Source organism: Micromonospora sp. NBRC 101691, assembly GCF_030269285.1.
GTDB lineage: Bacteria > Actinomycetota > Actinomycetes > Mycobacteriales > Micromonosporaceae > Micromonospora > Micromonospora echinospora.
In genome coordinates this window covers 1-57,671 of the sequence record NZ_BSTB01000006.1, presented here as the reverse complement: position 1 = coordinate 57,671, position 57,671 = coordinate 1, and the positions used below count along the sequence as shown (strand labels likewise).

Genomic DNA, 57,671 nt, shown 5'->3' with positions numbered 1-57,671 from the left:
ACCTGGTCCGGGCGCGGGAACTGGCCGAGGTGGCTCTGAGCCGGCTCTCCCCGAAGGGGTGGGGCGTCATGATCGGCATGCCGCTCGCCGTTCGGCTGCGGGCGCTGACCTGCCTCCAGGAATGGGACGAGGCCGCCGCCTGCCTGCGGACACCGGTGCCGCCGGCCCTCTTCGAGACCCCGTTCGGCCTGCACTACCTGCACGCCCGCGGACTGCACGCGCTGGCCACCGGCAGTCCCGAGGTCGCGCTGGCCGACTTCCAGCTCTGCGGTCAGCTGATGACGTCGTGGCGGCTGGACCTGTCGTCCCTGGTGCCCTGGCGGACCGAGGCGGCCCGCGCGCTGCGGCACATGGGCCGCCGTCAGCAGGCCGAGAAGCTCGTGCGGGAGGAACTGGACCGACTGCGTCCGGACCAGGTCCGACACCGGGGGGCGGCGCTGCGGGTGCTCGCCACCGTCGAGGAGGGCAACGACCGCATCGGACACCTGCGCAGCGCCGTACGGCTGCTACGGCAGTCCGGCGACCGGGTGGAGCTGGCGCACGCGCTCACCGACCTCGGTCACGCGTACCAGCAGGCCGGCGACCTGCGACAGGCGCGTGACGTGTCCCGGCGTGCCCGGGAGGTCGCCGACGAGTGCGGCATTCCGGTCCTGCGTCCCACGTCGCGTGCCCACCGCAACGGCGCCACCGACCCCGGCGACGAGGCGATCGTGCTGCTCACCGGGCTCAACGACACCGAGTCCCGGGTGGCCACGCTGGCCGCGCAGGGGCATACCAACCGCGAGATAGCCGAGAAGATGTTCCTCACGGTCAGCGCCATCGAACAGCGGCTGACCCGCATCTACCGCAAGCTCGATGTCACCTCCCGCAGCGAACTGGCCGCCCGCCTCCGGCTCGACCGCTGACCCTCCCCCGAACGAACGACCGTCGACCCCGTCCGGCGTCGGCGGTCGCACCCGTTCGCGCGAGTCGCACGCCACAAAGGGGTGGTGGGACCATGAGTAGTACGGCTACCATTTGATGTCCGTGCCGCCGCGTTGACCGTCCGTAACGTTCGCGCCGGCCGCCCATAGCGCCGCCCTGCCCGTCCATCCCGGCGTCGCCGGATGTTCATCCGGCTTCCCGCATTACCCCTGACGGCCAGCAGCGCAACCCCTAACGGCCCATTCGGACCACAGGTTTACCGACCCAACGGTGGGGTCTCGCCACCGTTGTCGCACATCTGCGTCGATGCCAGACTCCCTGCAACCGGATCACCGTCCGCTGTCGGCGGCGTTTTCCGGAGGGCAGGATCCAGGTCCACCCGGCGGCGCGGCCCGGTGCACTTCCGCCCCTACCCGGAAATCACGGGGTACGGGTGGTAAGGGGCCCCTCGTCGGCATCGGGAGGGGCGGTGCCGGTCGACGTGACCCGCGCGGCACCGCGTAATGAGAGAGGCTGACACGAACGGTGCTGGTGCAGCGAGATGAACAGATCACCCGGCTGCGGGAAGCCTTCCGGATGTGCGAGAAGCAGCAGCGGGGGCATGTCTCGCTCGTGACGGGCGCGGTGGGCGGCGGCAAGACGAGTGTGCTGGAGGCGTTCGGCGAGTGGGCGGCCGACGCCGGAGGGCGGGTGCTCAGCGCCGCCGGCTCCCGGGCGGAACGCGGACTCCACCTGGGAGTGCTGGGGCAACTGTTCCACAGCGCACGGCTGGCCCCGGAGACGGCGGCCCAGGTCGAGACCCTGATGCGGGAGGCCCCGTCGGTCGTTCCGCTGCTCGAGGCGAGTCTGGAGACGACGGACGAGTCCTCGGCGGCCAACCGGGCGTGGGCGCCGGTGCTGCACGGCCTGTTCAACGCGCTGCTCGACCTCGCCGGGCCCGGACCACTGGTGCTGACCGTCGACGACGTCCACCACGCCGACCCGGCGACCCTGCACTGCCTGCTCTACGTCACCCGCCGGCTGCGGCACGCCCCGATCGTCGTGGTGCTCACCGAGGCCAGGATGCTCCGTCCGCCGCACCCGCACTTCCGGGCCGAGTTGTTCAGCCAGCCGCACTTCACCCGGATCAACCTGCCACCGCTGACCGTCGAGGCGATCGCCCAGCTGGTCGACGGCGGCGCCGAGGCCGCCGCCCGGGAGACCGCCGAACGCTGCCTGAGCGTCACCGGCGGAAACCCGCTGCTCACCCGGGCGCTCATCGACGAACGGCTCCGTGAGGAGTCCGACGAGGACCCCGCCCCGGACACCGCCTTCGACCAGGCGGTGCTCGGTTGCCTCTACCGGCACGAGCCGGGGGTCCGTCGGGTCGCGCAGGCGCTGGCGGTGCTCAGCCGGCCGGCGTCGACGGAGCTGCTGGGCCACCTGCTCGACATGGTGCCCGAGTCGGTCGCGCCGACCGTCCGGGTGCTGCGCACCTCCGGCCTGATGAACTGCGACCAACTGCGTCACCCGCGCATCCGCCGGTCGATCCTGGCCGACATGTCCCCCGAGGAACGCCGGGCGATGCACCAGCGCACCGCCGAGGTGCTGCACGAGCACGGCGTGGACCCGCGCACGGTGGCCGAGCACCTGGTCGCCGCGGGTTGGGCGGACGCCGCCTGGACCGTGCCGGTGCTCCAGGACGCCGCCGCGCACGCCCTGGCCTCCGGACGCCCGGACGAGGCCGCCGCCTGCCTGCGGCTGGTCAGCCGGGCCGACGTGGACGACCAGCAGCGCGTCACCACCACGGCCATGCTGGTCAACGCCCGGTGGCAGGTCAACCCGCTGACCGTCAACGGGCACCTCACGCAGCTGGTGCGGACGGCCCGCAACGCCGGGTGGCCCGCCGACACGGCCCTGTCCACCGTGCCGTACCTGCTCTGGCAGGGCCGGGCGGAGGAGGCCGGCGAGGCGATCGCCGGCTGCGCCACGGACGACGACCAGGCCCACTCCACCGACGCCGGCCGGCTCCGGGCGATGCGTCTGCTGCTCTCCCTCTCCCACCCCGACCACCTGCCGGCGGTCCGGGAGGCGGTCGCCGCCGGGGGCCGGATGCCGGTCCTGCCCGCCGTCGGCTACCTGCAGCTGCACGCCCTGACCGTGCTCGGCTCGGCGTTGACGCCCGCCGCCGAGCAGGACGCGGTGGCCACCGCCGAGCAACTGCTGCACCGGCACCACACCGACGACGGCGTCCTCCCGGTGCTGACCGCCCCGCTGCTGGCGCTGCTCTGGTCGGGCCGCTCCGACCGGGTGGCGGTCTGGAGCGCGGCGCTGCTGGAGCGCCCGGTGGTACGGCACAACCCGGTGTGGCGGGCGGTGATCCGCGCGCTGCGCGCCGAGGCTGCCCTGCGCCTGGGCGACCTGTCCGGCGCCGAGCACCACGCCCGGGCGGCCCTGGAGGACCTGCCGGTCGCGGCGTGGGGGGTGGCCGTGGCCGGCCCGCTGGCCACCCTGATCGCCTGCGCGACGGAGTCCGGCCGGCACGGCGAGGCGGACCAGTGGCTGGCCCAGCCGGTGCCGCCCGGCGCGTTCCGGACCCCGCTGGGCGTGCACTACCTCGCGGCGCGGGGCCGGCACCACCTGGCGATGGGCCGCGCCCACGCGGCAACGGCCGACCTGCGCCGCTGCGGGGAGTTGATGCGCACCTGGGGCATCGACGTCGCCGGCCTGGTTCCCTGGCGGCTGGAGCTGGCCCGGGTGCAGCTCAGCGTCGGCAACAAGGCGCACGCCACCCAACTGCTCCAGGAGCAGCTACGCGTGCCGCACGGCGTGGACGACCGGACCCGGGGCCGCACGCTCCGGCTGCTCGCCTCCACCGCCGCCCCGGACCACCGGCGCAAGCTGCTCTCCGAGGCGGTCAACCTGCTGCAGAACAGCGGCGACCGGCTGGAGCTGGTGCGGGCGCTGGGCGACACCGGCCAGACGCTGCAACGCGCCGGTGACTGGGCCCAGGCCCGGCTGCTGGTCCGCCGGGCGTACCACCTCGCGCAGGACTGCGGCGCGCCGGTGCTGGCCCAACGACTGGTCCGGCGCGAGCCGGGCGGGTTGCCGGCGTACCCGCCGGTTGAGACGCCGGAGCCGGAGGACGGGCTCAGCGAGGCCGAGCGGCGGGTGGCCGCGCTCGCCGCGCAGGGGCACACCAACCGGCAGATCTCCAGCAAGCTGTTCATCACGGTGAGCACGGTGGAGCAGCATCTCACCCGGGTCTACCGGAAGCTGGACGTCAAGCGCCGCACCGACCTGCCGGCCCGGCTCGTCGCGTACGCGGAGCCGCTGGTCGAGGAGGTGCAGGGCGCGGCGACCTGACACCGGGACGGGGCGCGGGCAGAGGATCGCCCGCGCCCGTCCCGGTGGTACGACAGTCCGTCGTGGCGGTCACGGTCCCGGCGGGAGCCGTCCTCGCCGGGGTCCCCGCCGAACGGTCAGCCCGCGACCGGGGCGGGGGTCCGGTCGGTCGTCGTGTCCCGCAGCCGCAGCACCAGGTCGGCGGCGGCGGTGACGCCGCCCGCCTGCCGCAGCCGCCCGCGCCACAGCTCGGCACGGCCGCGGATGACCGGGTCGGCCAGCAGCCGGCGCAGCTTGGCGACGATGTCCTCGACGTCCAGCGGCTCCTCCATCTCGGCGGCGAGCCCGATCCCGGCGTCGACGACCCGGACCGCGCCGTCGTGGCAGTCGAGCCAGAACGGCATCACCAGTTGCGGCACGCCGAACCAGGCCGCCTCGTGGATCGCGTTGGCGGCGGCGTGGTTGAAGAACACCCGCACGTGCGGGTGGGCCAGCACCTCGACCTGCGACGGCAGCCACGACTCGACGCGCAGGTTGGCCGGCAGTTCCCCGGCCGGCGGGAGAAGGTGTTGCCGCTGTGCCGGCAGCTTCCAGAGCACGTGGTGTTCGGGCGCGAGCCGGGCGGCCACCTCGACCAGCGCGGCCACCTGGTCCGCCGACGGCCGCATGATGGTGCCGAAACCGATGTAGACCACCGACGGGTGGGCGTCGAGCCAGCCGCGCAGCTCCGCGCCCTCGGGGCTCGCCGGGACGTCCGGCGGGACCATCGAGCCGACCAGGCGCAGGTTCGCCGGGGCGGTGTCGAACGGGTACTCCAGACCGAACACCGTGTACGCCAGCAGGGCCGCTGCCGCGTCCGCGTACCGGCTGGGGCTCAGCTCGGCGTTGCTGATCCCGGCGGCCCGCCGGCGCTCGGCGGCGGCGGTGCTGCCGGCCAGCCGTTCCGGCTCCGTGAGGCCACTCAGCAGCGCCGCCCGGTGCCGGTCGTTCGCGGCCCGCTGGCTCGGGTTCATGTGCAGCGGCAGGCCGGACAGCGGGGTCGGATACGCCGACGGCAGGCTGTCCTGGAGGAAGTTCGACGGCGGCACCGAGACGCTGACGACGAACGGCACGCCCCGGGTGGTCGTCGCGTCCATCCCGTAGGTGGCGAACGAGTCCACCACGGCCAGCGCCGGTTCCACCTCGTCGACCAGGTCCAGGCACCGCTCGTAGAGCCGGTGCAGCTGGTCGTGGTCGGTCGTGGCGTCGACGTAGCTGACGAAGTTCTCCGCCCGCGACCCGGTGGACATCCGCCGGTGGGTCTCGTCGTCCCAGTGCTCGGGGCGCATCTCCGGCCGGGCCGGCCCCAGCGACAGGAACCGCACGTCACCGTCACCGGGCAGCGCCTCGATGTCGGCCCGACGCTCGTCGGTGCAGGCGAACCAGACCCGCCCGACGCCCCGGCGCTTCAGCTCACCGGCGAGGGTGAGCAGCGGGTTGAACAGCCCGGCACTGCCCGAACTGACGATCAGCAGCGGAAGGTCGTCGGACGTCGTCACCGTCGCCCCCTAGTCCATCGCCCGACGCATGAAGCCCCGGATGCCGACGAGGGTGAAGAACACGAGCACCCCGGTCAGGACCAGCAGGTCCAGCCAGAGCGGCACCGACTGGACCCCGGGCGGGCCGACGATCGCCCGGGTGGCCTCGCTGACGTAGGTGAGCGGGTTGAGCGAGCAGATCACCTGGAACCAGCGCATCGAGTCCAGGCCGCGCAGCGGGAACTGGGTGGCGCCGGTGAACATCAGCGGCGTCATGATCACGGTGAACATGATCTGGATCAGGTGCGGCGGGACCAGGGTGCCGAAGGTCAGCCCCATCGCCGCGCCGACCAGCGCACCGAGCACCAGCACGCCGAGCACCGGCAGGACCGTCGACATCGGCCAGCTCACGCCGAGCATCAGCATGCCGATCGGGATGAGCAGCACGCCGGCGATCAGACCCCGGATCGCGCCGAAGACGATCTTCTCGATGGCCACCAGCGGGATCGCCATCGGGGCCAGCAGCCGGTCCTCGATCTCCCGGGTGAAGGAGAAGTCCATCACCATGGGCAGGGCGGTGTTCTCCAGGCCGATCAGGAACGCGTTGAGCGCGATCACGCCGGGCAGCAGCACCTGGGCGAAGTTGTCGTTGGCGTAACCGAGGTCGCCGAGGACCTTGCCGAAGATCAGCAGCATGAACAGCGGCTGGATGAGGACCTGGGCGACGAAGCCGACCAGTTCGCCCCGGCTGGTGACGAAGAGGTCGCGCCAGAGCACCGCCCGGAAGCTGGCGAACTGGTCCGACCAGCGCACCGGCGGGGGCGCCGCCCCGCCCGACGTCGGCGCGGACGGTGTGGCGGGGGCGGTGACGCTCACCGAAGTTCCCTTCCGGTCAGGTGGATGAACACGTCCTCCAGGCTGGGCTGGCCGATGCTGAGGTCACTGACCGCGCAGTTCAGGTCGGTGAGGATCTTCAACGCCATCGGTACGGCGTTGGCCGGGGCCCCGGAGGTGTAGAGCCGGAACGACAGTGAGGCGTCCGGGTCGGTGGTGGCCACCGGAGCCGGCATCGGCATCGGCGGCATGCCCGGCATCATCGGCATGGGGGCGGTCGGCGCGGTGGGGCCACCGCCGGGACGCAGCCGCTCCACCCGTTCCACGTCCGGGATGGCGTCCAGGGCGGCCTGCACCTCCTCGGCGGGGGCGCCGGCGGCGACCACCAGGGTCAGCGTGCTGCTGCCCGGCAGGGTCCGGGTCAACGCGGCCGGGGTGCCGAGGGTGAGCAGCTTGCCGTGGTCGACGATGCCGACCCGGTCGCAGAGCTTCTCCGCCTCGTCCATGTCGTGGGTGGTCACCACGACCGTCACGCCGGCCCGCTTCAGCTCGGCGATCCGGTCGTGCACGAACAGCCGCGACTGCGGGTCGAGGCCGCCGGAGGGCTCGTCGAGGAAGAGCACCCGGGGTTCGTGCATGAGCGCGCGTGCGATCATGGTGCGCTGCGCCAGGCCACCGGAGAGGAAGTCGGTCCGGGACTTGGCGTGCTCGGCGAGCCCCATCTGCTCCAACAGCTCGTCGGCGCGGCGGAGTCGCTGCGACCGGGGCATCCGGTGGTACGCCGAGTGGAAGAGCAGGTTCTCCCGGACGGTGAGCGACCGGTCCAGGTTCACCCGCTGCGGGACGACCGCCAGCAGCTTCCGCGCCACGGCCGGTGCGCGCAGCACGTCCGCCCCGCCCACCACGGCCCGGCCGGAGGTGGCCCGGACCCGGGTCGTCAGCACCCCGATCGTCGTGGTCTTGCCGGCGCCGTTGGGCCCGAGCAGACCGAAGACCTCGCCCTCGGTGACGGAGAAGCTCAGCCCGTCCACCGCCGGCGGCATGTCGGGCCGGTACTTCTTGACCAGCTCCTCGACCACCACTGCGTCGTTCACGTCGTCATGCTCCCGTCCTGGGTCCCGGTGGGACAGTTGTTCGTCACTCCGATAGGGGGTGTTAGGGGCATGCCAGGGGCACGCCACCCGGCCGGCCTCAGAGGTCCCGCCCGGTCAGCCATTCGTGCACGGTCGCGCCGAGGTCCGGACCCCGCTCGCCGACCATCGTGAAGTGGTCACCCGCCGCGTCCACCGCCTCGTGCGGGTAGGGCCACCGGGAGCGCCACCCGTCCGGTTCGCCGGACCACTCCCCCAGCGGCTCGCTGGCCCGGACCAGCAGCGTGTCCGACTCCATCGGAGCGGGCCGCCAGTCGAAGAACAGGGGGATGTAGCCGGCCCACGCGGTCGCCCGGTGGTCGTCCATCGGGGTGTACGCGCTGTCCCGCTCGACCATCCCGTCGAGCAGCTGGTTCGTCCAGCCGCCGAGGACCTCGCTGTCGGCCGGGTAGGTGTCCATCAGCACCACCGCCGCCGGTGGGCGACCCTGGCGCTCCAACTCCCGGGCGAGCACATTGGCAACCATCGCGCCACCGGAGTGCCCGGCCAGCACGAACCGGCCGTCGCCAACGGTGCGCAGCACGGTGTCGGCGTGCACCCGCAGCAGTGCGTCGAGGTCGGCGGGAAGCTCCTCGCCGACCCCGAAGCCCGGGTTGGGCAGGGCCCACACGTCCCGCCGGCCCCGCAGCCCGGCGGCGAACCGGGCGTACTCGTGGGCGCCGGAGAGCAACGACATCGTGCAGCAGCAGACCACCGGGGTGCCCGGTCCCTCGGCGAGCCGCAGGATCCCGGCCGGACGGGTGAGCTGCCCCGGCTCGGTGAAGCTGGGCCGGAACTGGGCGAGCTTCACCAGCAGTTCGGCGTACCCGGCCGCGTCCTCGCGCGCCTTCGGCTGGCGGAACAGCCCGCCGAGGATCCCGCCCGCGCCCTCCGGGGTGGCTCCCCCGGCCGGCGCGTCCCCGGCCGTGTCGCCGAGGATCCGGCCGAGCAGGTGCCGGGCCAGGTCGGCCGGGCTGGGATGGTCGAAGAGCAGGGTGGCGGAGAGCTCCGCCCCGGTGTCCTGACGCAGGGCGTCCCGCAGCTCCAGCGCGGTCAGCGAGTCGAAGCCCAGTTCGAGGAAGTCCCGGTCGGCCTCGATCGCCCCCGGCGAGGCGTGCCCGAGCACGGTGGCGACGTGCGCCCGGACCAGGTCGAGCAGGACGCGGTGCCGGTCGGCGGCCGGGGCGGCGGCCAGCCGGTCCCGCAGGGCACGGGCCGGGTCGCTCACCGTCCCGCCGGTCCGGTCGCCCGTGCCGTCGACCTCCGCCGCCTCGGGCACGCCGCGCAGCAGCGGCGCGGGGCGTACGGCGGTGAAGGCCGGCACGAACGTGGACCAGTCGACGTCGGCCACGGCGACGGCGTCGTCGCGTCCGTCGACCGCCCGGGCCAGGGCGTCGGCGGCCAGTTCCGGGTCGAGCGGCAGGATGCCCCGCCGGCGCAGCGGGCCCGGCTCGGCGACCTCGTCGGCCCAGGGCGTCCAGGCCACCACGGTGGCCGGTCGGCCGGCGGCCCGGCGACCGGCGGCCACCGCCTCCAGGGCGGCGCCGGTGGCGGCGGCCACGGCCGCACCGCCTCCGCCCCAGGTGGCGGCGGTGGAGGCGAAGACGACGAACTCGTCGACCGGGCGGTCGGCGCAGACGGCGTCCAGGTCGGCCACGGCGGCGATCCCCGTGCCGACCTCGGTGGCGAGGTCGGCCGGTTCGACGGCGGCGACCGGGACACCCGGCCCGGTGGAGTCGACCAGGTGCAGCACGGTGCGTACCGGTGTCCCCGCCGCGTCGCACCGGTCCAGCGCCGTCGCCACCCCGGCGGGATCGGCGACGGTGGTGATCTCGACGCCGTCGGCGACCAGTTCGGCGGTCAGCTCGGTCGGGACCGGAACCCCGGCCAGCAGCAGGTGGGTCGCGCCCCGCCCGGCCAGCCAGCGCAGCACGTGCGGAGCGCGCACCGCCGCGCCGCCGTGCACCAGCACCGTCCCCCGGGGTTGCCATGCCGTACCCGTGGTGGCCGGCCCGGCCGGGACGCGCTCCAGCCGCCGGGCGTGCAACGCGCCGGAGCGGACGGCGACCTGGTCCTCGTCCCCGGCGCGGGCGACGACCCGGGCCAGCGCGTCGAGGTCCGCCCGGTCCGGGGCGGCGGGCAGGTCCAGCAGGCCACCCCAGAGGCGCGGCTGCTCCAGCGCCAGTACCCGGCCCAGTCCCCAGACGGAGGCCCCGGCGGGGCGGGGCGCGGGATCGTCGGCGGCGACGGCGACCGCGCCACGGGTGACGTACCACAGCGAGGTGGCGGTCCCGGCGTCGGCGAGGACGCGGACCAGGCCGGCGGTGTCGGCCAGCACGGCGACGCCCGGACGGTCGTCGAACGCGTCGAGCAGGGAGAGCACCCGTGCCGGGGCGTCGGTGTCGGCGGCGAGCGCCGCCCGTACCGCGTCGGCCGGGTCACCGTCGGGGCGGACCAGCACGGTCACCGGGGACAGTCCCTCGGCGCGCAGCGCCGCCAGCACCGGTTCGATCGGCGCGCCGGCCGGCACGACCACCAGGCAGGACCCGGCCGGGACCGGCCCGGCCGGCGGCTCGACGGGCACCCATCCGGTGCGGTACCGCAGGGCGTCCACCCGGGACCCGCGCCGACGCCGGTCCCGGTACTCGGCCAGGGCCGGCAGCACCGTCCGGAGCGTCTCTCCCCGGTCGGTGTCGATCCCGAGCACGGCCGCCAGCGCGGTGGTGTCCCCGCTCTCGGCGGCCGCCCAGAACTCCCCGTCCGCCCCGGTGTCCGCCGGCCGGGGGCCGAGGTCGAGGGTGATCGGGTCCGGCCAGTACCGCTCGTGCTGGAAGGCGTACGTAGGCAGGTCGACCCGGACGGCGTCGGTGCCGGCGAAGAGCTCGACCCACCGCACCCCGCCGCCGCGCAGGTCCACCGCGGCGACGGCGGCGAGCAGGCCGGACACCTCGGCGGCGTCCCGGCGGGCCAGCGGCACGAACGCCGCCGGCTCCAGGTCGGGCAGGCACTCGCGGGCCATCGGGGTGAGCGCGGCGTCCGGGCCGATCTCCAGGAACGTCCCGGTTCCCGCGCCGGCCAGGGTGGTGACCCCCCGGTGGAACCGGACGGTGTCCCGGACGTGCGCGACCCAGTAGCCGGGGTCGGTGGCCTGGGCGGCGGTGAGCACCTCGCCGGTGCGGTCGGAGACCAGCGGCACGGTCGGCGGATGCCAGGTGACCTTCTCGGCGACCACCCGGAAGTCGTCCAGCATGGCGTCCATCCGGGCGGAGTGGAACGCGTGGCTGACCCGCAGCCGGCGGACCTGCCGGCCCTCGGCGGCGAGGCGTTCGGCGGCGGCGAGCACCGCGTCCTCGTCGCCGGAGAGGACCACCGACGCGGGACCGTTCACCGCGGCCAGGGCCACCCGGTGGTCGAGCAGCGGGGCCACCTCGGCCTCGGTGGCCCGGACGGCGAGCATCGCCCCACCGGCGGGCAGCGCCTGCATCAGCCGGGCCCGCGCGGCGACCAGGGCCGCCGCGTCGGGCAGGGACAGCACCCCGGCCACGTGCGCCGCCGCGAGTTCGCCGACCGAGTGGCCGAGCAGGTGCGCCGGCCGTACCCCCCAGGAGGTGACCAGGCGGTACGCGGCCACCTCGTAGGCGAACAGCGCCGGCTGGGTGAACTCGGTGCGGTCCAACAGCGCGGCCTGCGGGGAGTCCGGGGCGGCGAACACCACTTCGTGTAACGGGTGACTGAGGTGCTGGTCGAGTTCGGCGGCGACCTCGTCGAAGGCGGCGGCGAAAGCGGGGAACCGGCGGTGCAGGTCGGCGCCCATGCCCACGCGTTGGGCGCCCTGGCCGGTGAAGAGGACGGCGAGCTTGCCGGCCGGACGGGCCACGCCGCGCAGCACCCCGGGGGCCGGGCGGTCCTCGGCGACCGCCCGCAGGCCCTCGACGAGCGCGTCGGAGTCGTCCCCGGTCACCACGGCCCGGTGCGGCATCGCCGCCCGGGTGGTGACCAGCGAGTACGCCACGTCACCCGGCCGCAGCCCGGGGTGGGCGGCCAGGTGTTCCAGCAGCCTGCGGGCCTGCCCGGCCAGCGCTGGGGCGGAGCGGGCGGTGACCAGCCACGGGGCGGGCGGGGCGGGGCGACCGGCGGGGGCGTCCCCGGCGGTGTCCTGCGGGGCGGCCTGCTCGACGATGGCGTGCGCGTTGGTGCCGCTGACCCCGAAGGCGGAGACCCCGGCCCGGCGCGGACCGTCGCCGTCCGGCCAGGGCATCCGTTCGGTGGCCAGGCGGACCGCGCCGGCGGACCAGTCGACGTGCGGGGTGGGCCGGTCGACGTGCAGGGTGGCGGGGAGCACGCCGTGGCGCATCGCGAGCACCATCTTGATCACCCCGGCGACGCCCGCCGCGGCCTGGGTGTGCCCGATGTTCGACTTCACCGACCCGAGCCACAGCGGACGGTCCGCCGGCCGCCCCTGCCCGTAGGTGGCCAGCAACGCCTGCGCCTCGATCGGGTCGCCGAGGGTGGTGCCGGTGCCGTGCGCCTCGACCACGTCGACCTGGTCGGCGGTCAGCTGCGCGTTGGCCAGGGCCCGGGCGATGACCCGCCGCTGGGAGGGGCCGTTCGGGGCGGTCAGCCCACTGCTCGCGCCGTCCTGGTTGACCGCGCTGCCCCGCACCACGGCGAGGATCGGGTGCCCGTTGCGGCGGGCGTCGGAGAGCCGCTCGACGAGGAGCATGCCGACCCCCTCGGACCAGCCGGTGCCGTCGGCGGCGGCGGCGAAGGACTTGCACCGACCGTCGGTGGAGAGACCACGCTGGCGGGAGAACTCGACGAACACCGTCGGGGTGGCCATCACCGACACGCCCCCGGCGAGGGCGAGGGTGCACTCCCCCAGCCGCAGCGCCTGGGCGGCCAGGTGGAGCGCGACCAGGGACGACGAGCAGGCGGTGTCGACGGTGACCGCCGGCCCCTCCAGCCCCAGGGCGTACGCGATCCGACCGCTGGCGACGGCGGCCGCGCTGCCGGTGCCGAGGTAGCCCTCGACGCCGCCGCCGACGCCGGTGAGCAGGGCCGCGTAGTCGCCCTGGCTGCTGGTGGCCGCGTACACGCCGGTGGGTGTGCCGCGCAGCGTGGTGGGGTCGATGCCGGCCCGCTCGAACGCCTCCCAGGCGGTCTCCAGCAGCAGCCGCTGCTGCGGGTCCATGGCGAGCGCCTCACGCGGGGAGATGCCGAAGAAGGCGGGGTCGAAGTCCCCGGCGTCGTGCAGGAACCCCCCGTCCCGCACGTAGGAGGTGCCCCGGCTGTCCGGGTCGGTGTCGTAGAGCGCGTCGAGGTCCCAGCCCCGGTCGGCGGGGAACGGCGCCATCGCGTCCGTACCGGCGGTGACCAGGTCCCACAACTGTTCCGGGGACCGGACCCCACCGGGGAACCGGCAGCTCATGCCGATGATCGCCACCGGCTCGGTGAGCGTGGCGGTGAGCTGCTGGTTCTGCTGCTTGAGCTTCTGGTTGTCGAGCAGCGACGCGCGCAGCGCGCTGACCACCTCGTCCAGTGAGACGCTCATCGGGGCCTCCTTGCCGCCGGCCGGTTCACGAGTCGGAGCCTTCGAGGGCCAGCCGGACCAGATCGGCGACGTCGAGGTCACGGATCTCGGTCTCCGCGGCGGCCGGCACGGCGACGGCCGGCTCCGGGGCGGCGGTGTCCCGGCCGAGCCGCAGCAACGCGTCGAGCAGGCCGGCCTGGCGCAGCTGGTCCAGCGGGATCGCGGTGAGGACCCGCCGGACCGTCTCCTCGTCGCCGCCGTCGATCGGCGCTTCCTCGTCGCCGAAGAGCTCCTCGTACAGGTGGCCGGCGAGGTCGGCCGGGGTCGGGTAGTCGAAGACGACCGTGGTGGACAGCTCGTGCCCGGTCTCCGCGCCGAGCAGGTTGCGCAGCTCCACGGCGGTCAGCGAGTCGAACCCGAGGTCCAGGAACCCCCGCTCGGTGTCGACGGCGTCCGCCGTGGCGTGGCCGAGGACCTTCGCGGCGGCCACCCGGACCATCTCCAGCAGGGTGCCACGCCGCTCGGCAGCGGGCAGCGGGCGCAGCTCGGCGAGCAGGTCCCGGCCGACGGTCGCGGGTGCGCCGACCGGCTCGGCGGGACCGGCGGTCAGCTCCCGGACGGCCGGCAGGTCGGCCAGGAGCGGGCTGGGCCGCAGCGCGGTGAACAGCGGGTGGAAGGTGGCCCAGTCGACGTCGGCGACGGTGACGCAGGTGTCCCCGGCGTCGAGGGCGTGCCGCAGCCCGGCCATCGCCACACCGGGCGGCATCACCCGCAGGCCCCGGCGGCGCAGCTGCTCCGGCGCGGTGTCGTCGAACATGCCCGACTCGGTCCACGGGCCCCACGCCACCGACGTGGCGGGGAGTCCCCGGGCCCGCCGCCGGAGGGCGAACGCGTCCAGGTAGGCGTTGCCGGCCGCGTACGCGCCCTGCCCGCCGCTGCCCCACACCGCCGCGATCGACGAGAAGAGCACGAACGCGTCCAGCTCGACGCCGTCGAGCAGTTCGTCGAGCAGCTCCGCGCCGACCAGCTTCGGGCCGATGACGTACGCCAGGTCCTCCAGGGTGGTCTCGGCCAGCGGCACCACCTCGCTGACCCCGGCGGCGTGCACCACCGCCCGCAGCGGCGGACCCTCCCGACGCAGGTCGGCGAGGATCGCGGTCATCGCGGCCCGGTCGGCGGCGTCGGCGCGGACCACCCGGCAGTCGGTGCCGAGCGCCGCCAGTTCGGCCAGCAGCTCGGCGGCGCCGGGCGTGTCGGTGCCACGCCGGCTGGTCAGCACGACCCGTTCGGCTCCGGCGGTGGCCACCCAGCGGGCCACGTGCCCGCCGAGCGCGCCGGTGCCGCCGGTGACCAGCACGGTGCCCCGGGGCTGCCACGGCTCGGGTTCCCCGGCGGTGACGGCGGGGGCGAGGCGGCGCACGAACACCCCGTCGGCGCGGACGGCCACCTGGTCCTCGGTGGCCCCGTCGCCGATGAGGGCGGCGATCCGGTCCGCCGTCGGGTCGTCGACCGTGGCGGGCAGGTCGACCAGGCCGGCCCAGCGGGTGGACTGCTCCAGCGCCGCCACCCGGCCGAGTCCCCAGAGCGCGGCCTGCCGGGGGCTGGCCGGCGCGTCGCCGTCGGCGACGCCGACCGCGCCCCGGGTGGCGCACCAGAGCCGGGCCGCCACGTCGAGGTCGGTCATCGTCTGGAGGAGCTGCACGGTGGCGGCGAGGCCGCGCGGCAGCGCCGGATGCTCGGCGTGCGCCGCGTCGTCCAGGCCGAGGAAGGACAGGATCGACCGGGGCCGGTCGGTGGCGGCGAGCGCGTCGGACAGGAAACCGGCCAGCTCGTCCGGCTCGGCGGCGGTGTCCACGGACACGGTCGTCACGTCCGCGCCGAGCGCCCGGACACAGGCGTCCAGCCCGGGGTCGGCGGCCAGGGCCGCGGGCAGCAGCACCAGCCACCGCTCCGTCGACGTCGCCGGAGGTGTGGTCGGTGCGGCCAGCGGCTGCCAGACCTCCCGGTAGCGGGCACCGTCCACCAGGGAGCGTTCCCGCCCGCGCCGCCGCCAGGCGGACAGGGCCGGCAGCACCGTGCCGAACGGCTGGTCCCGCTCCACGTCCAGCTCACGCAGGAGCGAGTCGAAGTCCTCGGCCTCCACCGCCGCCCAGAACCGGCTGTCGGTCTCGGTGCGGTCGTCGAGCGCGGCGGTGAGCCAGGCGGGCGGCTCGGGCCAGAACCGCTGCCGGTCGAAGACGTACGTGGGCAGGTCGGCGAGCTGCGGCGCGGCGTCGGCATAGAGGGCCGGCCACTGCGGCGACCAGCCGTGCACGTGCAGCGTGGCGACCGCCCGCAGCAGGGCGACCGGTTCGGGCCGGTCCCGGCGCAGGGTCGGCACCACCAGGGCGGACCGGTCGTCGGCCGACCCGCCGTCGGCGAGGACGGCCTGGGTGAGGGCGGTCAGCACCCCGTCCGGACCGACCTCCAGGAACCCGGTGCAGCCCTGCCGGCGCAGGGCGGTGACCGCGTCGGCGAAGCGCACCGCGCCCCGGGCGTGCCGCACCCAGTATCCCGGCGTGCCCAGCTCCGTCGCGTCGACCGGCGCGCCGGTGACCGTGGAGACCAGCGGCACGGTCGGCGCGTGGTGGGACAGTCGCGCGGCGACGGCGGCGAGGTCGTCGAGCACCGGGTCCATCAGCGCACTGTGGAAGGCGTGACTGACCGCCAGCCGGCGGGTCCGGACGCCCCGCGCTGCCCACTCGGCGGCCACCTCGTCGACGGCGTCGGCCGCTCCGGAGAGCACCACCGCGCGGGGACCGTTCACGGCGGCCACGCAGACCCGGTCGGCGCGGTCCCCGAGGCTGGCGAGCACGTCGGCCTCACCGGCGGCGACGGCGAACATCGCCCCACCGTCCGGGAGCGCCTGCATGAGCCGTCCCCGGGCGGCGACCAGTTCGGCGGCGTCGGCCAGGGTGAGCACCCCGGCGGCGTGAGCGGCGGCGAACTCCCCGATGGAGTGGCCGGCGACCGCGTCGGGGCGCAGGCCCCAGTCGGTGAGCAGCCGGAACAGCGCCACCTCGACGGCGAAGATCGCCGGTTGGGTGAACTCGGTCCGGTCCAGCAGGTCGGCCTCGGCCGTGCCGGCCTCGGCGAACATCACCTCGCGCAGCGGTCGCGGCAGATGCGGGTCGAGGACCGCGCAGACCTCGTCCAGGGCGGCGGCGAAGACCGGGTACGCCCCGGCCAGCTCCCGGCCCATCCCGGGACGCTGCGCCCCCTGCCCGGAGAAGAGGTACGCCACCTTCGGCGTCCCGGTGGCCACCCCGGTGACCAGCAGCGGGGAGTCGTCGCCGTGTGCCAACGCCCGCAGCCCGGCCCGCAGCTCCCGCCGGTCGGCGGCGAGGACGACGGCCCGGTGGTCCAGGACCGCCCGGGACACCACGGACGACCAGCCGACGTCGACCAGCGGCGCGGCCTCCGGCCCGGTGAGCCGGTCGGCCCACGGGTCGGCCTGCGCGGCCAGCGCCCCGGCGGTCCGCGCGGACAGCAGCACCGGCACCACCGGCAGCTCGGCCGGGGACACGACGGGCACCGCCGGTTCCGGGACGTGTTCGAGGATGGTGTGGGCGTTGGTGCCGCTGATCCCGAAGGAGGACACGGCGGCCCGACGCGGTCGGCCGGTCAGCGGCCAGGGCCGGCCCTCGGTGAGCAGTTCGACCGCGCCGGCTTCCCAGTCCACCTGGTCGGTGGGTTCGTCGACGTGCAGGGTCGGCGGCAGGTAGCCGTTGCGCAGGGACAGGACCATCTTGATGATCCCGGCGACCCCGGCGGCGGCCTGGGTGTGCCCGATGTTCGACTTGACCGAGCCGAGCCAGAGCGGACGGTCGTCCGGCCGGTCCTGCCCGTACGTGGCGAGCAGCGCCTGCGCCTCGATCGGGTCGCCGAGCCGGGTGCCGGTGCCGTGCGCCTCGACGGCGTCCACGTCGGCCGCGGTGAGCCGGGCGTTGGCCAGGGCCTGCCGGATGACCCGCTGCTGGGCGGGACCGTTCGGGGCGGTGAGCCCGTTGGACGCGCCGTCCTGGTTGACCGCGCTGCCCCGGATCACCGCGAGCACGGGGTGGCCGTTGCGGCGGGCGTCGCTGAGCCGCTCCACCAGGAGCATGCCGGCGCCCTCACCCCAGCTCGTCCCGTCGGCGGCCGAGGCGAACGCCTTGACCCGACCGTCCGGGGCCAGCCCCCGCTGCCGGCTGAAGCCGACGAACACGCCGGGAGTGGCCATCACGGTGACGCCGCCGACCAGCGCGAGCGAGCACTCGGCGGAGCGGAGCGCCTGGCAGGCCCAGTGCAGCGCCACCAGCGACGAGGAGCAGGCGGTGTCCACCGAGACGGCCGGACCCTCCAGCCCCAGGGTGTAGGACACCCGACCGGAGAGCACGCTGCCGGCGTTGCCGGTCATCAGGTGGCCCTCGGCGCCCTCGGCCCCGATCATCAGGTTGCGGTAGTCCTGGTAGTTGGTGCCGACGAAGACGCCGGTCAGGCTGCCCCGCAGGCCCTGCGGGTCGATGCCGGCCCGCTCGATCGCCTCCCAGGAGGTCTCCAGCAGCAGCCGCTGCTGCGGGTCCATGGCGAGGGCCTCACGCGGGCTGATGCCGAAGAAGCCGGGGTCGAACTCGGCGGCCCCGGGCACGAAGGCGCCCTCATGGGCGTAGCTGGTGCCCTCGTTGGCGGGGTCGGCGTCGAAGAGCCGGTCCAGGTCCCAGCCCCGGTCGGTGGGGAACTCCCCGACCGCGTCGCCCCCGGCCGCGAGCAGCTGCCACAGCCGCTCGGGGGTGTCCGCCCCGCCCGGGAAACGGCAGCTCATCGCGACGATGGCGATGGGTTCGTCGGACACGGCCGCCGTGACGGGCGCGGTGGTGTCGACGGTGTTCCCGGTGAGCAGCTCGTCGAGATGCGCGGCGAGCACCGTCGGGTTCGGGTAGTCGAAGGCGAGGGTGGCCGGCAGCCGCAGACCGGTCGCGGTGGCGAGAAGGTTGCGCATGTCCACCGCGGTCAGCGAGTCCAGGCCGAGATCGCGGAACGGACGGGTGGCGGGGACGTCGTCGGCCGCCCCGTAGCCGAGGGCGGTTGCCGCGCACTGCCGGACCAGGTCCCGCAGTTCCGCGTTCCGCTCGGCCGGGTCGAGTCCGGCGAGCCGCTGGGCGAGCGCCGACGACGGCGTCTGCTCGGTCGCCTCGGCCGGCTGGTCCGCCGGCCGGACGAGCTGCCGCACCTCGGGCAGGTCGCCGATCAGCGGGCTGGGCCGGACCAGGGCGAACGCCGGGGCGAACCGGGCCCAGTCGATGTCGGCGATCACCGTGGTGGTCTCGCCGCGACGCAGGGCCCGGGCCAGCGCCTCCACGGCGAGGTCGGGGTCCATGGCGGTCATGCCGCCGCGCTGGAGCCGCTGCCGGGCGCGCTCGTTCTCGGCGGGCAGGCCCGCCCCGCTCCATGCGCCCCAGGCGACGGAGAGCGCGGGAAGCCCCTCGGCACGACGCCGCTCGGCCAGGGCGTCGAGGTGGGCGTTCGCCGCCCCGTAGGCGCCCTGCCCGGCGTTGCCGGTGGTGCCGGCGACGGAGGAGAACAGCACGAAGGCGTCGAGGTCGAGGTCCCGGGTCAGCTCGTCGAGGTGCTCGGCGGCGGCGGACTTGGGCGCGGCGACGGTGTGCAGCCGGGCCGGGGTGGCGGTGTCGACGATGCCGTCGTCGAGGACGGCGGCGGTGTGCAGCACGGCGGTGAGCGGGGCGTCCTCGGGCGTGGCCGCCAGCAGGGCGGCGAGCTGCGCCCGGTCGGTGACGTCGCAGGGTGCCACGGTGACGCGGACCCCGAGGTCGGTCAGCTCCGCCGCGAGGTCGGCGGCGCCCGGCGCGTCCGGGCCGCGTCGGCTGGCCAGCAGGACGTGCGCCGCGCCGGAGCGGGCCGCCCAGCGGGCCATGTGTCCACCGAGACCGCCGGTCCCGCCGGTGATCAGCACGGTGCCGCGCATCCGCCAGCCGCCGTCCTCGGCGTCGGTGGTGGCCGGCTCGGGCTCGGTGATCCGGGTGAGGCGGCGGACGAGGACGCCGGTGTCCCGGACGGCGATCTGGTCCTCGCCGCCGCTGTCGCCGAGGACCGCGCAGAGGCGCGCGCCCGTTCCCGGGTCGAGGTCGGCCGGCAGGTCGACCAGTCCGCCCCAACGACCGGGGTGTTCCAGCGCGACCGCCCGGCCGAGTCCCCAGACGGCGGCGCCTGCCGGGGTGGGCGGCCCGTCTCCGGCACCGACGGTGACGGCCTGCCGGGTGGCGCACCACAGCGGGGCCTCCACGCCCAGCGTGCCGAGCGCCTGCACCAGGTGGGCGGTCCCGGTGACGCCGAGCGGGGTCGCCGGGTGCTCCGGGTGGGCCCGTTCGTCGAGGCCGAGCAGGGAGAGCACGGCGGCGGGCCCGTCGGTGGGGAGGGCCGCGCGCAGCCGCTCGGCGAACACCGGCTGCTCGTCGGTCACGTCCAGCCGCACCGGTACGACGTCCGCGCCGACGTTGCCGAGCGCGCCCAGCACGCCGGCGACCAACGGGTCCTCGGCCAGCGCGGCGGGGATCGGGATGAGCCAGGTGCCGGAGAGCCGGGTCAGCGGCAGGTCGGGCAGCGCCGCCCAGGTGACCCGGTAGCGCCACCGGTCGAGGTCCGGCTCCCCGTCGTCCTGGTGGTCGAAGATCGGCGGTGCCGGCCAGTAGCGCTGGTGGTCGAAGGCGTAGGTGGGCAGGTCGACCGTCGCCGTGCCGGCCAGCACCCGCCGCAGGTCGACCGGCAGGCCGATCGTGTACGCGGTGGCCAGACTGGTCAACAGCCGGGTCGCGTCGTCCTCACCCCGCCGCAACGTGCCGATGGTGTGGCCGGTGACACCGGCGTCGTCGAGGATCCCGGTCACCGGCATCGTCAGCACCGGATGCGGGGAGATCTCCACGAACGTCGTGTGACCGGCGGCCACCGCCACCCGCACGGCCGGATCGAACAGCACCGTCCGCCGCAGGTTCTCGTACCAGTAGTCCGCACCCATGCTCTCCGGGACAACCCACTCCCCGGTCAACGTGGAGACGAGACGCACGTGACCCGCCTGGGGCGCGACGTCGGCCAGATCCGTGCGCAACCGCTCGGCGACCTCCTGCACCGCAGGCGAATGCGACGCGTAGTCCACCGGGATCACCCGGGCCCGCACCCCGTCGGCCTGACACGCCGCCACCAGGTCCGCGACCGGCTGCGGCGGACCCGACACGACGACGGTCGACGGACCGTTCACCGCCGCCACACCCACACCCGGGAACGCCGGCAGACGCTCCGCGATCCCCTCGGCGGAGAGGTCCACCGACGCCATCGCACCCGTCCCGCGCAGCACCGCCAGGGCACGCGACCGCAGCGCGACCGTCTTCGCCGCGTCCTCCAGCGACAGGATCCCCGCCACACACGCCGCGCCGATCTCACCCTGCGAGTGACCGAGCACCGCCTGGGGAGCCACACCCGCGTGCTCCCACACCGCCGCCAGGGCGACACCGACCGCCCAGAGCACCGGCTGGACGACCTCGACCCGCTCCAACCAGGACTCGTCGTCACCGGTCAACACCGACACCAGGTCCACGTCCAGGTACGGCGACAACGCCCGCTGACACTCGGCCAACCGCGCGTCGAACACCGGCACCCGGCCCACCAGACCGGCCGCCATCCCCGCCGACTGCGCACCCTGACCGGGGAACACGAACACCGGACCGGAGTTCGAGGCGGTACCCCGGACCACGTTCCCCGCCGGCAGGCCCGACGCCAGCGCGTCCAGACCCGCGAGGAGGTCCGCCTCGCCCGTACCGACGACCACCGCCCGCTGGTCGAGGCTGGCGCGGGTGGTCGCCAGGGACCAGGCCAGCGCCGCGACGTCCACGTGGTCCTGCGCGCGTACGTGCGCGGCGAGGCGGGCGGCCTGACCAGCGAGGGCGTTCGTCGTCCGAGCCGACACGGGCCAGACGGTCACGTCCGCGCCGACCAGTCCCGGAGCCGGGTCGCGGGTCTCGGTCGCCTCGACGGACTCGTCGGCCTGCTCGATGATCACGTGCGCGTTCGTCCCGGAGATACCGAACGACGACACCGCCGCCCGACGCGGCCGATCCACCACCGGCCACGCCCGCGCCTCGGTGACCAGCTCCACCGCACCCGCCGACCAGTCGATGTGCGGCGACGGCTCGTCCACGTGCAACGACGCCGGCACCACACCATGCCGCATCGCCTGCACCACCTTGATCACACCCGCCACACCGGCTGCGGCCTGGGTGTGCCCGAGGTTCGACTTCACCGAGCCCAGCAGCACCGGGTTGGCGTCGTCCCGGTCCTGCCCGTACGTGGCGAGGAGGGCCTGCGCCTCGATCGGGTCACCGAGGCGGGTACCGGTGCCGTGGGCCTCGATCAGGTCCACGTCGGCGGTGGAGAGCCGGGCCGAGGCGAGGGCCTGGCTGATCACCCGCTGCTGCGCCGGCCCGTTGGGGGCGGTCAGCCCGTTCGACGCGCCGTCCTGGTTGACCGCGCTGCCCCGGACGACCGCCAGGACCCGGTGGCCGTTGCGACGGGCGTCCGACAGCCGCTCCACCAGCAGCCAGCCGACGCCCTCGGAGAAGCCGGCCCCGTCGGCGGTGGCGGAGAACGACTTGCACCGGCCGTCGGGTGACAGGGCACGCTGCCGGCTGGAGCCGACCAGGAGACCGGGCGTCGCCATCACGGTGACGCCACCGGCGAGGGCCAGCTCGCACTCCCCCGCCCGGAGCGCCTGCACGGCGAGGTGCAACGCCACGAGGGAGGAGGAGCAGGCCGTGTCGATCGACACCGCCGGCCCCTCCAGTCCCAGCGTGTACGACACCCGCCCGGACGCGACGGCCGCCGCGCCTCCGGTCATCGAGTGGCCCTCGTCCCCGTCGGGCGACATCATCAGCAGGGTGCCGTAGTCCTGCCCGTTGGTGCCGACGAAGACTCCGGTCCGGCTGCCGCGCAGCGAGGCGGGGTCGATGCCGGCGGACTCGACCGCCTCCCAGGCCGTCTCCAGCAGGAGCCGCTGCTGCGGGTCCATGGTGAGGGCCTCGCGGGGCGAGATGCCGAAGAAGCGGGCGTCGAAGTCCCCGGCCCCGTCGATGAACCCGCCCTCCCGGGCGTAGGAGGTGCCCGGGTTGTCCGGGTCGGGGTGGTAGAGCCGCTCCAGGTCCCAGCCCCGGTCGTCGGGGAACAACGTGACGGCGTCCCGGCCCACCCGCAGCAGCTCCCACAGCTCGTCCGGGTTGCGCACCCCGCCGGGCAGCCGACAGCTCATCGCCACGATCGCCACCGGCTCCAGTTCCTGGGACTGGACCTCGCTGAGCCGTCGGCGGGTGTCGTGGAGATCAGCCATGACCCGCTTGAGGTAGTCGCGGAGCTTGTCTTCATTGCCCATGTCGGAGCCGCTTCCTCGCAGGGGACGGAGAGAGCCGGGGTGGGTGGCGGGGAGAGCCGGGTGCGGTCAGGAGATCCCGAGGTCCTTGTCGACCATGGCGAACAGTTCGTCGTCGGTGGCGTCGTCGAGGTGCCGGCCGATGTCACCGCCCCCGCCCTGACCGAGCCGCGAGAGCATCGCCTGGAGGCGGACGGTGGCCCGGATCCGCGCCGCCTCGTCACCCGCCACCACGTCGAGGCTGTCGGCGATGCGGTCGAGGTCGTCGAGGAGCACGGTCGGGGTCACCACGTCCTCCTGGGCCACCTCGGCGAAGAGGTACTCCGCCAGCGTGGTCGGGGTCGGGTAGTCGAAGACCAGCGTGACCGGGAGGGCCACTCCGGTCGCCGTGCCGAGCCGGTTACGCAGCTCGACCGCGGTCACCGAGTCGAAGCCCAGTTCCCGGAACGCCCGGTGCTCGTCGACCGACTCCGCCGAGGCGTAGTTGAGCACGGCGGCGACCTGGCCCCGGACCAGCCCGAGCAGCACGGCCATCCGGTCGGCGGCGGGCAGCCCGGCGAGCCGGTCCCGCAACGAGTCGGGGCCGTCGGGCACCTCGACGCCGGCGGCGACGTGTTCGGTGGCCTTGAGCCGGCGGACGTCCGGCAGGTCGCTGATCAGCGGGCCGGGACGGGTCGCGGTGAAGGCGACGGCGAACCGGTCCCAGGCGATGTCGGCGATGGTGAGGGCCGGCTCCCCGTGGTCCACCGCCTGGTGCAGCGCGGTGATCGCGGCCTCCGGAGGCATCTCCGGGACGCCGTGCCGGTGCAGCAGCTCACCGAACGGGCCGTCGGCCATGCCGCCGCCGGCCCAGGCGCCCCAGGCGATGGAGGTGGCGGGCATGCCGAGGGCACGCCGGTGCTGGGCGAGCGCGTCGAGGAAGGCGTTGCTCGGCGCGTAGTTGCCGACGCCCGAGCTGGCCACGGTGCCGGCGAAGGACGAGAACATGACGAACGCGGAGAGGTCCAGGCCCAGCGTCAGCTCGTGCAGGTGGTACGCGACGTCGACCTTGGCCTTGAGGACCCGTTCGATCTGGTCGATCCGGATGTCGTTGATCAGGGCGTCGTCCAGCACCGCGCAGGCGTGCACGACGGTGGTGAGGGGCTGCTCGTCGGGGATGCCGTCGATCAGCTCCGCCAGGGCCTCCCGGTCGGACGCGTCGCAGGCGACCACGGTGGCGCGGGCCCCGAGGGCGGTGATGTCGTCGACCAGCTGCTGGGCGCCCGGGGCGGCCATCCCGCGCCGGCTGGCGATGATGATGTTCTCCACGCCGCTGCGGGCCAACCAGCGGGCGGCGTGCCCACCGAGGGCACCGGTACCACCGGTGACCAGGGCCGTCCCGGAGGGCTCCCACGGGTTGGCGGGCTGGCTGTCGCCGAGCGGGACGCGGGTGAGGCGGCGGCCGAGCAGTCCGCTGGGGCGGACGGCGATCTGGTCCTCCTCGCCGGCGGTGGTGAGGGCCGCGACGAGCAGGTCGGCGTAGCGTCCCTCGACCGCCTCGGGCAGGTCGACGAGGCCGCCCCAGCGTTCCGGGTGCTCCAGCGCGGCGACCCGGCCGAATCCCCAGACCAGCGCCTGCATCGGCGCGCGCAACTGGTCGGCGCGACCGACGGAGACGGCACCCGAGGTGATGCTCCACATCGGGGCGGTCAGGCCGATGTCGCCGAGGGCCTGGAAGAGCGCGACGGTGGCGGCGTAGCCGCCGGGCACGGAGAGGTACAGCGGGTGGACCAGTTCGTCGAAGGCGAGCAGCGACACCACGCCGGCCACCTCGGCGGGCCCGTCGTCGGCGCCGGCACGGGTGGCGAGGGCCTCCCGCAGGAGCTTGCCGAGCTGGTCGCGGTCGACGTCGCTGGTGCTGACCGGGATCGGCACCACGTCCGCGCCGGCTGCGGTGATCGCCTCGACGGAGGCGTCCTGCCAGGGTTCGACGAACTCTCCGGTCGGCATCACCACGACCCAGGTGCCGCGCATGCCCCGGTTGGCGACGCCGGTCAGTGGCCGCCAGGTGTCCTGGTAGCGCCAGCTGTCGATGTCGGACTGCCGGCGTCGCTGCCGCCGCCACGAGGTGAGCAGCGGCAGGACGGGCCGCAGCGCGTCGGCGGTCTGCTCGGCGGGGGTGTCGGCGGGGGTGACCACGTTGGCGAGCGCAGCCAGGTCGCCGCGTTCCACGGCCGCCCAGAAGCCGGCGTCGCCGGGGTCCACGGCACCCTGGCTCAGGCTCTCCAGGTCGGGCCCGCCGCTACCGTCCAGCCAGTAGCGCTGGTGGTCGAAGGCGTAGGTGGGCAGGTCGACGGCCGCCGTCTCGGCGAGCACCTGCCGCAGGTCGACCGGCAGGCCGGCGGTGTACGCGGTGGCCAGACTGGTCAACAGCCGGGTCGCGTCGTCCTCACCCCGCCGCAGCGTCCCCAGGGTGTGCCCGGTGACACCGGCGTCGTCGAGGATCGCGGTGACCGGCATGGTCAGCACCGGATGCGGGGAGATCTCCACGAACGTGGTGTGACCGGCGGCCACCGCGACCCGGACGGCCGGATCGAACAACACCGTCCGCCGCAGGTTCTCGTACCAGTAGTCGGCGCCCATGCTCTCCGGTTCCACCCAGTCCCCGGTGAGGGTGGACACCAACCGGACATGCCCGGCCCGGGGCGTGACGTCGGCCAGGTCGGTCCGAAGCCGCTCGGCGACCTCCTGCACCGCCGCCGAGTGGGACGCGTAGTCCACCGGGATCACCCGGGCCCGCACCCCGTCGGCCTGGCACGCCTCGACCAGGTCCGCCACCGGCTGCGGCGGACCGGAGACGACCACCGTCGACGGACCGTTCACCGCCGCCACACCCACACCCGGGAAAGCCGGCAACCGCTGCGCGATGCCGTCGGCGGAGAGATCCACCGACGCCATCGCACCCGTACCCCGCAACACCGCCAGAGCACGGGAACGCAGCGCGACCGTCTTCGCCGCATCCTCCAAACTCAGGATCCCCGCCACACACGCGGCACCGATCTCACCCTGCGAGTGACCGAGCACCGCCGCCGGAGCGACGCCGACGTGCTCCCACACCGCCGCCAGGGCGACACCCACCGCCCACAGCACCGGCTGCACGACCTCGACCCGCTCCAACCACGACTCGTCGTCACCGGTCAACACCGACACGAGATCCACGTCCAGGTACGGCGACAACGCCCGCTGACACTCGGCCAACCGCGCGTCGAACACCGGCACCCGGCCCACCAGACCGGCCGCCATCCCCGCCGACTGCGCACCCTGACCGGGGAACACGAAGACCGGACCAGCGGACGAGCCCGCGGCGGTGCCCAGCACCACGTTCCCCGCCGGCAGGCCCGACGCCACCGCGTCCAGACCCGACAGCAGCTCCTCGACACCCGAGCCGACGACCACGGCCCGCTGGTCGAAGGTCGACCGGGTGGTCAGCAGGGACCAGCCGACCGCCGCCGGATCCAGGTCACCGTTCGCGCGCACGTACCCGGCCAGCCGGCCGGCCTGCCCGGCGAGCGCGCTCCGGGACCGCGCGGACACCGGCCACACGGTCACCTCCGACGCGACCAGGCCGGGCCGGTACGCGGACCCGGTGGCTCCGGCGTCGTCCCTGTCCGCCTGCTCGGGGGCGGCGGTGGCGGACGGCCGGTACTCCTCGACGATCACGTGGGCGTTGGTGCCGCTCACGCCGAACGAGGACACCCCGCCCCGGCGGGGCCGGTCCAGCTCCGGCCACGGCCGGCGTTCGGTGAGCAGCGAGACCGCCCCGGCGGACCAGTCCACGTGCGGGGACGGCTCGTCGACGTGCAGGGTCTCCGGCATCACGCCGTTACGCAGGGCCATCACCATCTTCACCATGCCGGCGACTCCGGCGGCACTCTGGGTGTGGCCGATGTTCGACTTCACCGAGCCGAGCCAGAGTGGCTGGTCGGCGGGACGGTCCTGCCCGTATGTGGCGATGAGCGCCTGCGCCTCGATCGGGTCACCGAGGGTGGTGCCCGTGCCGTGCGCCTCCACCATGTCGACGTCGGCGGTGCCGAGCCGGGCGTTGGCGAGGGCCTGCCGGATGACCCGCTGCTGCGACGGGCCGTTGGGGGCGGTGAGGCCGTTGGACGCGCCGTCCTGGTTGAGGGCGCTGCCCCGGATCACGGCGAGGATCGGGTGGCCGTTGCGTTCCGCGTCGGCGAGCCGCTCCAGGACGAGCACGCCGCCGCCCTCGCCCCAGCCGGTGCCGTCCGCGCCGGCCGCGAACGCCTTGCACCGCCCGTCGACGGACATGCCACGCTGCCGGGAGAAGACGACGAAGACGCCGGGGGCGGCCATCACGGTGACGCCACCGGCGATGGCCAGGTCGCACTCCCGGCGGCGCAGCGCGGTGGCCGCCAGGTGCAGGGCGACCAGGGAGGACGAGCATGCGGTGTCGACGGTGACCGCCGGGCCGTTCAGGCCGAGGGTGAACGAGATCCGGCCGGAGGCGACGCTTGTGGTGTTGCCGGTGCCGAGGTACATGTCGACGCCCTCGGGAACGTTCGGCAGACCCATCCCGTAGTTGGAGGTGGTGACCCCGACGAAGACGCCGGTCTGGCTGCCCCGCAGGGACAGCGGGTCGATGCCGGCCCGCTCGACCGCTTCCCAGGACGTCTCCATCAGCAGTCGCTGCTGCGGGTCCATCGCGAGGGCCTCGCGCGGGGAGATCCCGAACAGGGAGGCGTCGAAGTCACCGGCACCGTCGAGGAACCCACCCACCCGGGTGTAGCTCTTGCCCGGCTTGTCGGGGTCGGGGTCGTAGAGCGACTCCAGGTCCCAGCCCCGGTCGTCGGGGAACTCGGTGAGGGCGTCCTGGCTGTCGGCGACGAGGTCCCACAGGTCCTCGGGCGAGCGGACGCCGCCAGGGAACCGGCAGCTCATCGACACGATGGCGAGGGGTTCCTGGTCGCGGGCCTCGACGGTCTGCAGCTTGCGCTTCGTGTCGTGCAGATCGGCGGTCACCCGCTTGAGGAAGTACCGCAGCTTGTCGTCGTCGCTCATCGGGCCGCACCTGCCTCGATCCGGGGGTCGGTCATCTCAGGAGATTCCAAACTCTTTGCTGATGAAGTCGAAGATCTCGTCGTCGCTGGCCGACTCGAGGTCGGGCCGCTCCTCCTCGGCGGCGGGGCCGTCGGCCAGGCCGGTCGCCTTGGCCAGTAGGTCCCGCATCCGGGTGGTGAACCGCTCCCGGGTCGCCGAATCGAGCGGAATGGTGGTGAGCAGGCTCTCCACCGTGTCGATGCCCTGGAAGAGGGGCTGGGTGGAGGGGGCCTCCCCGGCGGTGATCTCGCTGGCCAGCTTCTCGGCGAGCGCGGTCGGCGTCGGGTAGTCGAAGACCAGCGTGGCGGGCAGCCGGAGGCCGGACAGGCCGTTCAGCCGGTTACGGAGGTCGACGGCGGTGAGCGAGTCGAAACCGAGTTCGGTGAAGAGCCGGCCCGGGTCGATGGCGTCGGCCCCGGCGTGGCCGAGGACGGCGGCGATGTTCGCCCGGACCACGTCGAGGACCACCTTGCGCCGTTCCGGCTCGGCCAGGCCGGCCAGGCGCTGCCCGAGGGACACCCCGCCGGGACCGGCGCCGGTGCCGTCGACGGAACGCCGCAGCGGCACCCGGACCAGGGCCCGGAGCATCGGGGCGAGGGTCCCGGACTCCGCCTGTCCGCGCAACGTCCCGACGTCGAGCCGCATCGGTGCGACGGCGGCCGCGTCCAGCCGCCAGGCGGCGTCGAAGAGGTGCAGCGCCTGCTCGGTGGGGAGTCCGGCCGCCCCCTGTTCGGCCATCCGCCGCACGTCGGCGTCACCGAGGTGACCGGTCATGCCGCTGGCCTGCTCCCAGAGGCCCCAGGCCAGCGAGATGCCGGCCAGTCCCCGGGCCCGCCGGTGTGCGGCGAGCGCGTCGAGGAACGCGTTCGCGGCGGCGTAGTTGGACTGTCCGGCACTGCCCAGGGTGGCCGCCGCCGAGGAGAAGAGCACGAAGGCGGCGAGGTCCCGGTCGGCGGTGAGCCGGTGCAGGTGCCACGCCGCGTCGGTCTTCGGTACGGCCACCGCGTCGAGGCGTTCCGGCGTCATCGACTCGAACACCCCGTCGTCGAGGACGCCGGCCGCGTGGACCACCGCGGTGAGCGGGCGCGCGGCGGGGATCCCGGCGAGCAGCGCGGTCAGCGCGTCGGGGTCGGCGGCGTCGCAGGCGGCGACGGTCACCTCCGTACCGTGGGCAGCCAGTTCGGCGACCAGGTCGTCGATCCCCTCCGCGGCCGGACCGCGCCGGCCGGCGAGCAGCAGGTGCCGGACGCCGTGCGTGGTGGCGAGGTGCCGGGCCAGGAGGCGACCCAGCACGCCGGTGCCGCCGGTGACGAGCACCGTGCCGTCCGGGTCGATGCCGCCGGGCAGCAGTTCCACGCCGGCCGGCACCCGTCCGAGGCGGGGGACGCGCACCTGGCCGGCCCGTACCGCGACCTGCGGCTCGCCGGACCCGATCGCGGCGGCCAGCACGGCGGCGCTGTCCGGGTCCGCGTCGAGGTCGACCAGTTGCAGCCGGTCCGGGTGTTCCAGTTGGGCGGCGCGCAGCAGACCCCAGACCGGTGCCTGGCGCAGGTTCACCACGCTCTGGTCGCCGGTGGCGACGGCGTCGCGGGTGACCAGCACCAGCCGGGCGTCGGCGAACCGGTCGTCGGCGAGCCAGGCCCGCACCGCGCCGAGCACGCGGTGGGTGGTGGCCCGCGCCTGCGCGGCGAGCGCGGGATCCGTCTCGTTCCCGTCCCCGCCGACCGGGACGATCACCGCCCCGGGTGCCGGCTCACCGCCGGCGAGCAGGTCCCCGAGGGTGTCCGGGTCGAGGTCGGCGCGGACCCGGACGCCCGCCGACTCGCAGGCGGCGCTGAGCGGCAGGTCGTCGCCGACCACCACCCAGCCGGTGGCGGCGGGCACCGGGCCGGCGGGCACGGGCAGCGCCGGCCAGTCGACCTGGAACAGCGACTCGTGCCGTCCGGAGCGCGCGGCGCCGAGGGCGTCACCGGTGACCCGTCGCATGATCAGCGACTCGGCGTGCAGGACCGGCGCGCCGGTGGCGTCGGCCACCTGGAAGGAGACCCCGACCTCACCGGCCGAGGCGACCCGGACCCGCAGGGCGGTGGCCCCGGCGGCGAGCAGGGTCACCCCGGTCCAGGCGAACGGCAGCCGGGGGGCGTCGGGGTCGGCGCCGTCGCCCATCCGGGCGAGGAAGCCGCCGATGGACATGGCCTGCAACGCGCCGTCCAGCAGCGCCGGGTGGACCCCGAAGCGGCCGGCCTCGGCGTGGTGGGCGGCGGGCAGCTCGACCTCGGCGAAGACCTCGTCGCCCCGGGTCCAGGCGGCGCGCAGGCCCCGGAAGACCGGGCCGTAGCCGAAGACGGTCGCCTCGATCCCGGAGTAGAAGACGCTGGAGTCGACGGCGGTCGCGCCGGGCGGCGGCCAGACCCCCAGGTCGAACGCGGGCGGCTCGGCCGGGCGAGGGGCGAGCAGGCCGGTGGCGTGGCAGGTCCAGGCCACGTCGGCGAGGATCTCGTCGGAGCCGTCCCGGTACGGGCGGGAGTGGAACTGCACCGTACGGCGGCCGTCCGTGTCCCGGTCACCGACGGTGAGCTGCACCTGGAGGGAGCCGAGTTCGGGCAGGACGAGCGGGGCGAGCAGGGTCAGCTCCTCCACCGTTGGCGTGCCGGCCTGCTCACCGGCGTAGGCGGCGAGTTCCACGAAGGCGGTGCCGGGCAGCAGGATCGCGTTCATCACCCGGTGCTCGCCGAGCCACGGGTGGGTGCGCACCGACAGGCGGCCGGTGAACACCATCCGCTCGTTGTCCGGGAAGGTCACCGTGGCGCTGAGCAGCGGGTGACCGGCCTCCTGAAGTCCGGCGGAGGCGACGTCGCCGGCCGGGCCGACGGGCAGGTCGACCCAGTAGCGCTGGTGCTCGAACGCGTAGGTGGGCAGGTCGACGGTCGCCGTCTCCGCCAGCACCTGCTCGAGGTCGACCGGCAGGCCGATCGTGTACGCGGTGGCCAGGCTGGTCAGCAGCCGGGTCGCGTCGTCCTCGCCCCGCCGCAACGTGCCGAGGGTGTGCCCGGTGACACCGGCGTCGTCGAGGATCGCGGTGACCGGCATGGTCAGCACCGGATGCGGGGAGATCTCCACGAACGTCGTGTGACCGGCGGCCACCGCCACCCGCACGGCCGGGTCGAACAGCACGGTCCGCCGCAGGTTCTCGTACCAGTAGTCGGCCCCCATCGACTCCGGGACCACCCACTCCCCGGTCAGCGTGGAGACCAGCCGGACATGGCCAGCCCGGGGCGTGACGTCGGCCAGATCCGTGCGCAACTGCTCGGCGACCTCCTGCACCGCCGCCGAGTGGGACGCGTAGTCCACCGGGATCACCCGGGCCCGCACCCCGTCGGCCTGACACGCCGCCACCAGGTCGGCCACCGGCTGCGGCGGACCGGAGACGACCACCGTCGACGGACCGTTCACCGCCGCCACCCCGACCCCGGGGAACAACGGCAGACGCTCCGCGACCGCCCCGGCGGACAGGTCCACCGACGCCATCGCGCCCGTACCCCGCAACACCGCCAGAGCCCGGGAACGCAAGGCGACCGTCTTCGCCGCATCCTCCAGCGACAGAATGCCGGCGACACACGCCGCACCGATCTCACCCTGCGAGTGACCGATCACGGCCGCCGGGCTGACGCCGACGTGCTTCCACACCTCCGCCAGGGCGACACCCACCGCCCACAGCACCGGCTGGACGACCTCCACCCGCTCCAACCACGACTCGTCGTCGCCGGTCAACACGGAGACCAGGTCCACGTCCAGGTACGGGGCGAGCGCCTGCTGACACTCGGCCAACCGCGCGTCGAACACCGGCACCCGGCCCACCAGACCGGCCGCCATCCCCGCCGACTGCGCACCCTGACCCGGGAACACGAACACCGGACCAGCGGACGAGCCCGCCAGCCCCGTGACGACGTTCCCCGCCGGCAGGCCCGACGCCAGGGCGTCCAGGCCCGCGAGAAGCGCGTCGGTGTCGGTGCCGACGACGGCGGCACGCTGGTCGAGGACGGCACGGGTGGTCGCCAGGGACCAGCCGACCGCCGCCGGGTCCAGGTCGCCGTACACGCGGACGTGCTCGGCGAGCCGGGCGGCCTGACCGGCCAGGGAAGTCTTCGTCCGGGCGGAGAGCGGCCAGACGGTCACGCCCCCGTCGGGGGCCAGGCCCGGTACCGGGTCACGGGTCTCGGTCGCCTCGACGGACTCGTCGGCCTGCTCGATGATCACGTGCGCGTTCGTCCCGGAGATACCGAACGACGACACCGCCGCCCGACGCGGCCGATCCACCACCGGCCACGCCCGCGCCTCGGTGACCAGCTCCACCGCACCCGCCGACCAGTCGATGTGCGGCGACGGCTCGTCCACGTGCAACGACGCCGGCACCACACCATGCCGCATCGCCTGCACCACCTTGATCACACCCGCCACACCGGCAGCCGCCTGCGCGTGCCCGATGTTCGACTTGATCGACCCCAGCAGCAACGGCCGATCCCCCGGCCGGTCCTGCCCGTACGTCGCCAACAACGCCTGCGCCTCGATCGGGTCGCCCAGGGTGGTACCCGTACCGTGCGCCTCGATGAGGTCCACGTCGGCGGTGGAGAGCCGGGCCGAGGCGAGGGCCGCCCGGATCACCCGCTGCTGCGACGGGCCGTTCGGGGCGGTGAGGCCGTTGGAGGCACCGTCCTGGTTGATCGCCGAGCCGCGGAGGACGGCGAGGACGCGGTGGCCGTTGCGACGGGCGTCGGAGAGGCGCTCCACCAGCAGCATGCCCACGCCCTCGGACCAGCCGGTCCCGTCCGCCGACGCGGCGAACGACTTGCACCGTCCGTCGGCGGCCAGACCCCGCTGCCGGGAGAACTCGACGAACGCGGTCGGCGTGGTCATCACCATCACGCCACCGGCGAGCGCCATGTCGCACTCGCCGCTGCGCAGCGCCTGGCCGGCCCAGTGCAGGGCGACCAGGGACGACGAGCAGGCGGTGTCGAGCGAGACCGCCGGCCCCTCCAGCCCGAACGTGTAAGCGACCCGGCCGGAGATGACGCTGCTGGTGAGGCCGGTCAGCGCGTACCCCTCGGTGCCCTCCCCCGCGTACGCGACCAGGTTGCTGTAGTCCTGGCCGCTGGTGCCGACGAAGACACCGGTGCTGGTGCCGCGCATGGTGGCCGGGTCGAGGCCGGCGGACTCGAAGGTCTCCCAGGTGGTCTCCAGCAGCAGCCGCTGCTGCGGGTCCATGGCCAGGGCCTCACGCGGTGAGATGCCGAAGAACGCCGAGTCGAACCGGTCGACGTCGTCGAGGAAACCGCCGCCCCGGGCGTAGAAGGTGCCGGGGGTGTCCGGGTCGGGACTGTAGAGCGAGTCGAGGTCCCAGCCACGGTCGGTGGGCAGGTCGGAGATGGCGTCGACGCCGTCGGCGACGAGGCGCCACAGGTCCTCCGGGGACCGCACTCCGCCGGGCAGCCGGCAGGCCATGCCGATGATCGCCAGCGGTTCGTCGTCGCGTACCGGCGTGGTGGTGGTCGCCGACCGGACCGGCACGGGCGTCCCGGCGATCTCGGTGCCGAGGTGGACGGCCAGGTCGTAGGGGCTGGGGTAGTCGAAGACCAGCGTGGCCGGCAGCCGCATGCCGAAGGCGTTGTTGAGCCGGTTGCGCATCTCGACGGCGGTGAGCGAGTCGAAGCCGAACTCGTTGAACGCCCGGCGCGGTTCGATGGCGGCCGGGTCGGGGTAGCCGAGCACGGCGGCGGCCTGGCCCCGGACGATCTCGACGAGCGCGGTGACCCGGTCGTCGTCGCCGAGCGCGGCGAGCTGCTGCACCAGCGACGCGCCGGTGCTGGCCGCCGCGCTGCGGGGCAACCGGATCAGGGCCCGGTACAGCGGCGGGACGGTGCCGCCGGCGAACTGGACCTTCATGGCGGCCAGGTCGAGGCGGGCGGGGACGAGCGCGGCGTCGGAGGTGCGGCAGGCGGCGTCGAAGAGGGCGAGCCCCTCCTCGGCCTCCATCGCGGCGACACCGGAGCGGGAGATCCGGTTGAGGTGGACGTCGTCCAGCTCGGTGGTCATGCCGCTGCGGTCGGCCCAGAGGCCCCAGGCGAGGGTGAGCGCGGCGCGGCCGTGTGCCCTGCGGTGGTGGGCGAGGCCGTCGAGGAAGGCGTTGGCGGCGGCGTAGTTGCCCTGGCCGGGGCCACCGGCGGTGGCGGCGAGCGACGAGTACGAGACGAACGCCTTCAGGTCGAGGTCGGCGGTCAGCTCGTGCAGGTTCCATGCCGCGTCGACCTTGGGCCGCAGGACGCCGTCCATCCGCTCGGGGGTGAGCGAGGAGATGACGCCGTCGTCGCGGACGCCGGCGGCGTGGATGACGGCGGTGAGCGGGTGTGCGTCGGGGATGCCGGCGAGCAGTTCGGCCACCGCGTCGCGGTCGGCGACGTCGCAGGCGGCGACGGTGACGGTGGCGCCGAGCGCCTCCAGGTCGGCGCAGAGTTCGGCGACGCCGCTGGCGGCCCGGCCGCGCCGGCTGGTGAGGATCAGGTGCCGGACGCCGTGGACGGTCACCAGGTGCCGGCTCATGAGCTGGCCGAGGGTGCCGGTGGCGCCGGTGATCAGGACGGTCCCGTCGCCGTCGAACGGCGCGACGGGCGGCTCGGCCGGGGCAGGTACGCGGGTGAGCCGGGCCCCGGCCGCGACGCCGGAGCGGATGACCACCTGCGGTTCGTCGGTGTCGGCGACCGCCGGCACCAGGGCGGCGGCGCAGCCGGCGACGTCGTCGACGTCGACGAGCACGAACCGGCCCGGATTCTCCGACTGCGCGGAGCGGACCAGACCGATGATCGCCGCGCCGGCCAGGTCGGTCAGGTCGGTGTCCCGGTCGGTGGCGACCGCGCCCCGGGTCAGCACGACCAGTCTGGCCGCGTCGAGCCGGTCGTCGGCGAGGAACTGCTGGAGCACGGCGAGCGCCCGGTGGGTGGCCTCGGCGACCGCCCGCGGCACGTCCGTGCCGGCTGCCGGCGCGGGGAACGGCACGACCAGCACGTCGGGGGCGTCCGACCCGTCGTCCATGGCGTCGCACAGGGCGGCCATGTCGGGGTACGCCGCCACAGCGGTACCGGTGGCGGCGACGGCCCCGACGAGGTCGGTGTCGCCGAGGACCGCCCACGCGGCGGTGGACGGCCCGGCGGGTGCGGCCAGCGGGGTCCAGTCGATCCGGTACAGCGACTCGGCCCCGCCACCACCGGCGGTGCGGAGCTGGTCGGCGGAGACCGGCCGCAGCACGAGAGAGCCGACGGAGATGATCGGGGTGCCGGTGACGTCGGCCAGCAGCAGGGAGATGCTGTCGGTGCCAGTGTGCGTGACGCGGACCCGGGCCGCCGCCGCGCCGGCGGCGTGCAGGGCGACGTCGTTCCAGGAGAACGGCAGCCGGCCGTAGCCGGGCGGGATGTCCGCCCCGGTCGGAGCGCCGCCGGGCGGGGTGAGGCCGAGGGTGTGCAGGGCCGCGTCGAGCAGCGCCGGGTGCAGACCGTAGCCGCCGGCCTCGGCGGCGGGCGTCTCCGGGAGGACCAGTTCGGCGAAGAGGTCCTCGCCGCGCCGCCAGGCCGAGCGCAGCGCGATGAAGGACGGGCCGTAGTCGTAGCCCTGGGCGGCGAGGTTCAGGTACAGGTCGTCGGTGGCCACCTCGGTGGCGCCGGCGGGCGGCCAGGCGGTCAGGTCGGACCAGCCGGCGGGGCCGCCGGACACGGCCGGCCCGCTGGCGAGTACGCCGCTGGCGTTGCGGGTCCAGGCACGCTCGCCGGGAGCGCCGTCGGCGGGCTCGCCGTCCGGGGCGGAGTGCAGGGACACCGACCGGCAGCCGGTCTCGTCGGCCGGGCCGATCCACAACTGGATGTCGACCCCGCCGGTCTCGGGCAGGATCAGCGGCGACTCCAGGGTGAGTTCCCGGACGTGGTCCGCGCCGACGTGCGCGCCGGCCTGGAGGGCGAGTTCGACGAAGCCGGTGCCGGGCAGCAGCACGGTGTCGAACACGACGTGGTCGCTGATCCACGGGTGGGTACGCCGGGCCAGCCGGCCGGTGAACAGGAAGCCTTCGGCGTCGGCGACCCCGACGGCCGCGCCGAGCAGCGGGTGGTGGGCGGGGCGCAGGCCGAACGCGGTGACGTCCCCGGCCCACCCGGCGCCGGCCTCCGGCCAGTAGCGCTGTCGCTGGAAGGCGTACGTCGGCAGGTCGACCCGGGTGGCGCCGGTGTCGGCGAACCAGGGCTGCCAGGTCACCGGCACGCCGTGCACGTGCAGGTCGGCCAGGGCGGCGAGGAGCGCGTGGGCCTCGGGCCGGTCCTTGCGCTGGGTGGGAACAGCGACCACGCCGTCGTCGCCGGGCAGGATGTCGGCGGCCATCGCGGTCAGCACACTCTGCGGACCGACCTCCAGGAACACGTCCACCCCGGCCGCCCGCAACGCGGTGACCCCGTCGCCGTACCGCACCGCCTCCCGCACATGCCGCACCCAGTAGTCGACCGTCCGGATCTCCTCGCCGTCGGCGAGCGCCCCGGTCACGTTCGACACCACCGGCAGCACCGGAGCGGCGAAGGTCAGCCCGGCCAGGACGGTGCGGAACTCGGCGAGCATCGGCTCCATCAGCGGGCTGTGGAACGCGTGGCTGACGGCGAGCCGGCGGGTGCGGGCCCCGCGCGCTGTCCAGACGCTCTCCACCTCGTCCAGCGCCTCGACCGCGCCGGACACGACGACGGACGTCGGCCCGTTGACGGCGGCGATCCCGACCCGGTCGGTCAGCCCGGCCAGGGAGGCCAGCACGTCCGCCTCGGCCGCGTTGACGGCGAGCATCCCACCACCGGCCGGCAACGCCTGCATCAACCGGCCCCGCGCCGCGACCAGCGCGCACGCGTCGGCGAGGGACAGCACCCCCGCGACGTGCGCGGCGGTGACCTCGCCGATCGAGTGGCCGCCCACGAGGTCCGGGGCGACACCGAACGACTCCAGCAGCCGGAACAACGCCACCTCGACCGCGAACAACCCGGCCTGGGTGAACACGGTCTGGTCCAGCGACTCGGCCTCGGGCGTGCCCGCCCCGGCGAACAGCACCTCCCGCAGCGGACGCGGCAGCAGCGGGTCGAGCAGCCCGCACACCTCGTCCAGCGCGGACGCGAACACCGGGAACGCGCCGTACAGCTCCCGGCCCATGCCGGCGCGCTGCGCGCCCTGACCGGAGAACAGCACCGCGAGCTGTCCCCGGCCCCCGACCTGGCCGGCGACCACCGCGCCGGACGGCTCCCCCGCCGCCAGGGCGCGCAGCCCGGCCAGCAGGTCGTCCCGGCTGGTGGCGGCGACCACGGCCCGGTGGTCGAGGGTGGACCGGGAGACCACGGACGAGTAGGCCACGTCGAGGGGACGCAGGGTTTCGTCGGCGGCGACCCGGGCGGCCCAGTTGCCGGCCTGGGCGGCGAGCGCGGCGGCGTCGCGGGCCGACACCGTCACCGGCACGACCGGCCGCTCCACCGTGGTCGGCGCGGCGTCGACCTGGGCGGGGGCGGGGGCCTGCTCCAGGATGGTGTGCGCGTTGGTGCCGGACACCCCGAACGACGACACCGCCGCCCGGCGCGGCCGGTCCACCGCCGGCCACGGCGTCGCCTCGGTGACCAGTTCGACGGCACCGGCGGACCAGTCGACCTGCGGGGACGGCTCGTCGACGTGCAGGGTGGGCGGGACCACGCCGTGCCGCATCGCCATCACCATCTTGATGACCCCGGCGACCCCGGCGGCGGCCTGCGCGTGCCCGATGTTCGACTTGACCGAGCCGAGCAGCAGCGGGGCGGCCTCGCCCCGGTCCTGCCCGTACGTGGCCAGCAGCGCCTGCGCCTCGATCGGGTCACCGAGCCGGGTGCCCGTGCCGTGCGCCTCCACGACGTCGACGCCGCCCGCGGCGAGGCCGGCGTTGGCGAGGGCCTGCTGGATGGCGCGCTGCTGGGAGGGGCCGTTCGGGGCGCTCAGGCCGTTCGACGCGCCGTCCTGGTTGACCGCGCTGCCCCGGACGACGGCGAGGATCGGGTGGCCGTTGCGCTGGGCGTCGGAGAGCCGCTCCAGCAGCAGGACACCGACGCCCTCGGACCAGCCGGTGCCGTCGGCGGCGGCGGCGAACGCCTTGCACCGGCCGTCGGCGGCGAGACCGCGCTGCCGGGAGAACTCGACGAACGCGGCCGGGGTGCACATGGCGGTGACTCCGGCGACGATGGCCAGGGTGCACTCCTGCTGGCGCAGCGCCTGGGCGGCGAGGTGCAGGGCGACCAGCGAGGACGAGCAGGCGGTGTCGATGGTGACGGCCGGCCCTTCCAGGCCGAACGTGTAGGCGATCCGGCCGGAGACGACGCTGCCGGCGTTGCCGGTCATCAGGTGCCCCTCCAGGCCCTGCGCGGCGCCCATCAGCACGCTGCCGTAGTCCTGGCCGGTGCTGCCGGCGAAGACACCGGTCCGGCTGCCCTTCAGCGAGTGTGGGTCGATGCCGGCCCGTTCCAGGACCTCCCAGGAGGTCTCCAGCAGCCACCGCTGCTGCGGGTCCATGGCCAGGGCCTCGCGGGGCGAGATGGCGAAGAAGCCCGGGTCGAAGTCGGGCAGGTCGTGGACGAAGCCGCCCCGCGCCGTGTACGTCGTGCCGGGACCGCCCTGCTCCTGGTCACCGTCGTACAGGGAGGCGAGGTCCCAGCCCCGGTCCTCCGGGAAGTCGGAGATCACGTCCCGTCCGGACGCGACCACCTCCCACAGGTCCTCCGGCGTCCGGACACCGCCCGGGAAGCGGCAGCTCATGGAGACGATGGCGACCGGTTCCTGCTCGCCGGCCTCCACCTCGCGCAGCCGCTGCCGCACCTGGTGCAGGTCGGCGGTGACCCGCTTGAGGTAGTCGAGAAGCTTCGCCTCGTTAGCCATGGACCGCCCACTCCTTGTGTTGAGCCGTGCACGCAGCGATCACGTCAGGACACCCCCAGCTCCCGGTCGATGAAGTCGAAGACCTCATCGGGCGTGGCGTCCTGGAGTTTCTCGGCGACGGCGTCCCCGCCGCCCGCCGGGGCGTCGGCCTCGTTGAGGGAGGCCAGCAGCGCCCGCAGCCGCTCCGTGATCCTGATCCGGGCGCTGCGGTCCGGTGCCGAGCCGGCCAGCGCCGCTTCCAACCTGTCCAGCTCTCCGAAGACCGGTGCGACGCCGACCACGCCGCCGTCGACGATCGCCGCCCGGACGTACTCGGCGAGGCCGGCGGCGGTCGGGTAGTCGAAGACGACCGTGGCGGGCAGCCGTACGCCGGTCGCCGCCGTCAGCCGGTTGCGCAGCTCGACCGCGGTGAGCGAGTCGAAGCCGAGTTCCCGGAAGGCCCGGTCCGGCTCGACGGCGTCCACCGAGGCGTGCCCGAGCACGGCGGCGGCCTGGCCGCGTACCAGGTCGAGCAGGGTCCGGCGCCGCTCGGCGTCGGTCTGCCCGGCGAGCAGCGCGGCGAGGGACTCCGCCGACGACCCGGCTTCCTCGGCCCGTTCGGCGACGGCCCGCTGTGCCTCGGCGACCCCGGTGAGCAGCGGGCTGGGCCGGACGGCGACGAACCCCGGCACGTACCGGGCCCAGTCGATGCCGGCCACCAGCGTCGCCGGCTCGCGGCGCGCCACGCACCGGGCGAGCGCGGCGAACGCCGTCCCGGTGTCGAGCCGGGCGACCCCGGTGCGCCGGCGGCGTTCCTCCACGGCCTGGTCGGCGGCGGCCATCCCACCGGCGGCCCAGGGTCCCCAGGCGATCGAGGTGGCCGCCAGGCCCTGCCGGTGCCGCTGCTCGGCGAGCGCGTCGAGGTACGCGTTGGCGGCGGCGTAGCTGCCCTGCCCGGCGGCGCCGAGCTGGCCGACCATCGCGGAGAACAGCACGAACGCGCGCAGCGGCAGGTCGGCGGTCAGCTCGTGCAGGTGCAGCGCGCCGAGCACCTTGGGCCGCAGCACGGCGGCGAGCCGGTCGGCGGTGAGGCCGTCGAGGACGCCGTCGTCGAGGACCCCGGCGGCGTGCACCACCCCGGTCAGGGGCGCGTCGGCGGGCACCTCGGCGAGGAGCTTCGCCAGCGCGGCCCGGTCGGCCACGTCGCAGGCGGCGACGGTGACCCGAGCGCCGGCCTCGGTCAGCTCCCGGACGAGCTCGGCCGCGCCGGGAGCGTCGGGGCCCCGGCGGCTGGCCAGCAGCAGGTGCTCGGCGCCCCGGGCGGCCAGCCAGCGGGCCACCTCCGCGCCGAGCGCGCCGGTGCCGCCGGTGACCAGCGTCGTACCGGCGTGGTCGGGCTCCTCGGGGGCGGCGGTGCTGCCGGGGGCCCGCACCAGCCGGCGGACCAGGATCGTGGTGCCGTCGACGGCGAGCTGGTCCTCGCCGTCGAGACCGGCCAGGGCGGCGCAGAGCAGGTCCCAGCCGTGGTCGTCGAGGGTGGCCGGCACGTCCACCAGCCCACCCCAGCGCTCCGGGTGTTCGAGGGCGACGACCCGGCCCAGGCCCCAGAGCAGCGACTGCTCCGGTCGGGCCGGGGTGCCGCCACGCGTGGTGCCGGCGGCGCCCCGGGTGACGCACCACAGCGGGGCGGCCACGTCGAGGTCGCCGAGGGCCTGCGCCAGGGCGAGGGAGCGGGCCAGGAAGGGCGGCACCGGCTGGGTGTCGTCGACCGGGGCGTCGGCGAGGGCGAGCAGGGAGAGCACGCCGTCGACCGGCGCGCGCCCGCCGTCGCCGGCCCGGGTCGCGGCGGCCACGTGTTCGGCGACCGCCGTCCGGTCGGTCAGCGCCTCCGGCAGCAGCACCAGCCGGGCGTCCGCGCCGCGCCGGGTCAGCTCGGCCACCGCGGCCTCGCCCTCGGCCGCGCGGGGCTCGTCGGCGACGACCCACCAGGCGCCGGGGAGGAAGCTGACGGGCGTGCCCGGGTACGGCTGCCAGACGCTGCGGTAGTACAGGTCGTCCAGGGCGGAACGGGTCCGCTGCTGGCGTCGCCAGGAGGCGAGCAGCGGCAGGGCGCCGCCCAGCCGTTCCCGCGACTCGGTGGCGTCGTTCGCGGTGAGTTCCGCGAGCGTCGCCAGGTCCTCGGATTCGACGGCCGCCCAGAACGCGGCGTCGACGCCGCTCGACGTCGGGTCCGCCGCCCTCGGCCCGTCGGCCCGGTTGGGCCAGAACCGGCTCCGGTCGAAGGCGTACGTGGGCAGGTCGACCGTCGCCGTCCGGGCGAGGACCCGGGTCAGGTCGACGGGCAGGCCGACGGCGTGCGCGGCGGCCAGGTTGGTGAGCAGGCGGGTGGGGTCGTCGTCGCCCCGCCGCAGGCTGCCCAGCGTGTGCCCGGTCGTGCCGGTGTCGTCGAGGATGGCGGTGACCGGCATGGTCAGCACCGGGTGCGGGGAGATCTCGACGAACGTGGTGTGGCCGGCGTCGACCGCGACGCGCACGGCGCTGTCGAACAGCACCGTCTGACGCAGGTTGTCGTACCAGTAGCCGGCGTCCATGGTCTCCGGCTCCACCCAGTCCCCGGTCAGGGTCGACACGAGGCGGGTGTGTCCGGGCTGCGGGGTGACGTCGGCCAGGTCGGTGCGGAGCTGTTCGGCGACCTCCTGCACCGCCGGGGAGTGCGACGCGTAGTCCACCGGGATCAGCCGGGCGCGGACACCGTCGGCCTGGCACGCCTCGACCAGGTCGGCCACCGGCTGTGGCGGCCCGGAGACGACCACGGTCGACGGACCGTTGACGGCCGCCACCCCGACCCCGGGGAACGCCGGGAGCCGCCCGGCGACCGCCTCGGCGGAGAGATCCACCGACGCCATCGCGCCCGTGCCCCGCAGCACGGCGAGAGCACGCGACCGCAGCGCGACGGTCTTCGCCGCGTCCTCCAGCGACAGGATCCCGGCGACGCACGCCGCGCCGATCTCGCCCTGTGAGTGGCCGATCACCGCCTGGGGGACCACACCGGCGTGTCGCCACACCGCCGCCAGGGCGACACCGACCGCCCACAGCACCGGCTGGACGACCTCGACCCGCTCCAGCCACGACTCGTCGTCCCCGGTGAGCACCGCCACCAGGTCCACGTCCAGGTGGGGCGCGAGGGCCCGCTGGCACTCGGCGAGACGGTCGTCGAACACCGGCGTACGACCGACCAGGCCGGCGGCCATCCGCGCGGACTGCGCGCCCTGGCCGGGGAACACGAACACCGCGCCGGCGCCGTGACCGGACGCCGTGCCCGTCACCGTGTTGCCGGCGGGCGCGCCGGCGGCCAGCGCGTCCAGCCCGGACAGCAACTCCTCGACGCTCGCCCCGACCACGGCGGCGCGCTGGTCGAAGACCGCGCGGGTCGTGGCCAGGGACCAGCCGACCACCGCCGGGTCGAGCCCGTGCGCGCGGACCTGCCGCGCCAGCCGCGACGCCTGGCCCGCCAGGGCGGCCCTCGACCGCGCCGACACCGGCCACACCGTCACGTCCGCGTCCACCAGCCCCGGCGCGGTGTGCACCGACGGTTCGACCTCGTCGGCCTGCTCGATGATCACGTGCGAGTTGGTGCCGGAGATGCCGAACGAGGACACCGCCGCCCGGCGCGGCCGGTCCACCGCCGGCCAGGGCCGGGCCTCGGTGGCCAGTTCCACGTCGCCGGCCGACCAGTCGATGTGCGGCGAGGGGGCGTCCACGTGCAGCGTCGCCGGGACCACACCCGCCCGCATGGCGAGGACCATCTTGATCACACCGGCCACCCCGGCCGCCGCCTGGGTGTGCCCGATGTTCGACTTCACCGAGCCGAGCAGCAGCGGGGTGTCCCGGTCCTGCCCGTACGTCGCCAGCAGCGCCTGCGCCTCGATCGGGTCACCGAGGGTGGTGCCGGTGCCGTGCGCCTCCACCACGTCCACGTCGGCGGTCGAGAGCCGGGCGCTGGCGAGGGCCGCCCGGATGACCCGCTGCTGGGAGGGGCCGTTCGGCGCGGTCAACCCGTTCGACGCGCCGTCCTGGTTCACTGCCGAGCCGCGCACCACCGCCAGCACCGGGTGTCCCAGCCGCCGGGCGTCCGACAGCCGCTCCACCAGCAGGATGCCGGCGCCCTCGCCCCAACCGGTGCCGTCGGCCGCCGCGGCGAACGCCTTGCACCGCCCGTCGGCGGCCAGCCCGCGCTGCCGGGAGAACTCCACGAACAGGCCCGGCGTCGCCATGACGGTCACACCGCCGGCCAGAGCGAGATCACACTCGCCCCGCCGCAGCGCCTCCACCGCCAGGTGCAGCGCGACGAGGGACGACGAACACGCCGTGTCCACCGACACCGCAGGCCCCTCCAACCCCAACGCGTACGCCACCCGACCCGACAAGACACTCGCGGCGTTCCCCGTCGCCCCGAATCCCTCCACCTCGTCCGTGGACGTCATCAACAGGGCCCCATAGTCCTGGCCGTTCGTGCCCACGAACACCCCTGTTCGTGAACCCCGCAAGGTCCCCGGGTCAACCCCTGCCCGCTCGATCGCCTCCCACGAGGTCTCCAGCAGCAACCGCTGCTGGGGGTCCATCGCGACCGACTCACGCGGTGAGATCCCGAAGAAGGCGGGGTCGAAGTCCGCCACGTCGTACAGGAAGGCGCCACTGCGGACGTAGGAGGTGCCGGTGGAATAGGGGTCGGGGTCGTACAGCCCGTCGATGTCCCAGCCCCGGTCGCCCGGCAGGTCGGAGATGGCGTCACGGCCGTCGCGCAGCATCTGCCAGAACCGCTCGGGGTCGCCTGCGCCGCCGGGGAACCGGCAGGACATGGCGACGATGGCGACGGGCTCGTCGTCGGCCAGGGTCACCGGGGCGGCGACGACCGCCGTCTCCACTCCGCCGCCCAACTCCTCGTGCAGGTGCCGGGCGAGCACGGTCGGGGTCGGGTAGTCGAAGACGAGGGTCACCGGCAGCCGCAGCCCGGTGGCGGTGGCGAGCCGGTTACGCAGCTCCACCGCCGTCACCGAGTCGAAGCCGAGGTCCCGGAAGGCGTGGTGCGGGTCGACGGCCTCGCCGCCGGCGTACTTGAGGACCGTGGCCGCCTGGTCGCGGACCAGGTCGAGCAGAACCTGCTGTCGCTCGGCGGTGTCCATCCGGGCGAGGGTGGCGGCGGGGCCGACCTCGTCGGCCTCCTTCGCCTCGGGGTGGCCCTTGGTGGCCGCGAGTGCCCGTGCCTCGGGGATCTCGGCGATCAGCGGGCCGGGCCGGGTCGCGGTGAAGGCGACGTAGAACCGGTCCCAGGCGATGTTCGAGATGGTCAGGAACGTCTCGTCGTGCTCGACGGCCTGGTGCAGCGCGGCGACGGCGAGCCTGGGGTGCATCTCGGGCGCGCCGTGGCGGTGCAGCATCCGCCCGAACTCCCCCTCGGCCATGCCGCCGCCACCCCAGGCGCCCCAGCCGATCGACGTGGCGGGCAGTCCGAGGCCGCGCCGGTGTTCGGCGAGGGCGTTGAGGAACGCGTTCCCGGGGGCGTAGTTGCCGACGCCGGAACTGCCCACGGTGCCGGCCATGGCCGAGAAGAGGATGAACGCGTCGAGGTCCCGGTCCCGGGTGAGTTCGTGCAGGTTGACCGCTGCGGTGACCTTGGCGTTGAGCGCGTGGTCGACCTGGTCGAGGGTGAGCGTGCTGATCACGGAGTCGTCCAGCACGGCGGCGGTGTGCACGACGGTGGTCAGCGGGTGCTCGGCCGGCAGGTCGTCGATGACGGCGGCGAGGGCCGCCCGGTCGGCGGCGTCGCAGGCGGCGACGGTGACGCGCGTGCCGAGGGCGACCAGCTCGGCCTCCAGCTCGGCGATGCCCTCGGCCTGCCGGCCCCGGCGGCTGAGCAGCACCAGGTGGGGCACGCCGTGGGCGGCGAGCCAGCGGGCCACGTGCCCGCCGAGGGCGCCGGTGCCGCCGGTGACCAGGGCGGTGCCGGTGGGCCGCCAGGTGCGGGCGGGCGGGGCGTCGCCCAGCGGGGCGCGCAGCAGCCGGCGGGCGAAGGCGCCGGTCCGCCGCAGCGCCACCTGGTCCTCGTCGTCGCTGCCGGCGAGGATCTGCACGAGCCGCCGGCCGGCGGCGTCGTCCGGCGTGTCGGGCAGGTCGAGCAGGCCGCCCCAGCGGTCGGGGTGTTCGAGGGCGGCGATCCGGCCGAAGCCCCAGGCGAGTTGCTGCACCGGGTGCGGCAGTGGTTCGCCGGCGTCGGTGGAGACGGCGCCCCGGGTGAGGCACCACAGCGGCGCGCGGACCCCGGCGTCGCCGAGGGCCTGCGTCAACGTGACGGTGCCGGCGAAGCCGACGGGCACCGCCGGGTGGTCGGCGGCCGGCGTCTCGTCGAGCGCGAGCAGGGAGACGATCCCGGCGACCGGTCCGGCCCCGGTGAGGTCCCGGACCCGCGCGGCGAGGGCGGCGCGGTCGGTCCGTTCGTCGTCCAGCTCGACGGGGACGACCGTGGCGCCGTGCCGGACGAGCGCGTCCCGGCAGAACGCGGCCTGCTCGGCGGCGGTGTCGGCGGGGCCGGTGACGAGCCACCAGGTGCCGGTGACGGCGGGTTCGCCGCCGTCCGCGACGGGCAGCCAGGCGTCCCGGTACCGCCACGAGTCGACGGTGGCCTGGTCGCGGTGCCGGCGTCGCCAGGCGGCGAGCACGGGCAGCACGTCGGCGAAGGCCGCCTCGGGCACCGTGTCGGTGGTGTCGGCGAGTTCGGTGGTGAGCGCGGTCAGGTCCTCCGCCTCGACGGCGGCCCAGAACCGGGCGTCGACCCCGTCGTCGGCCGTCGGCGCGGCGGCCGGGCCGGCGGCGGCCACGGCGGACGGCTGCGGCCAGTAGTGCTGGCGCTGGAACGGGTAGGTGGGCAGGTCGACCCGGCGTCCCGGCCGACCGGCGAAGGCGGGCCGCCAGTCGACCGGCACGCCTGCGGTGTAGACCTCGGCCAAGGCGCGGTGGAAACGGTCGAGTCCGCCCTCACCCCGACGCAGGCTCCCGGTCACCGTGGCGGCGGCGTCGGCAGCCTCGACGGTCTCCTGCATCGCCATGGTCAACACAGGGTGGGCGCTGACCTCCACGAACGTCGAGTAGCCGGTAGCGGCGAGGCTGCGCACCGCCTCCTCGAAACGCACCGTCTGCCGCAGGTTGCGGTACCAGTACTCCGCGTCCAGACCGGTGGTGTCCAGCCACTCCCCCACCACCGTCGACCAGAACCGCACCGCACCCGAACGCGGAGACAACCCGGCCAGCAACTCCAGCAGCTGCTCCCGCAACGGCTCCACGTGCGCCGAGTGGGAGGCGTAGTCCACCGGCACCCGACGGACCCGGATGTCCCGGGACTCGTACTCCGCGAACAGTTCGTCGAGGGCGGCCACGTCACCGGAGACCACCACGGAGGTCGGCCCGTTGACGGCGGCGAGGGCGACCCGACCGTCCCACCGGGCGATCGTCGCCGTCGCCTCGTCGGCCGTCGTCGCGACGGACACCATCCCACCAGCACCGGCCATCCCCGCGATGACCCGGCTGCGCAGCGCCACCACCGCCGCCGCGTCCTCCAGCGTCAACGCCCCGGCAACGCAGGCGGCGGCGATCTCACCCTGCGAGTGACCCACCACCGCCGACGGACGAACCCCGTACGACTCCCACAGGGCCGCCAACGACACACCCACCGCGAACAGGGCGGGTTGGACGACGTCGACCCGCTCCAGGGACGGCGCGTCCGGGGTGCCACGGACGACGTCCAGCAGGGACCAGTCCACGTACGGGCGCAACGCCTCCGCGCACGCGGTCAGCTTCTCGGCGAACACCGGAGCGGTGTCCAGCAGCTCGGCGGCCATGCCCACCCACTGCGAACCCTGGCCGGGGAAGACGAAGGCGACCTCGCCGGGCGTACCGGCGGCCCGGGTGACCGCCTCGGGGCCGGGACGGCCGTCGGCGAGCGCGTCCAGCGCGGCGGTCACCTCGTCGCGGGTGTCGGCGAAGACCACGGCGCGGTGGTCGTGGGCGGCGCGGCTGGCGACAAGGGACCAGCCGACGTCGCCGAGCGCGGTGTCCGGCAGCTCCGCCAGGTGGTCCCGCAGGTCGCGTGCACGGGCGGCGAGGGCGTCGGCGGTACGCCCGGAGAGCACCCAGGGCAGCTCGCCGGCCGGCCCGTCGGTCGCCGGCTGCGGCGTGGGCTCCTCGGCGGGGGCCGATTCGAGGATGGTGTGCACGTTGGTACCGCTGATCCCGAAGGAGGACACCCCGACGCGGCGTACGCCGTCGACGGGCTCCCACGGGCGGGCCTCGGTGAGCAGTTCGACGTGGCCGGCGGACCAGTCGACGTGCGGGGTGGGCTCGTCGACGTGCAGGGTGGGCGGCAGCACACCGTGTCGCATGGCGAGCACCATCTTGATGACCCCGGCGACGCCGGCGGCGGCCTGGGTGTGCCCGATGTTCGACTTGATCGAGCCCAGCCAGAGCGGACGGTCGGCGGGGCGGTCCTGCCCGTACGTGGCGAGCAGCGCCTGCGCCTCGATCGGGTCGCCGAGCGTGGTGCCGGTGCCGTGCGCCTCGACCACGTCGACCAGGTCGGGGGTGAGTCGCGCGTTGGCCAGGGCCTGCCGGATGACCCGCTGCTGGGCGGGACCGTTCGGGGCGGTGAGCCCGTTGGACGCGCCGTCCTGGTTGACGGCGCTGCCCCGCACGATCGCGAGGACCGGGTTGCCGTCGCGGCGGGCGTCGGAGAGCCGCTGGAGCACCAGCAGGCCGACGCCCTCGCCCCACCCGGTGCCGTCGGCCGCGCCGGCGAAGGGTTTGCACCGTCCGTCGGCGGCGAGTCCGCGCTGCCGGGAGAAGCCGACGAAGATGCCGGGGGTGGCCATCACGGTGGCGCCGCCGGCCAGGGCCAGGTCGCACTCCCCCGCCTGGAGGGCCTGCGCGGCGAGGTGCAGCGCGACCAGCGACGACGAGCAGGCGGTGTCGACGGTGACGGCCGGGCCGTGCAGCCCGAACGTGTACGACAGTCGCCCGGCGAGGACGCTGGCCGAGACGCCGGTGGCGAGGTAGTTCTCGTCGACGTCCCCGGCGGCCATCAGCAGCGAGCCGTAGTCCTGCCCGTTGGTGCCGACGTACACGCCGGTACGGCTGCCGCGCAGCGCGGTCGGGTCGATCCGGGCCCGCTCGAACGCCTCCCACGTGGACTCCAGCAGCAACCGCTGCTGCGGGTCCATGGCCACGGCCTCGCGGGGGCTGATGCCGAAGAAGGCGGGGTCGAACTCACCCGCCCCGGCGACGAAGCCGCCCTCCCGGACGTAGCTGGTGCCGAGGTGCTCGGGGTCGGGGTGGTACAGCTCGGCGAGGTTCCAGCCGCGCTCGCCGGGCATCAGGGTCATCGCGTCGGTGCCGGCGGCGACGAGGTCCCAGAGCTGCTCGGGCGAGGACACGCCGCCGGGGAACCGGCAGCTCATCGCCACGATCGCGATGGGCTCCCGGTGCAGGCCGGCACCGTCGGCGACCACCTCGCTCAGGGTGTGGCCGGCGGCCAGGCCGTGCAGGTGGGCGGCGAGTTCGGCGACCGTGGGGTGGTCGAAGGCGAGGGTGGCGGGCAGCGTCATGCCGGTCTCGGCGGTCAGCCGGTTGCGCAGCTCGACGGCGGTGAGCGAGTCGAAGCCGAGGTCGCGGAACGTCCGGTCGGGCAGCGGCTGTCCGGCCGGGTAGCCGAGCACGGCGGCGACCTGGGTGCGGACCAGCTCGGTGAGCTGCGGCAGGGACCGGCCGACGACGACGGCGCGGACCGGACCGGTCTGCCCGACGGGCACCCCGGGCAGGCCGGCGATCAGCGGGGTCGGCCCGCCCCAGGCGGTGGCGAGGCGTCCCCAGTCGACGTCGGCGACGGTCACCGCCGGCTCGCCGGCGTTGACCAGCCGGCCGAGCGCGGTGACCGCCTCGGCGGCGGGCAGCGGGTTGACGCCGCCCCGGGTCAGGCGGGCGGTGAGCTCGGCGGTCGCCGCCGCCATACCCGCGGCGGCCCAGGCGCCCCAGCCGATGGCGGTGGCGGGGAGCCCCTGGCCGTGCCGCCAGGCGGCGAACGCGTCGAGGTAGGCGTTGGCCGCCGCGTAGTTGCCCTGCCCGGCGCTGCCGATGACACCGGCGAGGGAGGAGAAGAGCACGAACGCGTCGAGGTCCCGCCCGGCGGTGGCCTCGTGCAGCACCCGCGCGGCGCGTACCTTGCCGTCGAGGACGGTCTGCATCCGGGCCGGGTCGAGGCCGTCGAGGACACCGTCGTCGACGACTCCGGCGGTGTGCACGACGGCGGTCAGCGTGGGCAGGGTGGCGACGAGGGCGGCCACCGCGTCGACGTCGGTGACGTCGCAGGCGACCACCCGGGCCGTGCCGGTCCCGGTCAGCTCGTCGAGCAGGTCGGCCGTGCCGGGGGCGTCCGGGCCACGGCGGGAGGCGAGCACCACCTCGGCGGCGCCGTTGGTGAGCAGCCACCGGGCCACCTGACGGCCCAGCGCGCCGGTGCCACCGGTGACGAGCACGGTGCCGGAGGGACGCCAGGCCGCCCCGGCGGTCGGGGCGGCGGGGACGAGCCGCCGTTCGAACACGCCCTGCGCACGGATCGCCACCTGGTCGTGCCCGGCGTCGGCGAGGACGGCGAGCAGCGCGTCCCCGGCGGTCGGGTCGAGGCGACCGGTGGGGGTCGCGCCGGTGCCGGCGGGCAGGTCGACCAGACCGCCCCAACGGTCCGGCTGTTCGAGGGCGACGACGCGGCCGAGGCCCCAGGCCGCCGCCGCGTACGGGTCGGCGACGGTCTCCCCGCCGCCGACGGCCACCGCGCCCCGGGTGAGGCACCACAGCCGGCCGGGCAGACCGGTGTCGGCGAGGGCCTGGACGAGGGTGAGCAGCAGCGCCGTTCCGGCGGGCACGGCGGGCGTGTCGGGCAGCGGTTCGTCCCGCTCGGGCAGCAGGCAGAGCACGCCGGCCCAGCCCTGCTCGCCGCGTTCCCGCAGCAGCCCACCGAGCGCCTCGCGACCCACCCCGGCCGCGACCCGGAGGACGTCGACGTCCCCTCCGCCGCGCCGGAGCAGGTCGGCGATCCCACCCCACTCTTGTCGATCATGGTCTTGTGGCTCCGCCGAAAGCCACACACCGCCCGACTCGGGCGCCCCGACTCCATGATCGACGCGACGGGGGGTGAGGGTGGGGGTGACGAGGAGCCAGCGGCCCGGCAGGGCCGGGACCGGGTTGGGACGGATCGGGTCCCACGTGATCCGGTACGACCAGGCGTCCACGACGGCGTCACGCAGTCGGGCCCGCCGCCACGAGGAGAGCACCGGTACGGCCGGGGCGAGGGCCGCCACGGCGTCCGGGTCGTCCTGTACGGCCAGGTGGGACGCCACGGCGGGCAGGTCGCCGCGTTCGACGGCGGCCCAGAAGTCGCCCTCGGCGCCGTCGGCGCGCTCGCCCGACGGGGCGGTCATGCCGTCACCCTCCGGCCAGTAGCGCTCGTGCTGGAAGGCGTACGTGGGCAGGTCGACCCGGGTCGCGCCGGTGTCGGCGAACCAGGGCTGCCAGGTCACCGGCACGCCGTGCACGTGCAACTCGGCCAGGGCCGCCAACAACGCCGGCACCTCCGGCCGGTCCTTGCGCTGGGCGGCAACGGCGAGCACGCCGTCGTCGCCCGGCAGGAGGTCCGCCGCCATCGCGGTCAGCACACTCTGCGGACCGACCTCCAGGAACGTGTCCACCCCGGCCGCCCGCAACGCGGCCACCCCGTCGCCGTACCGCACCGCCTCCCGCACATGCCGCACCCAGTACTCGACCGTCCGGATCTCCTCGCCGTCGGCGAGCGCCCCGGACACGTTCGACACCACCGGCAGCACCGGAGCGGAGAAGGTCAGCCGGCCGAGCACGGCCCGGAACTTCGCCAGCATCGGCTCCATCAGCGGACTGTGGAAGGCGTGACTGACCGTCAGCCGCCGCGTGCGCACGTCCCGGTCCCGCCAGGCCCGCTCGACCTGGTCGAGGGTCGCGGCGTCGCCGGAGACCACCACGGCGGTCGGCCCGTTGACGGCGGCGATCCCGACCCGGTCGGTCAGCCCGGCCAGGGAGGCCAGCACGTCCGCCTCGGCCGCGTTGACCGCGAGCATCCCACCACCGGCCGGCAACGCCTGCATCAACCGGCCCCGCGCCGCGACCAGCGCGCACGCGTGCTCCAGGGACAGCACCCCGGCCACGTGCGCCGCGACGATCTCGCCGATCGAGTGCCCGCCCACGAAGTCCGGGGCGATCCCGAACGACTCCACCAGACGGAACAGCGCCACCTCGACCGCGAACAGGCCCGCCTGGGTGAACACCGTCTGGTCCAGCAACTCCGCCTCGGGCGTGCCCGCCTCGGCGAACAGCACCTCCCGCAACGGTTTCGGCAACGCCCGGTCCAGATGCCCGCACACCTCGTCCACGGCGGACGCGAAGACGGGGAACGCCGCGTACAGCTCCCGGCCCATGCCGGCGCGCTGCGCGCCCTGACCGGAGAAGAGCACCGCGAGCTGGCCGCGCGTGGTGCCCGTACCGGTGAGGACGGTGCCGGCCGGCGAGCCGGCGGCCAGCGCGCGCAGCCCGGCCAGCAGGTCGTCCCGGCTGGTGGCGGCGACCACGGCCCGGTGGTCCAGCACCGAGCGGGACACCACCGACGAGTACGCCACGTCGAGCGGACGCAGGTCGTGGTCGGTGTCGGCGAGCCAGGCGGCCCAGCGGCCGGCCTGGGCGGCGACGGCCGCGGTGGAGCGGGCGGAGAGCAGGACCGGGACGACCGGACGGTCGACGACGGGGGCCGCCTCGTCGGCGGTGGTCTCCGGGACCGGGGCCTGCTCGATGATGGCGTGCGCGTTGGTGCCGGACACCCCGAACGACGACACCGCCGCCCGGCGCGGCCGGTCCACCGCCGGCCACGGCGTCGCCTCGGTGGCGAGCGCGACCGCCCCGGCCGTCCAGTCGACGTGCGGGGACGGCTCGTCGACGTGCAGGGTGGGCGGGACCACGCCGTGCTGGATGGCCAGCACCATCTTGATGACCCCGGCGACCCCGGCGGCGGCCTGGGTGTGACCGAGGTTGGACTTGATCGAGCCGAGCAGCAGCGGGGCGGCCTCGCCCCGGTCCTGCCCGTACGTGGCCAGCAGCGCCTGCGCCTCGATCGGGTCACCGAGACGGGTGCCGGTGGCGTGCGCCTCGACGGCGTCCACGTCGGCGGCGGTGAGCCGGGCGTTGGCGAGGGCCTGCCGGATCACCCGGACCTGGGAGGGGCCGTGCGGGGCGCTCAGGCCGTTGGACGCGCCGTCCTGGTTCACCGCGCTGCCCCGGATCACGGCGAGGACCGGGTACCCGTGGCGCTGGGCGTCGGAGAGTCGGGCGAGCAGCAGCATGCCGGCGCCCTCGGACCAGGAGGTGCCGTCCGCGCCGGCGGCGAACGCCTTGCACCGGCCGTCGGGGGCGAGGCCGCGCTGCCGGCTGAAGCCGACGAAGACCGCCGGGGTGGGCATGACGGTCACGCCACCGGCGAGGGCCAGTTCGCAGTCGCCGTTGCGCAGCCCCTGGGCGGCGAGGTGGATCGCCACCAGGGAGGCCGAGCAGGCGGTGTCGATGGTGACCGCCGGCCCCTCCAGGCCGAGGGTGTACGCCACCCGCCCGGAGACGACGCTCGTGGCGTTGCCGGTGAGCATGTGCCCCTCACCGTTCTCGGACTGGGCGACGACCGCCTCGTAGCCGTGCGAGGCCGCCCCGACGAACACCCCGGTACGGCTGCCCCGCACGGTCGGCATGGGCAGCCCGGCCCGCTCGAACGCCTCCCAGCACGCCTCCAACAGCAGCCGCTGCTGCGGGTCCATGGCGAGCGCCTCGCGGGGGCTGATGCCGAACAGGTCGGCGTCGAACTCCCCGGCGTCGTAGACGAAGCCGCCCTCGGAGACGTAGCTGGTGCCGGGGTGGTCGGGGTCGGGGTGGAAGAGCCGGTCGAGGTCCCAGCCCCGGTCGGCGGGGAACGGGCCGATGCCGTCACCGCCGTCGCGGACGAGCTGCCACAGCCGCTCGGGCGAGTCGACCCCGCCCGGGTACCGGCAGCTCATCGCGACGATGGCGATGGGCTCGGACTCCCGCGCCTCCAGCTCCCGCAGCCGCCGCCGGGTGCGCCGGAGTTCCGAGGTCGTACGCTTCAGGTACTCGACGTACTTCTCGTCCTCGTTGCTCACCGTGGACCCACCTCACTCGGCATGCCGTGGTCGTTGCGGCTGGCGGTCACGATGTCTCCAGCTCGCGGTCGATCAGGTCGAAGATGTTCTCGGCGGTGGCCGACTCCAGGTCGTCGTCGCCGTCGGCGTCGGCCCGCCGGTCGGCCAGCCGGTCCAGCAGGCCGTGCAGCCGGTCGGTGATCCGGCGGAACTCGTCGCCGGTCGGGTCGAGCCCGTCGAGCGCCACTTCCAGCCGGTCGAGTTCCCGGCCGGCGCCCGTGGACGCCTCGGGGGCGGCCGTGTCGGCGAGGTCGAACTGGGTCCCCAGGTACGCGGCGAGCGCCGCCGGCGTGGGGTTGTCGAAGACCAGCGTCGCCGGCAGGCGCAGCGCGGTGGCCGCCCCGATCCGGTTGCGCAGCTCGACCGCGGTGAGCGAGTCGAAGCCGAGTTCCCGGAACGCCCGGGTGGGTTCCATGCCGGCCGCGTCGCCCCGGCCGAGCACCACGGCGACGTGGGACAGCACCAGGTCACGCAGGGCGCGTTCCCGCTTCTCGACGGGCAGGGTACGCAGGGTGTCGACGAACGCCTGCCCACCGGCGGCCTCGGCGGCGGCGGCCCGCCGGTTGGCGGGACGGACCAGGGCCGCCAACAGCGGGTGGACCGGAGCGCCGGAGGACGCCATCGCCGTGTTGATCTTCGCAGGCATCAGTACCGCCCGCTCGGAGCGCCAGGCCGCGTCGAAGAGGGCGAGGGCCTCGTCGTTGCCGAGCGCCACCAGGCCGCTGCGCTCCAGCCGCCGCAGGTCGACCGCGTCGAGGTGCCCGGTGATGCCGCTGGCCTGCCCCCACAGGCCCCAGATGAGGGAGACCGCCGGCAGGCCCAGCGCCCGCCGGTGCTCGGCGAGGGCGTCGAGGAACGCGTTGCCGGCGGCGTAGTTGCCCTGTCCCGGCCCGCCCATCAGGCCGGCGGCGGCGGAATAGAGCACGAACGCGGTCAACTCGTGGTCGAGTGTGGCCCGGTGCAGGTTCCAGGCCGCGTCGACCTTCGGCCGCAGCACCGAGGCGAGACTGTCCGGGGTGAGCGACTCGACGGTGGCGTCGGAGACGACACCGGCGGTGTGCACGACCGCGCGCAGCGGATGCCGCGTGTCCACCAGGGACAGCACGTGGTCGACCGCGTCCGGGTCGGCCAGGTCGGCGGCGACGATCGACACGTCCGCGCCGAGCGCCTTGAGGTCGGCGAGCAACTCGTCCGCGCCGGCGGCGTCCGGGCCGCGCCGGCTGACCAGCAGCAGGTTCCGGGCCCCGTGCGCGGTGACCAGGTGCCGGCAGAGCAGCCCGCCGAGGGTCCCGGTGGCACCGGAGACCAGCACCGTGCCGTCGCGCAGCGGCGGCTGCGGGATGCTCACGGTCAGCTTGCCGACGTGGCGGGCCTGGCTGAGGAAACGGAACGCCTCGGGGGCACGCCGGACGTCCCAGGTGCGCCGGGGCAGTGGCCGCAGCGCGCCGCTGGCAAAGAGCGTCATCAGCTCGTCGAGCATCCGCGCGATGGTGTCCGGGCCGGCCACCATGAGGTCGAAGACCTGGTAGCCGACGCCGGGGTGGTCGGCCGCGATCCGCTCCGGGTCCCGCTTGTCGGTCTTGCCCATCTCGACGAACCGGCCACCCCGGGGCAGCAGCCGCAGCGACGCGTCCACGAACTCTCCGCTGAGCGCGTTGAGCACCACGTCCATGCCGCGCCCGCCGGTGCGGGCGAGGAACTCGTCGACGAAGTCGAGGGTGCGCGAGGACGCGATGTGGGCGTCGTCGAAGCCGGTGTCCCGCAGCGCCGGCCACTTGCCGGGGCTGGCCGTGCCGTAGACCTCCGCGCCGAGGTGGCGGGCGATCTGCACGGCGGCCATGCCGACACCACCGGCGGCCGAGTGCACCAGCACCGACTCGCCGGCCGTCAGCCGGCCCAGTTCGACCAGCCCGTACCAGGCGGTCAGGAAGACCACCGGCACGGCCGCCGCCTCCGCGTACGACCAGCCGTCGGGGATGCGGGTGAGCATGCGGTGGTCGGTGACCGCGACGGTGGAGAACGAACCGGCGATGATGCCCATGACCCGGTCACCGGGAGCCAGGCCGGTGACGCCCGGACCGACTTCGAGCACCACGCCGGCTCCCTCGCTGCCCAGCACCTCCTGGTCGGGCACCATGCCGAGGGCCAGCACCACGTCCCGGAAGTTGAGCCCCGAGGCGCGCATGCCGACGACGACGTGCCCCTCCGGCACCTCGCCGCCCTCCGCCGTCACGGGCAGCAGGGCGAGGTTCTCCAGGGTGCCCGTCTCGGTGACGTCGAGCCGCCACGGCGTCCCGTCCGCGGGCAGCGCCAGCGCCCCGGCGTCCCGGGCCCGGACGAGCCGGGGCACCAGGACGGCACCGTCGCGTACCGCGAGCTGCGGCTCGCCGGATCCGACCGCGGTCAGGACCGCGGCGAGGGAGGAGTCTGCGGCGTCGGTGTCGAGCAGCGTGAACCGGCCGGGGTTCTCGGACTGCGCCGAGCGGACCAGTCCCCACAGGGCTGCGCGGGCGAGGTCGCGGGGAGACTCGCCGGGCGCGGCGGCGACCGCGCCCCGGGTGTGCAGGACCAGTCGGGTCTGCTCCAGCCGGGGCTCGGCGAGCCAACTCTGGAGCAGCGTCAGGACGTCGCGGGCCGCGTCGTGCGCGTCCACGTCGGCCCGCACCGGGTCGGTCTCCGCGTCGGTCCGCAGGTCGACCACGATCTCCGGTACGTCGTCGCCGCCGTCGAGCGCGGCGATCAGCGCCGCCAGGTCGGTGTGGCCCGTCACCGGGTGTCCGGCGGCGGTCAGGGCGCCGGCCAGCCCGAGCGGGTCGGTGCCGAGCAGCGCCCAGCGCGCCGTGTCCCCGACGGGCACGTCGGTCGCCGGCAGGGGCGCCCAGTCCAGGTGGAACAGGGCGTTGCGGCGCAGCGCGGCGCTCTCGTCGGCCCGGTCGGCGCCGACCGGGCGGAAGGTCAGCGACTCCACCGAGGCGACCGGCTGCCCGGCCGGATCGGTCAGGGTGACGGCGATCGTGTCCGGGCCGAGCGAGCGCAGCCGCACCCGCAGCCGGGTCGCGCCGTGGGCGTGCAGGCTGGCCGAGCGGACGGCGAACGGCAGCCAGCCGGTGCCGGCGGGGTCGGTCGGGTTGCCGAGCAGGCGGCTGGGGCCGGTGGCCTGGAGCGCCGCGTCGAACAGGGCCGGGTGCAGGCCGAAGAGGGGTGCGTCGGCGACCACCGCGTCGGGCAGGGCCACCTCGGCGTACACCTCGTCGTCGCGCCGCCACACCCGGCGCAGTCCACGGAACGCGGGGCCGTAGGTGAGGCCGTCCTCGGCCGACCGGGCGTACCAGGTGTCCAGGTCGGTGTCGACCTCGACGGCGCCGGCCGGCGGCCACTCCCCCGACTCCCCCGAAGGCGTCGGAAGTTCCGGCAGCAGCAGTCCCTCGGCGTGCCGGATCCACTCCCCGTCGCCACCCTCCTCCTCGGGGCGCGAGTGGACGGTGACGCCGCGCTCGCCGGTCGCCCCGGGCGCCCCGAGACGCACCTGCACCTGAACGGCGCCGGTGGACGGCAGCACGAGCGGGCTGATCAGCGCCAGGTCGCCCACCTGGCCGGCGTCGACCTCGTCGCCCGCCCGGACCACCATGTCGACGAGGGCGGTGCCGGGCACGATCACGGTCTTCCCGACGACGTGGTCGGCCAGCCACGGGTGGGTGTGCACGGAGAGCCGGCCGGTGAGCACCACGGTCTGGTCGTCGGCGACCGGTACGGCGGCGGCGAGCAGCGGGTGCCCGGCGTCCTGGAGGCCGGCCGAGCCGACGTCGCGTACCCGGTTGGCCGGGGCCTGCAACCAGTACCGTTCCCGGTCGAAGGCGTACGTGGGCAGGTCGACGGTGGCTGCCGGGGTGAGGACCTTCGTCCAGTCGACGGGCAGCCCCAGCACGTGGGCCGTCGCCAGGTTCGTCAGCAGCCGCGCCGGATCGTCCTCCCCCCGACGCAGCGTGCCCAACGTGTGGCCGGTGGCCCCGGCGTCCTCGAGGATCGCGGTGACCGGCAGCGTCAACACCGGATGCGCCGACACCTCCACGAACGTGGTGTGCCCCGCCTCGATGGCCGTCCGCACGGCAGCGTCGAAGCGCACCGGGTTGCGCAGGTTCTCGTACCAGTACGACCCGTCCATCACGGTCGGATCCGCCCACTCACCGGTCAGGGTGGACACCAGCGGCGTGTGCCCGGTCCGGGGGGCGAGGCCCGCCAGGTCGGAGAGCATCCGCTCGCGGATCTGTTCGACGGCCGGGGAGTGCGACGCGTAGTTGAACCGGATCGGCCGCGCCCGCACCCCATCGGCCTGGAACTCCTCCACCAGCTCCGCCACCAGCTGCGGCGGACCGGAGACCACCACCGTCGCCGGACCGTTGCGCACCGCCACGACCACCTCGGGCCGGTCGGCCAGCCGGGCGGCGACCTCCTCGGCCGGTAGGTCGACCGCCGCCATCGCCCCGGTACCGGCAAGCCCCGCCAACGCACGAGCCCGCAGAATCACCGCCTTCGCCGCATCCTCCAACGACAGCACACCCGCCACACACGCCGCCGCGATCTCACCCTGCGAATGACCGATCACCAACCGGG

10 protein-coding genes and 1 pseudogene (1 of these 11 running past the window's edge) are annotated in these 57,671 nt (G+C 75.1%); 2 read left to right on the top strand and 9 right to left on the bottom strand.

Features of this window, described 5'->3' with window-relative positions:
• Positions 1-905, top strand: partial view of a helix-turn-helix transcriptional regulator gene (locus tag QSK20_RS12195; RefSeq protein ID WP_285788712.1) — the 3' portion only. 1,855 nt of this gene lie to the left of the window's left edge; the window shows 905 of its 2,760 coding nt (coding positions 1,856-2,760); its start codon lies off the left edge, out of view; it ends in the stop codon at positions 903-905.
• Between the two features lie 550 nt (positions 906-1,455).
• Entirely contained in the window at positions 1,456-4,269 is a 2,814-nt protein-coding gene (locus QSK20_RS12190; RefSeq protein WP_285788711.1) for a helix-turn-helix transcriptional regulator, read from the top strand.
• 116 nt (positions 4,270-4,385) lie between these two features.
• Here the strand turns inward: QSK20_RS12190 and QSK20_RS12185 are convergent, their stop codons facing one another.
• The 9 genes and pseudogenes from QSK20_RS12185 to QSK20_RS12145 form a co-directional block, all read right to left on the bottom strand.
• On the bottom strand, positions 4,386-5,786 hold the full coding sequence (locus QSK20_RS12185) for a glycosyltransferase (protein ID WP_285788710.1): 1,401 nt from the start codon (positions 5,784-5,786) through the stop codon (positions 4,386-4,388).
• A 9-nt stretch (positions 5,787-5,795) separates the two neighbouring features.
• Positions 5,796-6,641 carry an ABC transporter permease gene (locus QSK20_RS12180; RefSeq protein WP_285788709.1) on the bottom strand — a complete coding sequence of 282 codons (846 nt, stop codon included), beginning with the start codon at positions 6,639-6,641 and terminating at the stop codon, positions 5,796-5,798.
• Positions 6,638-7,693 (bottom strand): ABC transporter ATP-binding protein, encoded by a 1,056-nt coding sequence (locus QSK20_RS12175; RefSeq protein ID WP_285788708.1) that lies wholly within the window; start codon positions 7,691-7,693, stop codon positions 6,638-6,640. The genes QSK20_RS12180 and QSK20_RS12175 overlap by 4 nt, the downstream gene beginning before the upstream one ends.
• A gap of 97 nt (positions 7,694-7,790) precedes the next feature.
• Positions 7,791-13,280: pseudogene (locus QSK20_RS12170) on the bottom strand (type I polyketide synthase); the annotation flags it as partial.
• Between the two features lie 25 nt (positions 13,281-13,305).
• Positions 13,306-22,710, bottom strand: coding sequence for a type I polyketide synthase (locus QSK20_RS12165; protein ID WP_285788706.1), 9,405 nt, complete (start codon positions 22,708-22,710; stop codon positions 13,306-13,308).
• Between the two features lie 66 nt (positions 22,711-22,776).
• A complete protein-coding gene (locus tag QSK20_RS12160; protein WP_502888889.1) occupies positions 22,777-27,729 on the bottom strand; it encodes a type I polyketide synthase in 4,953 nt (1,650 codons plus the stop codon).
• Positions 27,730-27,804: 75 nt separating this feature from the next.
• Complete coding sequence (locus QSK20_RS12155; RefSeq protein ID WP_285788704.1) at positions 27,805-38,760, bottom strand: type I polyketide synthase; 10,956 nt, start codon at positions 38,758-38,760, stop codon at positions 27,805-27,807.
• 44 nt (positions 38,761-38,804) lie between these two features.
• Positions 38,805-53,021 carry a type I polyketide synthase gene (locus tag QSK20_RS12150; RefSeq protein WP_285788703.1) on the bottom strand — a complete coding sequence of 4,739 codons (14,217 nt, stop codon included), beginning with the start codon at positions 53,019-53,021 and terminating at the stop codon, positions 38,805-38,807.
• 46 nt (positions 53,022-53,067) lie between these two features.
• The gene (locus QSK20_RS12145; RefSeq protein WP_285788914.1) at positions 53,068-57,663 is read right to left on the bottom strand and encodes an SDR family NAD(P)-dependent oxidoreductase; all 4,596 of its coding nucleotides are present in this window, start codon (positions 57,661-57,663) and stop codon (positions 53,068-53,070) included.
• Positions 57,664-57,671 lie beyond the last annotated feature (8 nt).

Excerpts from the sequence above, each read along its gene's own strand:
- QSK20_RS12155 (WP_285788704.1), bottom strand. The coding sequence starts at position 38,760 with ATGGCTAACGAGGCGAAGCTTCTCGACTACCTCAAGCGGGTCACCGCC.
- QSK20_RS12165 (WP_285788706.1), bottom strand. The coding sequence starts at position 22,710 with ATGGGCAATGAAGACAAGCTCCGCGACTACCTCAAGCGGGTCATGGCT.